Here is a 57,671-nt window from a genome sequence, read left to right on the forward strand (position 1 = left end):
AATCAATAAGATTATTGATGAAACAGGCGTAAAAATTGATATTGAACAAGACGGTACGGTGTTTATCTCTTCCACCAATGAAGAAATGAACAACAAAGCGAAGAAAATTATCGAAGACATTGTCAGGGAGGTTGTCGTTGGACAAGTTTACCTTGGCAAAGTCAAACGGATTGAGAAATTCGGCGCTTTTGTGGAAATTTTCCATGGCAAAGACGGGCTTGTTCATATTTCCGAACTGGCCGAGGAACGCGTCCGCAAAGTCGAAGATGTCGTCAATATCGGTGATGAAATTCTCGTGAAAGTAACGGAAATTGACAGCCACGGCCGCATCAACTTATCGCATAAAGCCGTTTTAAAGGAACAGCGGGAAAAAAAAGAAAATAAATGATGATGAAAGTCAGGGCACCCTGGCTTTTTTTATGCCTTTATTGAATGTACTGCTATTGTTCTAGCCTGTCCCTTTTATTCATATTTTTAAATGAAGGGGGGAAAATAACTTGGACAAAGCAAAACACTTGATTGCAGCAGCCCTGATTGCTATTCTAGCATTGTTGCTTGTGGAAAATCCGCTGACAGACCATTACATAAGCAAACGTTCAGCAGTTGCGGCTGAGCAAAACAATCTGTACACCAACATTGAACAAGCGGCAAAGCAATATAACCGCCCTCCCCAGGATGCAAAAATTGACCCGGTTTGGAAAGCCATACCCGGTTACAACGGGGTGCAGGTGGATAAAAGGGCGTCTTATCAGAAAATGAAAAAAGACGGCCGTTATGATGAACGTAAATTAGTATTTAAACAAGTCCCTCCGGATATCCATTTAGAGGACTTAAAAGCCGCCCCTGTGTATACGGGAAACCCGGATAAACCGATGGTCGGGTTTTTGATCAATGTGGCATGGGGAAATGAATATTTGCCGGCTATGCTAAAAACTTTAAAAAAGCATAATGTCCATGCGACCTTTTTTTTAGAAGGGCGCTGGGCAAAGGAAAACCCGGAGCTCGTCAAGCTGATTGCCGGCGGAGGCAATGAAATCGGAAACCATTCCTACACCCACCCCGATTTAAAACGGTTGTCTGCCGCCCAAATCAGAAAACAATTGGAACAGACAAACCGTGTTATCAAAGCGGAAACAGGCGAAAAAGTTAAATGGTTTGCCCCTCCGAGCGGAAGTTACCGGGACGAGGTGGTAGAAATTGCAAAATCCATGAAAATGGGGACGATCATGTGGACGGTGGATACGATTGACTGGCAAAAACCGGCACCGGATGTGATTGTGCACCGTGTCATGTCAGGGGCCAAATCCGGTTCGATGATTTTAATGCACCCGACCGCATCAACCGCGAAAGCATTAGAGCCCATGATTGTCCAATTGAAAAAGAAAAATTTGCGCATCGGCACCGTTTCAAAATTGCTGGATGAAGAAAGAATTGTAAAGAACGAAGACGGAAAATTCATCAGCGAACCGGAGTAGAGATCACTGCATCGTGCAGCAACTTTTTAGGGTATGAAACGCACAAGGAGGTACAAACATGATTCAAAAATACACTTGCAAAAATGGCTTGAGAATCGTGCTGGAAGAAATTCCAACCGTTCGTTCTGTTGCAATCGGCATCTGGATCGGTATCGGCTCAAGAAATGAAAATGAAAAAAACAATGGGATCTCCCATTTTTTGGAGCATATGTTTTTTAAAGGGACGGAAAAAAGAAGCGCCAGGGATATCGCCGAGTCTTTTGACTCGATCGGCGGCCAGGTGAATGCTTTTACATCAAGAGAATACACCTGCTTTTACGCGAAAGTGCTTGATACCCACGCGCCGATCGCCCTTGACCTGCTTTCGGATATGTTCTTTCATTCAACTTTTTCAGAAGATGAAATGGCACGCGAGAAAAATGTCGTAAATGAAGAAATCAAAATGTATGAAGATACACCGGATGATATTGTCCACGATCTGCTTGGCAAGGCCATTTATGAGAACCATCCGCTCGGCTATCCGATTTTGGGTACGGAAGAAACTTTGGCTTCTTTTACAAGTGAAGACCTGCACCAGTATGTACACGATATGTATACGCCCGGCCGTGTTGTTGTATCGGTTGCGGGAAATGTCGGCCAATCCTTTATTCATGATATTGAAGCACTGTTCGGCTCATATGAAGGCGGAAGCGGCGGGGAAAAAGGAAATGCAGCTGTCTTCCATACAAATGATCTTGCCCGCAAAAAAGAAACCGAGCAGGCGCATCTTTGCCTCGGTTATGAAGGCAAGGCAATTGGCAGTACGGGGATTTATGATCTGATCGTTTTAAATAATATTTTAGGCGGCAGCATGTCATCACGGCTTTTCCAAAATGTCCGCGAACAGCGCGGGCTTGCCTATTCTGTCTTTTCATACCATACTTCTTATAAAGACAGCGGGATTTTGACGATTTACGGCGGGACTGGCGCAGACCAGCTGGATGAACTTTTCGATACTGTTCAGGATACGCTGAAAATGCTGAAGGCAAAAGGGGTAACGGAGAAAGAAGTGCGCAATTGCAAAGAGCAGTTGAAAGGCAGCCTGATGCTCAGCCTTGAAAGTACGAATAGCCGGATGAGCCGCAATGGGAAAAATGAACTGCTTTTGAAGAAACACCGCTCTTTGGATGAAATTGTTGAGCTGATTGATCAAGTAAGTGTAGAGAAAGTAAATGACTGTGCACAGAAAATCTTTTCCGGCCGTTTTTCTGCCTCACTGATCAGCCCGGACGGCAGAATGCCAAACGGGCTGTCCTGATCCGGCATATATCCCGTACTTTCTAAATAAAATGGAGATAGGCAGATAAGGCCGCCGCCATTTGAAAGGGAAAGAGGGGAAGAAAATTGCGTCTCAGTGAATTAAGCGGCAAAGAAATGGTTGATTTTAAAAAAGCGGAACGGCTCGGGGTATTGGGGCAGACTGACCTTGAGATTAATGAAACAACAGGTAAAGTCGAAACACTGATTATCCCGGCCGGACGCCGTTTTAAAAAACAGGGAAATGAAATCCGCGTTCCCTGGAACCGGATCCGGACCATCGGCACAGACATGATTATCCTTGAAGTGCCTGAAAACCAGTACAGTTATTAAAAAGGCAAATAAAAAGTGCCGGAATTTCCGGCATTTTTTATTTGCCTTTTTTCACCGAAAGCCTGCCCCGCTCATAAGATGTGTAGAAATGACCCTTTCATCATTCGAAAAAAGAAGGTGAAGAGACACATGTTGACCGGTTTGCAAATTGCAATAATCGGCGGGGATGCGCGGCAGTTGGAAGTGATCCGCAAACTCGCGGACCTGGATGCGAAGATTTCATTAATTGGTTTTGAACAGCTGGATTTTGTCTATTCCGGTGTCACAAAAGAAAAGTTTAGTGATGTTCATTTTGCTGAAATGGACTGTGTCATACTGCCGATTACGGGCACAAACACAGAGGGAAAAGTGGAGTTGATTTTTTCAAACGAGGAGGTTGTTATAACAGAAGACATCCTATTGGAAACGCCTCCATATTTTACAATTTATTCCGGCATCAGCAATGCGTACTTAGACGGTCTTGCCAAAAAAATGGACCGGCGCCTGGTCAAATTATTTGAACGGGACGATGTCGCCATCTATAATTCGATTCCAACCGTGGAAGGAACGATTATGATGGCGATTCAGCATACGGAATTTACGATTCACGGTTCCAATGTCGCCGTGCTTGGTTTGGGAAGAGTTGGTATGAGTATCGCCAGGGCGTTCCACCATTTGGGTGCCCATGTGAAAGTCGGGGCCAGAAAGAGTGAACATTTGGCAAGAATTACGGAAATGGGGCTTGTACCTTTCCAGCTGAATGAGCTTGAACAGGAAGTAAAAGACATCGACATCTGTATTAATACGATCCCGCAATTGATTGTAAATGCCGCAGTCATCCAAAAAATGCCCACCCATACGCTCATACTCGATATTGCTTCAAAACCGGGGGGAACCGATTTCCGCTATGCCGAAAAACGGGGAATTAAAGCGCTGCTTGCACCAAGCCTGCCGGGAATTGTTGCACCGAAAACAGCCGGCCGGATTCTCGGAAATGTGCTGGCCCGGCTGATTGAAGAAGATGTATTAAATAGAAAGGAGCCTTCATGATGAATGTAGAAGGAAAAAGAATCGGCTTTGGACTTACAGGTTCCCATTGCACGTACCAGGCAGTTTATCCGGAGATTGAAAAACTGGTTGCAGCCGGGGCAGAAGTGATACCCGTCATAACATATACGGTCAAGACGACGGACACAAGATTTGGAAAAGGCGAAGAATGGGTGGAAAAAATTGAAAAAGCGACCGGCCATAAAGCCATTGATACGATTGTGGACGCAGAGCCGCTCGGTCCGAACCTGCCGCTTGACTGTATGGTCATTGCGCCGTTAACAGGCTTTACAATGAGCAAACTGGCAAATGCGCTGACAGATTCGCCGGTGCTCATGGCTGCAAAAGCGACTTTAAGAAATTTGAAACCGGTTGTACTCGGCATTTCAACGAATGACGCGTTGGGATTGAATGGCGTAAATTTAATGCGGCTGATGGCAACCAAAAATATTTACTTTATCCCTTACGGCCAGGATGATCCGGTAAAAAAACCGAATTCCATGGTCGCACGCATGTCCAGCCTGCTTGATACGGTTTCCTTTGCGCTCGAAGGAAAACAAATCCAGCCTGTGATTGTCGAAAGGTTCCGCGATTGAACGGTGCTGCCGGAAAGCCCATCCGGATTTACCGCAAATGGAGCAGGACAAAGGAAATGCAAAAAAATATAACTGTAAAAGGAAACATGTGATACAATAAAAGCAAAAATGAAATAGGTATGTGTAACTGGAAGGGGAATTCTTAATGGCAAATACAGCAGGTTATCACGTAGCGGTTGTTGGGGCTACCGGCGCAGTCGGCCAGCAAATGATCCAGACATTGGCAAACAGAAATTTTCCAATCAAAAAATTAACCCTTTTGTCATCTTCACGTTCAGCGGGCAAAAAGATCATGTTTGGCGGAGAAGAAATTACGGTGCAGGAAGCGAAGCCTGAAAGCTTTGAAGGCGTAGAGATTGCGCTTTTTAGTGCCGGCGGAAGTGTTTCGAAAAAATTTGCGCCTGAAGCGGTGAAACGCGGCGCAATTGTAATAGATAATACGAGTGCATTCAGGATGGATAAAGATGTGCCGCTTGTCGTACCTGAAGTGAATGAAGAAGATATAAAGAAACATCACGGCATCATTGCCAATCCAAACTGCTCTACAATCCAAATGGTGGTGGCGCTTGAGCCGATCCGCCGGCAATTCGGGCTAAACCGGGTGCTTGTTTCGACTTACCAGGCCGTTTCCGGATCAGGGGCGGCCGCTGTCAGGGAACTGCAAGAACAAACGAAATCATTGATAAACGGGGAATCCTATGAGCCGCAGATTTTGCCTGTAAAAGGCGATCAAAAACATTACCAGATCGCCTTTAATGCCATTCCGCAAATCGATGTGTTCACAGAAAATGGTTTTACATTTGAAGAAATGAAAATGATCAATGAAACGAAAAAAATCATGCACATGCCCGGGTTGAAAGTTTCTGCCACATGCGTGCGGATTCCGGTTGCAACCGGCCACTCTGAATCAGTTTATTTTGAAGTGGAAAAAGACGGCCTCTCGGCAAAACAAATCCAGGATGCGCTCGTTTCAGCTCCGGGAGTGGTACTGGAAGACCGGCCAGAAGAACAAATTTACCCGATGGCCGTCAAAGCTGTCGGAAAAATGGACACATTTGTCGGCCGCATCCGTAAAGACCCGGATGACAGCAAAGGATTCCATATGTGGGTGGTTTCGGACAATTTGCTGAAAGGGGCGGCATGGAATTCAGTACAGATCGCAGAAAGCCTGATGAAACTTGAATTGATCTGACCGGATTTCGGGGTAACCTTTTCAAAAGCTATGAGGATAGATAAAAAGCTTTCTTTTGAAATCTTGCCTGTTGCCCGCTTTTTTTGCAATGGATGGTTCTTTAAAATGGATGGTTTAAAATCGAATGATTGGCAGTCCATTGGCTAAAACCGATGCAGGAACAGTTGATCTAATCCAGCAAGTTAACAATAGAGGTGTTCAGATTGAAATTAATTGTCCAAAAATTTGGCGGTACATCTGTCCGTGACCATGATGCAAGAATGCATGCCAAGCATCATATTGAAAAGGCGCTTGAAGAAGGGTATAAGGCCGTTGTTGTTGTATCTGCGATGGGCAGGCAGGGCGAGCCGTACGCGACGGACACGCTTTTGTCGCTTGTCGGTGCATCCGGGACGCACTTATCTAAGCGCGAGCAGGATTTATTGTTGTCTACGGGAGAAATTATCTCCAGCCTCGTCTTTACCAATATGCTGAATGAACACGGCATAAAAGCATGCGCGCTGACCGGAGCACAGGCGGGTTTCCGCACGAATGCCGAGCATACAAACGCAAAGATCATTGACATGAAATGCGACCGGCTGCTGCGGGAACTGGATAGCCATGATGTTGTCGTTGTTGCCGGCTTCCAGGGCGCCGCAAAAAACGGTGATGTGACGACACTCGGGCGCGGCGGCAGCGATACGTCTGCAGCGGCGCTCGGGGCGAGTCTCCATGCGGAATGGATTGATATTTTCACTGATGTGGACGGCATCATGACAGCCGATCCGCGAATTGCCGAAAACGCCAGGAAATTGCCGGTTGTTACCTATAACGAAGTATGCAACATGGCGTATCAGGGTGCCAAAGTGATTCACCCGCGCGCCGTTGAAATTGCCATGCAGTCGAAGGTGCCAATCCGGATCCGTTCCACATACTCCGAAGATATCGGTACAATTGTCACGTCTTTGAATCGCCAGAAAGTCGGCACCGATATAAAAGAACGCACTGTTACAGGCATTGCTTATGTCTCAAAAATTTCGCAAGTGAAAGTTTATGCAAAAGACGGGCAGTATGATTTGCAGTCAGAGGTATTTAAAGCAATGGCATCAGAAAATATCAGTGTCGATTTCATCAATATTTCACCAAACAGCGTGGTTTATACCATTTCGGAAGAGGTAGCCGACCATGCCGAAACCGTATTGAAAAAACTGGGGCATGCACCGATCATTGAACGGGACTGCGCCAAAGTTTCGATTGTCGGTGCCGGCATTGCAGGCGTTCCGGGCGTGACGTACAAAATTGTCTCTGCGCTGTCTGAAAAAGGTATCCGTATTTTACAGTCCGCCGACAGCCATACAACCATTTGGGTACTTGTTAAACAAGAAGATCTTGTAACAGCTGTCAATGCCCTCCATGATGCCTTTAATCTGGAAAGCGAAGTATACAATATCCAAATGTAGATAGGACTGTTTATCAGGTTTTCTTGACGATAGTTTTAAGCGGCTGCTTTTTTTTCGTGTGCAGCCAAATGAAGGAGTGTCAGTATGAGCCATTTTGGAAAAGTTGCAACCGCTATGGTTACACCTTTTGACCATAAAGGGAATTTGGACTTGCAAAAAACAACACAGCTTGTGAATTATTTAATTAATAACGGCACAGATACCCTTGTCATTGCCGGGACAACCGGGGAATCGCCGACCTTGTCGAGTGAAGAAAAAATCGCGCTTTTTAAGCATGTTGTTAAAGCAGCCGGCGGACGGGTACCAGTCGTTGCAGGAACCGGCAGCAACAACACACATGCTTCAATTGAACTGACAAAAAGGGCGGAAGAATGCGGTGTGGATGCGGTTATGGTCGTCGCGCCTTACTACAATAAGCCAAACCAGGCCGGCATTTATGCCCATTTTAAAGCAATTGCCGAGTCTACTGCGCTTAAAGTGCTGATGTATAATATTCCGGGGCGCTCGGTTATTAATATCGAACCGGAAACCATCATTGAACTCTCCAAAATTCCGAATATCGCGGCCGTAAAAGAAGCAAGCGGGAATTTGGATGCAATGGCTGAAATTATCACGCAAACAGATGACGATTTTGACCTGTACACCGGCGATGACGGTTTAACCGTACCCGTGCTTTCAATCGGCGGCACGGGTGTGATTTCGGTTGCTTCCCATGTCGCCGGCCTGAAAATGCAGGAAATGGTGCAGGCGTTTTTTGCCGGAAATATCGCGAAAGCAGCGCAAATGCACCGCAGCCTGCTGCCGTTGATGCGCGGCTTATTTGCAGCGCCAAGCCCGGTGCCGGTCAAAACGGCCTTGCAGATGAGGGGAATGGATGTCGGTGGTGTCCGGCTTCCGCTCGTTCCATTGACAAATGAAGAAAGAAGCACACTGCTCCAACTGTTAACTGCTGCAGATTAATATCATGCAGACGAACCCTTTCCGTACAGACGGAAAGGGTTTTTAATTGAAAACAGGTGAATAAAACATCGTGTTCATTGACCAAACAGTCCCTTTTCGGTTAAGCTATACATAAGAGAAAGGAACGGACAGTAGTTTATTTGTGAAAACATGATTTGTGAACGTCATTACGGATAGGATTAGAAACGGTAATCGCAAAATACCGGGAGCCTGCATAACTGCGGCGGCGGCCCCTATAGAGTTGCTTTCTTCATACTGAATATGTAACAAAAGCTGCATTTTACACATGAGGAGTTTTCGGCTTTCTTTCTTCATGGTACACATTCATGGTGAACAGCCAGCCCATATAGAACCCCGCAAACCCTATTCTTAAATGATATTCAACGAATGATTCCTACTCTATATTTTTGACAACTCGGGAGGAATAATAATTTGACCAGAGAAAAGAACGAAACCATCAAGGTGATTCCTTTAGGAGGAATTGGAGAAGTCGGTAAAAATTTATATGTGGCTGAAATTGATCAGGAGATTTTTGTATTGGATACCGGGCTGATGTTTCCGGAAGATGAGATGCTTGGCATTGATATCGTTATCCCGGATTTTTCTTATCTTTTAGAGAACAAGCATAAAATAAAGGGGATTTTCCTCACCCACGGTCATGAAGACGCGATCGGTGCGCTGCCATACATCCTGATGAAGCTGAATGTTCCGGTATATGCGACAAAATTGACACTTGCCCTTGCAAAGGAAAAAGTAAAAGAAGTCAAACTGAAGAAAAATATCCGCTTTATAGAAATCCATGCGGACAGTGTGCTCCATTTTGATTCAGCAGATATTCGATTCTTTAAAACCACGCACAGTATCCCGGATTCGGTCGGGATCTGCATTTCCACATCAGAAGGGAATATTGTGTACACAGGCGATTTTAAATTCGACCAGGAAATTACCGGGAATTACCGTTCCGAAATCGGAAAAATGGCCAATATCGGGGATGAAGGCGTACTGCTTTTGCTTTCAGACAGCACAGAAGCAGAACATCCCGGCTTTACGATCCATGAATCTGTGATTGCTGAAGAAATCGCCGATGCTTTTTATGACGCAAAAGGCAGGATTATCATTGCCAGCTTTGCTTCCAATTTGATCAGGGTCCAGCAAATCCTTGATTCAGCCCATAAAACGCATCGTAAAGTGGCAATTGTCGGAAATTACTTGGAAAAATTATATAAAATTGCATTAAAATCAGGCTATTTAAAAGCCCAAAGCACCGATTTGATCATCCCGGTGCAGGACATCTCCAAATATCCGGACTCCCGACTGGTCATTTTGACGACCGGCAGCCAGGGAGAACCGTTTCTGGTTCTGCAAAAAATGGCGAGAAGAGCCCATAAACAAATAAATATCCAAAAAGGCGATACGGTCTTTCTCGCGATGACGCCGTCCCCGGGAATGGAACTATTCATGGCCAGAACGATCGATATGCTGTACCGCGCCGGGGCGAATGTCTATTCAAGCAAACGGAAAATTCATGTCACAGGCCATGGCTGCCAGGAAGATTTAAAACTGATGCTCAATCTCATGAAGCCGAAATATTTCCTGCCTGTCCAGGGTGAATACAGAAGCTTGTATGCGCATGCGAAACTGGCAAACCAGATTGGCATTCCAAAAGAGTCGGTCATCATCTCCAGTAACGGTGAAGTCATTGAATATAAGCATGAGAAGCTGTCCATCAGCGGGCGTGTCGCCTCGGGCAATATTTTAATCGACGGGATTGGTGTCGGGGATGTCGGCAATATTGTGTTGCGGGACCGGCGGCTGCTCTCGCAGGACGGAATTTTAATCGTGGTCGTGACTTTAAACAGGAGACGGAAATACATTGCTGCCGGGCCGGAAATCATTTCCAGGGGGTTCGTATATGTGCGTGAATCCGAGAAGCTGATCAATGATTCAGCGAACCTGGTGAAAGAAGTCACAGAAAAAAATATGGCAAAGGAATCTTTTGACTGGACAAGTATTAAGCAGGATATACGTGACCATTTAAGCTCATTCCTGTACGAACAAACAAAACGGCGCCCGATGATTCTTCCGATTATTATGGAAGTTTAACAAAACCCGCCCTGTTTTTGGCAGTTTGGCTGCCGAAAACGGGGTGTTTTTTTGTTTTACGAATTCTTCCGCCTGAATCGGTAAACCCAAAAAGAATGAATGAAAAACTACCGCAGGCAAATAATAAAGCGGAAAGGCGCCTGTACGAAGGCTGCAAGGCTGGGCGATGCGAAGCAGGCCTGCAGCTAAAAATTGGTTAAAGGGGTTTTATAAATATGACGGACCAGCAAATGCCAAATAAAGAAGATCAAAAAGATAATCATTCTTCTGCACTTATAGAAAAAATCCAGCAGCTCGGGCAAACGAATGTCCCGCAGCTGGCCCAGGACTCCAACATCCATTGCTTAACCATTGTTGGCCAGATAGAAGGCCATTTGCAACTGCCGCCCCAAAATAAAACAACAAAATATGAACATCTGATTCCCCAACTTGTCGCCATCGAACAGAACTCCAAAATTGAGGGGTTACTGGTCATTCTCAACACAGTCGGCGGGGATGTGGAAGCAGGCCTGGCCATTTCTGAAATGCTTGCTTCCCTTTCCAAGCCGACCGTATCCATCGTATTAGGCGGCGGTCATTCTATTGGTGTGCCCATTGCCGTCTCCTGCACATATTCCTTCATCGCCGAAACGGCAACCATGACGATTCATCCGATCAGGCTGACAGGGCTTGTGATCGGGGTGCCGCAAAGCTTTGAGTATCTGGATAAAATGCAGGAACGCGTCACCAAGTTTGTTACCCGGCATTCAAAAGTGGATGAAGAAGTGTTTAAAGACCTGATGTTTGCAAAAGGGAACTTAACGAGGGATATCGGCACAAATATTGTCGGCCATGAAGCAGTGAAATATGGGCTGATCGATGAAGTGGGCGGGATTGGCAAAGCTTTGAAAAAACTGGTTGAAATGATTGAAGAAAACCGCAGCGAAAGTGATCAGGAAGGGATGATCCAATGATTCTTTACACGCTGATGCCGCAGGAACTGATTTTTCCGGAAGACCCGGCCGTTTATTCAAAATTTGAAGCTGTCCAATACCAGGGAGTCCCGATTTTGGCCGAACAAATGGAGGAGGGATACCGGATTGTAAGAATTTTGAGCAGCAACCCGTACGATTTTTTGCATCCGGATCTCGCACCCGGCAATGTCATCTCTCATTCCGGTTTTTGAAAGAAATTCCTCTATTGGCAGTTGGTTATGTTATAATATCAATAAAAGAAGCAGCCAGGATTGGCTGCTTTCTTACAATATTTTACTTTTTAATCCCGATTTTACTTTTTAATCCCGGCGGAAATAGCGGTTTTCATGAGGGTGATAAAATGGCAAAAAGAAAACGCAGAAGAAAAAAGGCCGCAGAGCAGTTTAAAATAGATTTAAAGTTTGAGTTAATCGGGCTGATAATCATTGCATTATGCATATTTACGCTTTACGATATTGGCAAAACGGGAACAACTTTCATTCTGCTTTTCCGGTTTTTCTTTGGCAGGCTGTACTGGTTTGCTGTCTGCACACTAATTGCACTGGCCGGATATTTAATTATTAAAAGAAAGTGGCCGCAGTTTTTCAGTATTCGTTTAACCGGACTCTACCTGCTGATTGCCGATATTCTATTATACTTGCATGTTAAAATGATGGAAGTTTTAGCAAATGTACATGAGCTGGACGGCAACAGTGTAGTGATGAATACGCTCAGGATCTGGCATAAAGAAGAACAGATCTGGTGGCAGATTGTCCTCGGGCATTCCGTCCATGGCGGCCTGTTCAGCAATGATTTGGGCGGCGGCATGGCCGGGGCTGTTCTTTATGCCGCCTCACATTTTCTGTTTGATGAAGCAGGAACAAAAATCCTCTGTGTCGTGCTTTTTATCATGGCAATGATGCTGATGACCGGAAAATCGATCAGCCCGTTTCTTGAAAAATTGTCTGTAAATTTTTATGCGTTTTTGAAAAAGCAGTGGGGACAATCGAAAGAAGCGTTCTCCGAATGGAAGGAAAGAAAAAAGCAAAAGAAAGCGGATCAACAGGGGAGGCGCAAGAAGCAGGCGGATCCCAATCCCATTCCGCCTGTACCGGAGCCGGATGAGCAGCAGGCGCTGGCAGCTGCGCAAACGGAGGCGCCCGCTCCCATCATCTCGAGCTTTACGGAGCAGTACGCCCGCGAAGGGGATAAGCAGGAACAGGCAGGAGCGGAAAAAGCGAAACCGGAAGATCCTGAAGAAGACAATTCACCGCCTATTAAATTTACGGAATATGAAAATGAAGACTACCAGCTGCCGCCGATTACTTTATTAAAACGGCCGCGGGCAGCCGACCAAAGCAAAGAGTATAAAGCAATTCACGCTAATGCCGCAAAGCTGGAGCGGACGTTTCAAAGCTTCGGGGTAAAAGCGCGGGTGACCCAGGTGCACCTCGGGCCGGCCGTCACCAAATACGAAGTGCATCCTGATATCGGCGTTAAAGTTAGTAAAATTGTCAGTTTAAGTGATGATATCGCTTTGGCACTGGCTGCGAAAGATATCCGGATGGAAGCGCCGATCCCGGGAAAATCAGCAATCGGGATTGAAGTGCCGAATACGGAGGTGGCAGTCGTATCGCTGCGGGAAGTCCTCGAAGGAAGGGAAAGCGAACATCCGGCTTCCAAACTGCAAATCGGTTTGGGCCGGGATATTACAGGGCAGGCGGTGCTGGCGGAATTGAATAAAATGCCGCACTTACTTGTGGCCGGCGCGACCGGAAGCGGGAAAAGTGTCTGTATCAACGGTATCATTACAAGCATTTTAATGCGGGCAAAGCCGCATGAAGTCAAGTTAATGATGATTGACCCGAAAATGGTTGAGTTGAATGTCTACAACGGTGTTCCGCATCTGCTTGCCCCCGTGGTTACCAATCCGAAACGGGCATCGCAGGCCTTGAAAAAGGTGGTCAACGAAATGGAAAGAAGGTATGAGCTTTTTTCCCACACCGGTACGCGCAACATTGAAGGGTATAACGACCATGTACGGAAGAGCAATGTTGAAACAGGGGAAAAACAGCCGCTATTGCCGTATATTGTTGTAATCATTGATGAGCTGGCCGATTTAATGATGGTAGCCTCAGGCGATGTCGAAGATTCTATTACAAGGCTTTCTCAAATGGCCCGTGCAGCCGGCATCCACCTTATTATTGCAACACAGCGGCCGTCTGTTGATGTCATCACCGGTGTGATTAAGGCCAATATTCCATCGAGAATTGCGTTTGCCGTATCTTCTTCGACCGATTCCAGAACCATTTTGGATATGGGCGGCGCGGAAAAACTGCTTGGCAGAGGGGATATGCTGTTCCTCCCAGTCGGGGCATCGAAACCGGTCCGGGTTCAGGGCGCGTTCCTTTCAGACGAAGAAGTTGAAGAAGTAGTTGACTTTGTCATATCCCAGCAAAAAGCGCAGTATCAGGAAGAAATGATTCCGGAAGATGTCCAGGATCATGTGCAGGAAGTTGACGATGATTTATACGATGAAGCTGTATTGCTGGTTTCCGAAATGCAGACTGCTTCCGTTTCCATGCTGCAAAGGCGTTTTCGCATCGGCTATACAAGAGCGGCAAGGCTGATTGACGCCATGGAGGCAAGGGGGATTGTCGGCCCCTACGAAGGCAGCAGGCCGCGTGCTGTCCTGATTCCGAAACCGTCGGAAGAACAAAGCTCCTAAAGCTTTAGCAGAGAAAACTGCAAGCTTTAGGAGCTTTTTTTCGACAAAATTATAAATTGTTGTTTATTTCATAATTCAAAAATGATATGCTAATTTTGGCGAGCAGGATAGCGGTACAGACAGCATTGTACGGTTATCTGCCAAAAAAATCCCGGGGGGGACTATTGTGAAAAAGCGTATATTCGGTTTAGCACTCGTAATGGCGTTAGCAGCAGGAATGCTTCTGGCTGCTTGCGGATCAAACGGCAATTCAAGCGGCGATAAGGACAAGTTCACGGTTGCCCTGGTAACAGATACGGGCGGCATTGATGACCGCTCTTTTAACCAATCTGCATGGGAAGGCATGCAGCAATTCGGCAAAGACAATCACTTGAAAAAAGGGAAGGGCGGTTACGATTATCTCCAGTCCAAATCAGACGCGGACTATATGACGAACTTAAACACCGCTGTCCGGAACGGGTTCGATCTGGTATACGGTGTCGGCTATAAATTGCAGCCGGCGATTGAGAAAATTGCTGATCAGCGTAAAAATAAAAACTTTGCGATCATTGACAGCGTGATTACCGGAAAGAAAAACGTAGCAAGCATTACTTTTAAAGAGCAGGAAGGTTCATTCCTTGTCGGGGTGGTTGCAGGGATGGCAACAAAATCGAATAAAATCGGTTTTGTCGGTGGAACGGATAGTGATCTGATCAATAAATTCGCAGCCGGGTTTAAAGCCGGTGTGAAGGCAGTGAATCCAAAAGCCAGCGTGCAAATCCAATATGTCGGCTCTTTTGATGATGCCAGCAAAGGGTCGTCCATTGCTTCTGCCATGTATAAATCAGGTGTTGATGTAATTTATCATGCAGCAGGGGGAAGCGGCAAAGGCGTCTTTACTGAAGCGAAAAACATTAAGCAAAGCAATCCAAATAAAGAAGTATGGGTAGTCGGAGTTGACCGCGACCAGGCTGACGAAGGCCAGGTAACAGCCAATGGAAAAGATTACAATGTTACTTTGACATCTATGGTTAAACGTGTAGACAAATCGGTTATCGACTTATCTGCAAAAGCAAAAGCAGGTAACTTCCCGGGCGGAAAAACAATTGTTTACGGTTTGAAAGAAGACGGGATCGGCATTGCGCCAACACAGGACAATTTAACGCCTGAAATGAAATCCGCAGTGAAAACATGGAAAGAAAAAATTATTAACGGGGATGTTACAGTCCCGGATAAATTATCTAAATAATGTTTGACGGCACGGGGTTGGTTTTCGAACCGACCCCGTGTTGAAAATTATTGTAAAATTAAAATCATTTTTATATTCATGGCCACAAACCCGGGTATATATTCCCCGGAAACAATTGCCTTATCGGAGCGGAAATCATAACAAGATTTCGCTTGGTCAAATATTTCGCTTAGTCCTGACAATGACCTTTAAGGAGTGAACAGGGTGGATTTTGTAATAGAAATGCTTAATATTCGCAAAGAGTTTCCCGGAATCGTTGCGAACGATAACATCACCCTTCAGTTAAAAAAGGGAGAAATTCACGCATTGCTTGGAGAAAACGGCGCCGGGAAATCCACACTCATGAACGTGCTGTTCGGACTGTATCAGCCGGAGAAAGGCGAAATCCGCGTAAATGGCACCAAAGTCCATATTTCCAATCCAAACATAGCCAATGAACTCGGTATCGGTATGGTGCACCAGCACTTTATGTTAATTGACAATTTCACGGTTACAGAAAATATTATCCTCGGAAAAGAACCGAAAAAATCAGGTATGATTGATATGAAGAAGGCCGAAAAAGAGGTACAGGAAATTTCCGAAAAATATGGTTTGAAAGTAGATCCCCACTCAAAAATCGCCGATATCTCTGTCGGCATGCAGCAAAGGGTGGAAATTTTAAAAACTTTGTACCGGGGGGCCGACATCATCATCTTTGATGAGCCTACAGCCGTATTAACACCGCAGGAAATCCATGAGTTGATTGAAATCATGAGAACCCTGATTAAAGAAGGCAAATCCATTATTCTGATTACACATAAATTAAAAGAAATCATGGAAGTCTGCGACCGTGTGACTGTTATCCGCAAAGGTAAAGGAATTGGCACGTTAAATGTAAGGGATACAGATACGCATGAACTGGCAAATTTAATGGTCGGACGCGATGTGCTCTTTACGGCAGAAAAGACGGAGGGGCATCCGGGCCGGCGTGTACTTGATATTGAAAATCTTTTTGTGAAGGATTCAAGAGGTGTACAAGTTGTAAAAGGGCTGAATCTTGATGTGAAGGCCGGCGAAATTGTCGGCATTGCCGGTGTGGACGGAAACGGGCAGTCGGAATTGATTGAAGCCATAACCGGTCTGCGTAAAGCAGAAAATGGTGGAATCCGCTTGAAAGGAAAAGACATCACCGGTTTACGCCCCCGCCAGGTAACGGAAGCAGGTGTAGGCCATATTCCGGAAGACAGGCATAAATACGGGCTTGTCCTGGATTATACAATCGGAGAAAATATGGTGATACAGACCTATTATCAAAAGCCCATGTCTAAAAACGGCATCCTAAACGTTAAAGAAATTTATAAAAAGGCAAGATCGATCATCTCTGATTTTGATGTCCGGACACCGAGTGAATACACAAAAGCCCGGTCTTTATCTGGCGGGAACCAGCAAAAAGCGATTATCGGGCGGGAAATTGACCGTGATCCTGATCTGCTGATTGCGGCACAGCCGACAAGGGGACTGGATGTCGGTGCCATCGAATTTATCCACAAACGGCTGATCGAGCAAAGGGATCGCGGAAAAGCCGTTTTGCTTGTTTCGTTTGAACTGGATGAAATTTTGAACCTCAGCGACAGGATCGCCGTCATATACGAGGGCGCAATTGTCGAGATTGTTGATCCAAAGCAGACGACAGAGCAGGAGCTTGGCTTGCTTATGGCCGGTTCAAGAAAAGAAAAAGCAGGTGAACAGTCCCATGTCTAATCGAACGATGAATATCCTGATACCTGTAATTTCCGTTATATTGGGATTAATTGCAGGCGCATTGATCATGCTGGTCAGCGGCTACAATCCGGCAAAAGGCTATATCGCGCTTTGGAACGGCGCTTTCGGGCAGAACTTTTATGTTGGTGAAACGTTAAGGCTTGCAACGCCCTACATTTTTTCCGGCCTGGCTATCGCCTTTGCATTCCGTACCGGGCTTTTTAATATTGGCGCAGAAGGCCAGCTGATCGTTGGATGGATTGCTGCCGTCTGGGTGGGAATGGCATTTGATCTTCCAAAAATCATCCATCTGCCGCTTGCTATTCTGGCTGCAGCGGCTGCCGGCGCACTTTGGGGGTTCATTCCGGGAATTTTAAAAGCGCGCCTCAGGGTCCATGAAGTCATTGTGACGATCATGATGAATTATATCGCACTGCATATATCCAATTATTTAATTCGGAATATTTTATCCAAACAGCAGGATACGACGCCGCATATCCATAAATCGGCTTCCCTCTCTTCCCCGTTTTTTCAAAAAATCACGGATTTCTCGACATTACATAGCGGGATTTATTTGGCCATTTTAGCGGCGCTGATCATGTGGTTTATCATCGAGAAAACGACACTGGGATTTGAATTAAAGTCTGTCGGGTTTAACCAAAGTGCATCAGAATATGCCGGTATGAATGTCAGCCGCAGTATCGTATTTTCGATGGCGATTTCAGGGGCATTCGCAGGCCTCGGCGGCGCAATGGAAGGGCTCGGGAATTACGGTTTTGCGTATTTGCAGTCCTCTTTTACAGGCATCGGATTTGATGGCATCGCGGTAGCACTGCTGGGCGGTAATAAGGCATTGGGGGTTTTGATTGCAGCTGTGCTCTTCGGCGCTTTAAAGGTCGGGGCACTGAATATGCCGGTCGATGCAGGTGTACCAAATGAGCTGGTTAATATTGTGATTGCCCTCATCATCTTTTTTGTAGCATCAGGCTATTTGATCAGATGGTTCCTTACCCGGTTTAAAAAGGAGGCGAAATAAGTGGAAATTATGACAGCACTGGAAATTATCATATCCGCTTCATTACTTTCCGCAGCACCACTTATTTTTACTGCTTTGGGGGGCGTTTTCTCTGAACGTTCCGGCGTTGTCAATATCGGACTCGAAGGTTTAATGATCATCGGCGCTTTTACATCGATTGTTTTTAATTTAACATTTTCCAAATCACTCGGAGGCTGGACGCCATGGATCGCCCTGCTTGCTGCCATGGTAGTCGGTGGAGTGTTTGCGCTCATCCATGCAGTTGCGAGCATTTCATTCAGGGCCGACCAGACTGTCAGCGGTGTTGCACTTAACTTTTTGGCACTGGGGCTGGCACTCTTCCTGATAAAGAAAATATACGGAAAAGGGCAGACGGATACGATCAAGGAATATTTCAGACAGATTGATATTCCGGGGCTGAGCCATATCCCGATTATCGGGCCCTTGTTCTTCCAAGGGGTTACATTCCCGTCTTATATTGCAATCCTTGTCGCGGTTGCAGTTTGGTTTGTGGTTTTCAAAACACCGTTCGGGCTTCGCCTCCGTTCGGTCGGTGAGCATCCGATGGCGGCGGACACGATGGGGATTAATGTTACGAAGATGCGCTACACGGCTGTGTTTTTATCCGGCGTGTTTGGCGGAATCGGCGGTGCGGTTTATGCGCAATCGATCACATTAAATTTCAGCAGTTCGACGATTTCCGGGCAAGGCTTTATGGCACTTGCCGCAATGATTTTTGGAAAATGGAATCCGCTCGGCGCAATGGGGGCAGCTCTGTTTTTCGGTTTCGCACAGAGCCTCAGTGTCATTAGTTCAAACATTCCTTATCTGAAGGAAATTCCGGGCGTTTTTCTGCTGATAGCCCCTTATGTCCTGACCATTCTGGCACTTGCGGGCTTCATTGGGCGCGCTGAAGCCCCAAAAGCTGACGGTGTCCCTTACATCAAAGGTGAACGATAAGCGTACAAAGGGACGCATCCAAAATGGAATATCCGGATATCCTGCCCGGCGGCTTTTAACGGTTTTTCCGGCTGCCGGCAGTGATTCCGGTTTTTTAATTGGTTTAAAACTTTTATGAAGTTTAATTGGTTTAAAACTTTTGTGAATCAGCGGCTATTGCTTGCCGTTCAGGCTTGGGAACCTGTATAGTAAAATTAACACCGTTTACAGGAAAAGAATCTGATCGCAAAGGGCATACTCATATCATGAATATAAATCAATGTAATGCAGGCCGCCTGCTGAAGGAGGAATAATATGGCAATAGCAAATGAGACCATCAAAAAAATGAACGGCTACACGCTACATACCATTCAGACGGATAAATTCAAGACTAATACACTCGTTTGGAAAATGAAAGCCCCGCTTACCGCGGATACGGTGACATTGCGCGCCCTGCTTCCGAATGTCCTGCAAAGCAGCACAAAGAAATATGGCACGACTGCGAAACTGCGGTCATACTTGGATGACTTGTACGGGGCGGGCTTTCATGTGGACGTAACAAAAAAAGGGGAATATCATATTCTCACTTTCACGCTTGAAATTGCAAATGAAAAATTTTTGCAAGATTCCACCCCGTTACTGCAAAAAGGCATCCAGTTTTTGGCGGAAGTCCTGCTGCACCCGAATGCGGAAAACGGGCAGTTCGATCCGGCAACGGTGGACAAGGAGAAAAGAGTACTGAAACAAAGACTGCAGGCGGTCTATGATGACAAAATGAGATATGCAAATATGCGTCTGATTGAGGCCATGTGCAAAGATGAGCCGTATGCGCTGCAGGCAAACGGGATCAAAGAAGAGGTGGATCACATCACCCCGCAGTCACTTTATGCCTATTACCAAAAAGCGGTTCAGGAAGATGAGTTGGATTTGTATGTAACAGGCGATGTGGATGAAGACCAGCTTGTGTCTTTTTGCAAAACCTTAACCTTCGGGAACCGGGCGCCGCGAATGGCTTCCCCGCACACATTAAAAAAGGTTGTCGAAATTCAAAAAATAAAAGAAGCCCAGGATATCAAACAAGCGAAATTAAACATTGGCTACCGGACCAATATTGTTTTCGGGGATGACGACTATTTTGCACTGCAAATGTTTAACGGGATTTTCGGCGGTTTTTCCCATTCCAAGCTTTTTATCAATGTCCGCGAAAAAGCAAGCCTCTGCTATTATGTAGCCAGCCAGATTGAAAGCCATAAAGGTTTAATGATGGTGATGAGCGGCATTGAAACGGACAATTATGATCAGGCTGTTTCAATTATCGAAAAGCAGCTGGAAGCGATGAAAAACGGGGACTTCAGCGAAGAGGAGATGGCCCAGACGAAAGCTGTTATCCGCAATCAATTATTGGAAACGACCGATACTTCGAGAGGAATGGTGGAAATCCTCTACCATAATGTTATATCAAAACAAAATATCGGTGTGGGTGACTGGCTGCACGAAATTGAGGCAATCGAGAAGGGCCAGATTTTGAAAGTTGCCGCGAAAATTGAACCGGATACGATTTATTTCTTATCAGGATTGGAGGGAAAATAGATGGAAACGAAACGTTTTGAACAGCTGGGTGAGACGCTTTACTGTGAAACGCTGGACAATGGTTTGAACGTTTATATTTTGCCAAAGCCGGGATTTAATAAGACATATGCAACATTCACAACAAAATACGGTTCTGTGGATAATGAATTTATCCCGCTGGGGAAAGACCAGTTTCAGCGGGTGCCGGACGGGATTGCCCACTTTTTGGAACATAAAATGTTTGAAAAAGAAAACGGCGATGTGTTCCAGCAATTCAGCAAGCAAGGGGCACAGGCAAATGCGTTTACAAGCTTCAACCGGACGGCCTATTTGTTTTCCAGTACGGACCATGTGATGCAGAATTTGGAAACCTTGCTGGATATGGTGCAGAGCCCGTATTTTACGGAAAAAACGGTTGAAAAAGAAAAGGGCATCATCGGCCAGGAAATCATGATGTACAATGACAATCCGGATTGGCGGCTTTATTACGGGCTGATTGAAAATATGTATAAAAACCATCCGGTGAAAATTGACATTGCAGGAACGGTTGAAACCATTGCGCCGATTACTGCCGAGCTGCTGTACGAGTGCTACAACACATTCTACCATCCGAGCAATATGCTGTTGTTCGTGGTCGGAAACGTGAAACCGGATGAAATTTTATCGTTTGTAAAGGAAAATCAGGCGAAGAAAAACTACAAAAAAGCGCCTGGGATCCAAAGGCGGGTGCCTGATGAACCGGTGGAAGCCGCCCGGAAAGAGCAAATTCTGCATATGAATGTCCAGGTTCCAAAATGCCTTGTAGGGATGAAGGCGCTCCATGTCAACCAGAGCGGCAGTGAAATGCTGAAAAACGAACTGACCGTGAATTTGCTGCTTGATCTCTTGTTTGGCCGCAGTTCTGAGGCGTACAATGATTTATACAATGAAGGCCTCATTGATCCAAGTTTTTCTTTTGATTACTCACAGGAAAACGGTTTTGGCTTTGCAATGGCCGGCGGGGACACGGAACATCCCGATCAGCTGGCAAACCGCCTGCACGACATCATGTTTGTGGGAAAACAGGGGAAATGGCTAACGGAAGAAGGGCTGGAGCGAACGAAAAAGAAAAAAATCGGTTCGTTCCTGCGGCAGCTGAATTCCCCGGAATTTATCGCAAACCAATTTACAAGATATGCTTTTCATCACATGAACTTATTTGATGTTGTACCGGCCCTTGAGGATATCCGATTTAGTGACCTGCAGCAAACAGCGGCGGAATTTTTTGATGAGGCGCGTTTTACCGTTTGCCAGGTACTTCCGAAATGATAAAAAAATCCGGGTTTGCCCGGGTTTTCTTTTGTAATGGGGGAAAATAGAATGAAAAAGTTTGCTTTAATTACAGGTGCAAGCGGCGGGATCGGCAAAGCTTGCGCATCCGTGTTGGCAAAAGAAGGATGGAATTTATATTTGCATTACCACCGCAATCAAGATGCGATTAATGAGCTGATGGACCTGTGTGCGTCACTCGGTGCAGAAGCGATCCCGATTCAGGCAGATTTGTCTGCTGAAGAGGGGGTAGACAGGATTACAGAAAATGTTTTCCATTTGGACGCGATCTGTTACGCAAGCGGGACATCCGAATACGGGCTGTTTCTCGATACAGACGGTAAAAAAATCGATGAACAGTACCAAATCCATGTAAAATCGCCAATGCTATTATGCAAGCGCCTTTTACCCAGGCTGATGCAAAATGAAGTTTCGCATATTGTCCTGGTGAGTTCGATTTGGGGGCAGACCGGCGCCGCTTGCGAGGTTGTGTATTCGGCGATGAAAGGGGCGCAAATTGCCTTTGTCAAAGCCTTGAGTAAAGAACTGGCAAGAAGCGGCGTTCTTGTCAATGCCGTCGCCCCGGGCGCAGTCGCCACGAATATGCTGCATATCTTCTCGGATGAAGAAATCGCGGATTTAAAAGAAGAAATCCCGCTGGGCCGTCTTGCCAAACCCGAAGAAATCGCCCAAACCATCTCCTTCCTTCTCTCCAAAAAAGCCGCCTACATCACCGGCCAAACCATCCCAATAAACGGAGGCTGGTATGAATAGAAAAGCGAAGGGCGCTTGATTATCGGCGTACGGATTTCGCAGTCTTTGACTGAGATAAAGGAAACACGATGAGCCTGATAAGGCGAATCGATGTTGACTTATCGTAGGGAGAAGACGTAGAAATCCGCTAGCCGATAGCGCCCGCAGCTGGACAAAGAAAAGCGGAGGCGACTGTACATCGGCGACAGCCCCGTGGAAGGCGTTTTTAAAAAATCCAAATGATTACATGCATAGCCTCCTTCAACCGGTAGCAAAATAGAATGAACGACTCGAAAGGAGGTTGTGCAATGAACGTACTGGAGAATTGGGATCAATGGAAAAACTTTTTGGGGGACCGCCTTAACCAGGCACAACAGCAGGGAATGTCCCAGGGAGCGATCAACAAACTGGCAGAACAAGTCGGCGATTATCTCGCAGCCCAGGTAGACCCTAAAAATGAACAAGAACGCATACTTTCTGATTTGTGGTCCGTTGCTTCGCAGGAAGAACAACAGGCCATTGCCAGTGTCATGGTAAAACTTGTTCAAAACAACGGTTCCCATTAATTTTTAAAAAGAACCCGGCGCCATCAAAAAAGATATGCGGCCTAAAAAGTGGCCGCATATCCATTGCATGGCACCGGTTTTTTTATTGCAACGTTGACGACCGCCCCGCCATTTTTAGGACACCGCAGCCTGTCCGGCAAATTTCATGCTTTTTTTATGATTTTCAGAGGTTTCACTTCCTTATTGGGATAAAATCATTTATCATATAACCTAGATATTGTTAATGAGTATTCATTTGCGGGAGAGATAAAAATGGACGACAGGAAAGAGTGGTATTTGGAATATGAACTTACGGTCAACCGGCCCGGACTTCTTGGCGACATTTCTTCCCTCTTAGGCATGCTTTCAATCAATATCATTAGCATTAATGGTGTTGACGATAAAAAACGCGGCTTGCTGCTTCTTGTAAAAAGCGAAGAACAAATCGGCCGCCTGGAATCAATTTTGCAAACGATGGAAACGATAAAAGTAACCAAAATAAGAGAACCAAAACTGCGGGACAAATTGGCTGTCCGCCACGGCAGGTATATACAGCGCGACCATGACGACCGGAAAACATTCCGGTTTGTACGCGATGATTTAGGGATACTTGTTGATTTTATGGCTGAGCTCTTTAAACGGGAAGGCCATAAGCTGATCGGAATCCGCGGAATGCCGCGTGTCGGTAAAACAGAGTCAATTGTCGCTGCCAGCGTATGTGCGAATAAAAAATGGATTTTCGTTTCTTCAACCATGATTAAGCAAACGGTTAGAAGCCAGTTGATTGATGACGAATACAGTTTGAACAATATATTCATTTTAGACGGTGTTGTTTCTACAGAGAGGGCAAATGAGCAGCATTGGCAGCTCGTCCGTGAGATCATGCAGCTGCCTGCTGTAAAAGTGGTTGAGCACCCCGACATTTTTGTGCAATACTCTGAGTACTCATTAGACGATTTCGACTACATCATTGAGTTAAGAGAAGATCCCGCGCAAGAAATTACATATGACTTGCTTCAAAGAAACCGGATGTTTCAAGGCGGATTTGGAGGATTTGATTACTAGATTGGCAGGTGTTAGCATGACGGAATTAGGAAGTCGTTTAAAAGAAGCAAGAAAAGAAAAAGGCATTAGTTTGGACGATCTTCAGGAAATGACGAAGATCCAAAAGAGATATTTGAAAAACATTGAAGAAGGGAATTACGATTCGATGCCTGGGAAGTTTTATGTCCGGGCATTTATTAAGCAATACGCTGAAGCGGTCGGGCTGCAGCCGGAAGAATTGTTTGAGGAATACGGGAACGAGGTGCCAAGTACCCAAACGGAAGAATTGCCGGAACAAATTTCGCGTGTGCAGACGAGAAAGCGTGTGGCGCCGGATTCCGTTAAAGTTTTAAACGTTTTGCCCAGAATCCTGGTAGTCGCCGTGATTATTGCCGTTTTGTTTTTAATATGGTTTGTTGTCTCCAGTCTGGCCGGCAACAACAACAAGAATAAACTCGGCAGCGGCAGTTCCGGCAATGTCAGTGTGCAGCAGTCTTCAGACGTGAAATCTTCGGAAAAAGCCACTGCCCATCACAGCAGCCCAAGTACCGAAACGCCAAAAAAATCATCCGCAACAAAAGAAAAGAAAAACAGTGAGAGACCAGCCGGCCAAAAATTGGAAGTTGTCTCTTCAAACGGCTTTACAACGACGTACAAGCTCAGCAATACTGACCAATTTAAACTGGAATTAAAAACAAATGGAGGCCAAAGCTGGGTACAGGTTAAAAACAGCGGCGGCACAACCAATTTCCAAAAATTAATGAACGACGGGGACAGCCAGAGCGCCGATCTCTCCAAACAAAAGGAAGCTACCCTTACGATCGGCAATACTGCAAATACCCAAATTTTTGTGAATGGAAAAAAATTAAGTTATGAAATCCCCGTTACTAAGGAAGTACGTCAGGATATCGTGATTCAATTTGAAACTTCCAAACCTGAATAAAGCAGGTATGCCAGCGGGGACTTTTCTCCGCTGCTGTTTGCTTTTTTAATTAAATATGTACAAGTTGGAGGAAATGTTCTGTGAATTTGCCAAATAAAATTACTGTTTCGCGTGTATGTCTCATTCCTGTATTTTTAATTATAATGGCGGTGCCTTTCCGGTGGGGGTCGGTTGTACTGCTGGGTACCGAAATTCCGGTCACCCATCTGGCAGGCTGCATCATCTTTGCAGTTGCTTCGTTAACCGATTGGATCGACGGCCACTATGCACGCAAGCTCAACCTTGTGACCAATTTAGGAAAATTTCTTGACCCGCTCGCAGATAAGCTGCTTGTTTCGACCGCATTTATTCTGTTGGTCGGCTTGCAAATGGCACCGGCCTGGATTGTCATTATTATTATTGCCCGCGAATTTGCAGTTACCGGACTGCGGCTGATTTTGGCGGAAGGCGGCGAAGTGGTGGCTGCCAATATGCTGGGTAAAATCAAAACATGGACGCAGATTATCGCGATTATTTTGTTGCTGCTGCATAACTTCCCATTTGCAGCGCTGTCTTTCCGGATGGATTTGGTCGCTTTATGGGTGGCACTCATTTTTACAATCTGGTCAGGGGCGGATTACTTTTATTTAAATCGAAAAGTGTTTGCCCACTCAAAATGAGGAATTCAGTGAAAGTTAATCTTTCACTGTTTTTTTCTTATTTTTTTGGATAAAAGAAAAGGGCATTTGCTTTACATAAATCATGATGGTGCTTTTCGAAAAAGGAGGAAGTCAGGATGAATGCAGAATTGATAGCAGTAGGGTCAGAATTGCTTCTTGGGCAGATTGCCAATACGAACGCCAAATTTTTGGCGGAAAATTTGGCGGAAATCGGGGTCAACGTCTTTTATCAGACAGTGGTCGGAGATAACCCGGAACGTCTAAAAGCAGCCATACAAACAGCTGAAGCCCGTGCCGAACTTATCATCTTTACTGGCGGGCTTGGTCCGACAAAGGATGACTTGACGAAAGAAACGATCGCAGCCCATCTCGGGAAAAATCTTGTGACGGATGAGGATGCGATGCGCTCAATTGAACACTTTTTTATCCGTACAAAACGGAAGATGACCGAAAATAATAAAAAACAGGCCCTTGTCCTGGAAGGGGCGAAAGTACTGCCGAATGACCACGGGATGGCGCCCGGCATGTTTGCCAAATACGGAAACCATTATTATATGCTGCTGCCGGGGCCGCCGCATGAAATGGAACCCATGTTTCTTAACTACGGGAGCCGGGCGATCCAGAATGAATTGGAAACCATTGAAAGAATCGAGTCGCGTGTGCTCCGCTTCTTTGGAATCGGCGAATCACAGCTGGAGACGGAAGTACAGCATATCATTGACGGCCAGACCAATCCAACAGTTGCGCCGCTTGCATCGGAAGGCGAAGTGACATTGCGGATTACTGCAAAACATGAATCGGCAGAAGAAGCCAAAAGAATGATTGATGAAAAAGAGAAAGAAATCCTGCAGATTGTTGGGCAATATTTTTATGGATATGATCAGACCACTTTAATGGAAGCACTGCTGGAGAAGCTATCTTCAAAACAGCTGACCGTAGCCTGCGCGGAAAGCCTGACTGCCGGCTTGTTTACTGCAGAAATGGCAGCGATCCAAGGTGTGAGCACGATGCTGAAAGGCGGGGTTGTCGTCTATTCGAATGAAGCCAAAATGAAGCTGGCGAACGTGAAAAAAGAAACCCTTGATCAATATGGCGCCGTAAGCAGTGAATGCGCGCGGGAATTGGCGGAAAACGTGCGTAAACTGCTTAAGAGCGATATCGGGATCAGTTTCACGGGTGTTGCAGGGCCTGATTCGCTGGAAGGAAACCCTCCCGGCACAGTATGGATCGGTATCGCAATGAAAGGCAGGGAGACAGAAACACATCTTCTCGAACTCGCCAGTTCCCGCAACGGCAACCGGCGCAGAACTGTAAAGTATGGCTGCTACTATTTACTGCAAATGCTGGGAGAAAAACCGGAAAAATAAAAACAAAAAGTACTGTAAAATTCAATTTTCAAGCTCTTTTTCTTGCAAAAATCCTTTTTTCTACCGGGAAAAAAGGATTTTTTGCAAGATGAAACGGCAAAAAAAGCAACGAATGGACGTTCGACTTTTTTCTTGGCAAACCACTCGAAAACAGGTATAGTATATGTATAGGTTCATTGCTTAAGAGAGTACGTGATGAAAACAAAGGAGGAAATTTTGTGAATGATCGTCAACAAGCCTTAGATCAGGCTCTTAAACAAATAGAAAAACAATTCGGAAAGGGTTCCATTATGAAACTTGGGGAACAGCCGGACCGGGTTGTGTCTTCGATTCCGAGCGGTTCGCTTGCCCTGGATATCGCTTTAGGCGTCGGCGGCTATCCGCGCGGCCGTGTTATTGAAATCTACGGTCCTGAAAGTTCCGGTAAAACAACGGTTGCCCTCCACGCCATCGCAGAAGTGCAGGCCCAGGGCGGACAAGCCGCTTTTATCGACGCCGAACATGCGCTCGATCCGGTTTATTCCCAGAAGCTTGGGGTCAATATTGACGAATTGCTTTTGTCACAGCCTGATACAGGGGAACAGGCGCTTGAAATTGCCGAGGCGCTTGTCAGAAGCGGCGCGGTTGACATTATTGTCATTGACTCGGTTGCTGCGCTTGTGCCGAAAGCGGAAATTGAAGGGGAAATGGGTGACGCCCATGTCGGCTTGCAGGCGCGCCTCATGTCCCAGGCTCTGCGTAAATTATCCGGTATAATCAATAAGTCAAACACGATCGCAATTTTCATTAACCAAATCCGCGAAAAAGTCGGCGTTATGTTTGGAAATCCGGAAACAACGCCAGGCGGACGGGCACTGAAATTCTATTCATCTGTGCGGCTGGAAGTGCGCCGTGCCGAACAAATTAAACAGGGCAGCGATATTGTCGGAAATAAAACAAGAATTAAAGTCGTGAAAAATAAGGTTGCGCCGCCATTTAAAACGGCTGAAGTGGATATTATGTACGGCGAGGGAATCTCAAGGGAAGGCGAAATTATCGATATGGGCAGCGAGCTTGATATTATCCAAAAGAGCGGTTCATGGTATTCCTATAATGACGAAAGGGTCGGCCAGGGGCGTGAAAATGCAAAACTGTTTTTAAAAGAAAATCCGGATATCCGCAATGAGATTGCGATGAAAATCCGTGAACATTACGGCTTGTCCGACAGCAGCCAGCCCGAGGATCAAAATGAAAAAGAACAGGAAGAGTTCCATTTAGAATAATCCGGTTGAAAAAGGCGCCAAAACTGCAGGCGCCTTTTTTGCAATCCGTTTTACAGCGAAAGGGCCCGCACACAGATTGCCTTGCTTTTGGGCCGGAATGAAAAAATATCACGCGGCATTAGCCGCGCGCCCCTTGACAATAAATATTCTCACCTTTAGAATTAATATGTATATTTTATTTACTAAAAATGATATTTCCCCAGTGTGTACGGATTGCACCGGCCTGCAGCCGGTCTGCAGGCCATCAGCCGTAAAGCCGCGGCTGTCCGGGTGTTCATCAGACAGGCACACGTGTATGGCAGTACCGGCAATATCCGGGGAAACTCATGTTGGGTTTTAGTGCATATACATCAAGACAAGAGGATTATCCAATCCTCAAGATGAAAGTTTTACTTTATGAGCCAAGCGCTGTATACTGAAAACCAATGGATTAACGTAACAGCCGACATTGTGTACATGAAACAAGTTCATAGCAAGAGGAGGTGAAATTGATGGAGCCACTTATTTGGATCATCTCCCTTTTGCTTGTCCTTATCGTCGGTGTAGTTGTTGGCTATTTCGTCCGAAAGTCGATCTTTGAAGCAAAAGTTGCAGCGGCTAATGATGCTGCCAAACAAATTGTGGAAGAGGCAAAACGTGAGGCAGACCGTCTGAAAAAAGAAGCCCTGTTAGAGGCTAAGGATGAAAATCATAAACTTCGTACGGATATGGAACGGGAACTGCGAGAACGAAGAAATGAATTGCAAAGACAAGAAAATCGCTTATTGCAAAAGGAAGAGAACCTCGACCGCAAAGATGAGTCGCTGGATAAGCGCGATTCGATGCTGGAAAAGAAAGAGGATTCTTTAAACCTGAGACAACAACATATTGAAGAGATGGAAAGCAAATTGGAGGGGATGGTCAAGAAACAACAGTCTGAACTGGAAAGAATTTCAAGCTTGAATCGTGACCAGGCAAAAGCCATCATATTTGAAAAGCTTGAAAATGAACTTTCACACGATCTTGCTGTCAGGGTAAAAGAAAGTGAAACGCGTGCAAAGGAAGAAGCCGACAAGAAAGCGAAAAGCATCCTTTCATTGGCCATTCAAAGGTGTGCAGCCGAACATGTTGCTGAAACAACCGTTTCTGTTGTAAACTTGCCGAATGACGAAATGAAGGGGCGCATCATCGGAAGAGAAGGCCGTAATATCCGTACTTTGGAAACATTAACAGGAATAGATCTCATTATTGATGATACGCCGGAAGCGGTTATTCTTTCGGGTTTTGACCCTGTACGCCGGGAAACAGCAAGAATCGCGCTCGAAAAGTTGGTTCAAGACGGACGTATTCATCCTGCCCGCATTGAAGAAATGGTTGACAAAGCAAGGCGTGAGGTAGATGAACATATACGTGAAGTTGGCGAACAAACCACGTTTGAAGTGGGCGTTCACGGTCTCCATCCTGATTTAATTAAGATACTGGGACGGATGAAATTTCGTACCAGTTATGGACAAAACGTTCTGAATCACTCCATAGAAGTGGCCTTCCTTTCGGGATTGCTGGCCGCTGAGCTTGGAGAAGACGAAATGCTTGCCCGCCGTGCCGGTCTGCTTCATGATATCGGCAAAGCTGTCGACCATGAAGTGGAAGGGAGCCACGTGGAAATTGGTGTGGAACTGGCAACGAAATACAAGGAACATCCGGTTGTTATCAACAGTATTGCTTCCCATCATGGCGACACAGAACCAACGTCAATCATTGCGGTGCTTGTTGCTGCAGCGGATGCTTTATCCGCAGCAAGGCCGGGCGCACGCAGTGAAACGCTCGAACACTATATCCGCCGGCTTGAAAAACTGGAGGAAATTGCCGAGTCCTATGAGGGCGTTGAAAAATCATTTGCCATCCAGGCGGGAAGAGAAGTGCGCATCATGGTGAAACCCGAACAAATTGATGACTTGGAAGCGCACAGGCTGGCGCGTGATATCCGCAAAAAGATTGAAAACGAGCTGGACTATCCGGGACATATTAAAGTAACGGTGATCCGTGAAACGCGGGCTGTTGAATATGCAAAATAAGCGGTGACATGTTCACCGCTTATTTTTTTCCAGCCGGACGAAACAGAAATGCCGCGAAGTATGCGGTAAGACAGAAAGGGATAGATATGAGAATTTTATTTGTGGGAGATATTGTTGGATCTCCGGGCAGGGACATGGTAAAAGAATATTTGCCAAAGTTAAAAACGAAATACCGCCCGCAGCTGGCGGTTGTGAACGGGGAAAATGCCGCCGGCGGCCGCGGGATGACTCAAAAAATATACCGTGAGCTGCTGAATGCCGGTGCAGATGCAATCACACTCGGCAACCATGCCTGGGACAATAAAGATATATTTGAGTTTATTGACGATGCAAAATATATGGTGCGCCCGGCCAATTTTCCGGAAGGGACGCCCGGTAAAGGCATGATGCTGATCAAAGCGGGAGGCACCGAATTTGCGATTATCAACCTCCAGGGCCGGACCTTTATGAATGCTCTTGACGACCCATTCCGGAAAGCGGAGGAACTGGTCGAGCGGGCAAAAAAGAAAACCCATTACATTTTTGTTGATTTCCATGCTGAAACGACAAGTGAAAAGCAGGCCATGGGCTGGTTTTTGGACGGAAAGGTGTCAGCGGTCGTAGGGACACATACACATGTCCAGACGTCTGATGCAAGGGTGCTTCCAAATGGCACCGCGTATTTGACCGATGTAGGCATGACAGGACCGTATGATGCGATTCTCGGCATGGAAAAAAGTGCCGTGATTAAAAAATTTATGACCTCCCTGCCTGTCCGTTTTGAGGTACCGAAATCAGGACGCAAAATTTTAAGTGCCTGCATCATTGATTTGGACAAAAAAACAGGCAGGGCCGCTCAAATCCAAAATCTATTAATTAATGAAGACCACCCGTTTATTGCTGAATAAGCGGGTTTTTTTGCGGACGCCCCCCGTGAATAATTGGCATACAATCTATTTCGCAGGAATATAGTAGCAGTGGAATGATTTTTCCTGCCTGTCGCGGGCAGTCCTCCCTTTAAAAAAATATTGAACGAGAGACGTTCAAACTGCCCGCGCTGCCAACAGGTGGAGAAAACGGCTGGGCTGAAAAATGGCAGAGACGATTCACGGCTGCGGATAAGCCGCCAAAAAAAATATAGGTGCAATCATATCATCATGAAAAAAGCAAGCTGGCTGGCGGGCAACTGGGATACTTTGCAAAACCTGTTTTTAAACCTGGATCGTCACTCTGAACGGACATTCGGTTATCGGAAGTAAACAAGGAGGAGAAGAAATGGAAATATTAAAAGTTTCAGCAAAATCCAATCCTAATTCTGTAGCTGGTGCACTTGCCGGTGTTCTTCGTGAGAGGGGAGGTGCAGAAATCCAAGCCATCGGGGCGGGGGCTATTAACCAGGCGGTCAAAGCCGTGGCTATTGCACGCGGTTTTGTCGCTCCAAGCGGCGTGGATTTAATCTGCATTCCGGCTTTTACAGATATTCAGATTGAAGGAGAAGAACGAACTGCAATTAAACTCATCGTTGAACCCCGCTGATATATAAATTTGAAAGCGCAGGTGGTGTTTGCAAAAAGTAAACATCGCCTTTTTTTTGGTGCTATACTGGGATTAAGGGAGCGGAAAAGCTTGAAAACGGTAAACGGGCGAGGACTTTTACGAAAACTGTCATAACTTCATAGGCAAAAACATAGGGATTACGTGATAAAGTATAATAGTGGCGCTATACATAGGTGTTTAGAAGCTTGAGTATGAAAAGAAGCTGCCAATCGGGGATCATGAGCATCCTGGCAGGCGTACATGTGGAGGGATTATATTGATTAACATGATAGCCACCGCTGAATCAGCAGCCCAGGCAAAAGCGCTGCTCGAGGCAGGAATAGACACCCTGTATATAGGGGATAACCGGTTTGGATTGCGTATGCCGCGATCGATATCAAAAAAGGAAATGGAAGAAATCGCCGGGTTGGCCCATGCTGAACATAAAAAAGTGACGGTTGCCGTAAACGGCTTAATGCACAATGAACATATTGCACAATTACCGGATTATTTAACATACTTGCAAAAAATTGGAATCGATGCGGTCACGGTTGGAGACCCGGGTGTCATCATGACCCTGAAGGAACTGGAGCTAAAGCTGCCGTATATTTACGATGCGCAAACACTGGTGACATCCGCCAGCCAAATCCGATTTTGGTTGAAACGCGGGGCAGCCGGGGCCGTTGCCGCAAGAGAATGCACTTTCACCGAGTTAAAGGACATGCAGTCGAAACTGCCGAAACCGGTGGAGGTGCAAGTTTACGGCCCGACATGCATCCATCATTCAAAGAGGAAACTGCTTACCAACTACTATCAATTTGCCCATATAAATGAAGGGGTTGGCAAGGAAAACGGCTTGAATATCCGCGAAACAAAAGACGAAGGTCATCCATACCCTATCTATCAGGATGAGAACGGTACCCATATTTTTTCCAGCGAGGATATTGCACTGATTTCTTATCTGCCCGTGCTCCTTGAAGCAGGCCTTGATACATGGAAATTGGATGGTGTATTAATGAAAGGGCAGGACTTTGTAAACATTGCGAGGCTTTATGTTGAAGCAAAACAAGCCTTACTGGCGGGAAACTTTGAGGCGCAAACTTTTGCTGATGCGCTTAGGAAACTGCAGCCGCAATCACGCAGGCTCGGCACCGGGTTTTTCTTAAAGCGGCCGGATGCAGTACAGTGAGGAGGAAACAGCATGCGAAAAATCATCAATAAGCCGGAAGTATTGGCACCGGCAGGAAACCTGGAAAAGTTAAAAATGGCGATCCGCTACGGCGCGGATGCGGTTTATATCGGCGGACAAGCTTACGGTCTGCGCTCAAGAGCCGGCAATTTTACGTTTGAAGAAATGGGAGAAGGCGTCAGGTTTGCGCATGAGCGGGGATCGAAAGTGTATGTGGCTGCCAATATGGTCGGCCATGAAGGCGATGATGAAGGGGCCGGGGAGTTTTTCCGTACATTAAAGGAGATTGGCATCGATGCCGTGATCGTGTCTGATCCCGGCTTTATTACGATCTGCATGGAGGAAGCGCCCGGCCTTGCTGTCCACCTGTCGACACAAGCTTCCGCGACAAATTATAAAACATTGCAATTTTGGAAACAGGAAGGCTTGGAACGGGTGGTATTGGCCCGGGAAGTCGGATTGGAAGAAATCCGCGAGATCCGTGCCCATACAGATATCGAGATTGAGGCTTTTGTGCAGGGTGCGATGTGCATTTCGTACTCGGGGCGCTGTGTATTGTCCAACCATATGTCCAATCGTGACGCAAACCGCGGGGGGTGTGCCCAGTCATGCCGCTGGAAATACGATTTATTTGAACAGGCAGCAGCGGCCGGCACCAATAGATTAACGGCTGACGGTGAACCATTTTCAATGAGCGCCGTCGACCTTACCATGATTCACCACGTTCCGGAGTTAATCGAAGCCGGCGTCAACAGTTTTAAAATTGAAGGCAGAATGAAATCCATTCACTATGTATCAACGGTTGCAAATGTATACCGTGCGATTGTAGATGCCTATTGCGAAGATCCGGACCATTTTCAATTTGATCCGGCATGGGAAGAAGAAATTTGGAAAGTCGCACAAAGAGATTTGGCAACCGGGTTTTACTTCGGCGCTCCGGATGAAAATCAGCAGCTGTTCGGGCGCCCGCGCAAAATTCCAAAATACACCTTTACAGCGCAGGTCCTCGATTATAACCCTGAAACCGGCATCGCAACGCTTGAGCAGCGCAATCATTTTGGCATCGGTGAAGAAGTTGAATTTTACGGCCCCGGCTTTACATACTTCAAACAGGTGGTAACTGAACTTTGGGATGAAGACGGAAACCGCATCGAACGCGCCCCGAATCCGATGATGATTGTTAAAATGGTTGTAGACCGCCCCGTTGAACCGTACTTCCTGATGCGGACGCGCAAAACACCGAGGAACACTGCCCGTGTCTAAAATCAGCCTTTGTTGTGTTCAGCCAAAAAACCATTTATACTAGTACCATACCGACGCTTGTTGCGTTGGAGGCCATTTGCCTGGATTTTCCGGGCGGATTTGCTTTTACATCGTACCGCACGGAGCGGTGCAAATGTAAAGAAAGAAAGAAAGGAGATTCCCATGAATGAAAAACAGCGTTTGGAACAGGAACAAGTAAAAACTGCAGCGCCTGCGGACAAAAAATCCGAAAAGGACTACAGCAAATACTTTCAGTCTGTTTATATTCCGCCGAATTTAAAAGAAGCACGAAAACGCGGAAGAGCGGAAGTCAAATACCAAAAAGATTTTCAAATTGAAGAAGAATTTAAAGGCATGGGGGACGGGTTGAAATTTTATATCCGGACTTACGGCTGCCAAATGAACGAACATGATACGGAAGTCATGGCTGGAATTTTCATGCAGCTCGGCTATGAACCGACCGATACACCGGAAAATGCAGATGTTGTCCTCTTAAACACATGTGCGATCCGTGAAAACGCCGAAAATAAAGTGTTTGGTGAAATCGGCCACTTAAAACCTTTGAAAATGGAAAACCCGAATATGCTGATCGGCGTTTGCGGCTGCATGTCCCAGGAAGAGTCTGTTGTCAATAAAATTTTGCAAAAACATCCGCAGGTCGATATGATTTTCGGGACCCATAACATCCACCGCCTGCCGCATATTTTAAAAGAAGCCTATATGTCAAAAGCGATGGTCGTTGAAGTCTGGTCCAAAGAAGGCGATGTCATCGAGAGCCTGCCAAAAGTGCGCAAAGGTAAAATTAAGGCCTGGGTGAATATCATGTACGGCTGTGATAAATTCTGCACTTACTGCATCGTGCCGTATACGCGCGGGAAAGAACGCTCCCGGCTCCCTGAAGACATCATCAGGGAAGTGCGCGAACTGGCAGCACAGGGCTATCAGGAAATCACGCTGCTCGGCCAAAACGTCAATGCCTACGGAAAAGATTTTGAAGACATTACATATGGCCTTGGGGACTTGATGGATGACCTGCGCAAAATTGATATCCCGCGTGTCCGCTTCACAACAAGCCATCCGCGTGATTTTGATGACCGTTTGATTGAAGTATTGGCCAAAAAGGGCAACCTGGTCGAACATATCCATCTCCCGGTTCAATCGGGTTCAAGCGATATCCTGAAAATCATGGGCCGTAAATACACACGGGAGCAGTATTTGGAACTCGTGCGCAAAATCAAAGCGGCGATTCCCGATGTGGCTTTAACCACGGATATCATTGTCGGCTTCCCGAATGAAACAGATGAACAATTTGAAGAAACACTTTCTCTGTATAAAGAGGTCGGCTTTGAAACAGCCTACACCTTTATTTATTCACCGCGTGAAGGCACACCTGCAGCAAAAATGAAAGACAATATTCCAATGGAAGTCAAGAAAGAGCGCCTGCAGCGTTTGAATGAGGTTGTAAACGCCTATTCCAAAGCAGCCATGGAAAAATACGAAGGACAGACTGTCGAAGTGCTCGTGGAAGGCGAAAGCAAGCACAATCCGGAAGTTTTGGCGGGCTATACACGAAAAAACAAACTGGTCAATTTTAAAGGGCCGAAGTCTGCCATCGGTAAGCTGGTAAAAGTTAAAATCACGGAAGCCAAAACCTGGTCGCTTGACGGTGAAATGGTTGATGCGGCTGATACACTTGAGGTGAATGCCTGATGGAGAAGTTTACGAAAGATGATATTGTCGCAAAAGCAGCGGAACTTGCCAAGATGATTGCGGAAACGGATGAAGTCGATTATTTCAAACGGGCGGAAGCGCAAATCAATGAAAATCAGAAGGTCCGTAAAATCATTGCCAGTATCAAAAGCCTGCAGAAACAGGCCGTAAACTTCCAGCATTATGGAAAAACAGAGGCACTAAAAAAGGTAGAAGCAAAAATTGACCAATTGGAAGCAGAATTGAACGGGATTCCGGTTGTACAGGAATTCAAACAATCACAGGTTGATGTAAATGACCTTTTGCAAATTGTGACCAACACCATTTCCAATACTGTTACAGATGAAATCATTGTTTCAACCGGCGGCGACCTGCTAAATGGCCGGACCGGTTCACAGATCAGGCATTCATCCGGAAGTAAGGATGAATCTGTCTTTTAAAGCAAATTTTCAAAAGCGGTGTCTGCTAAAACCAAAAGCAGACACCGCTTTTTTGCACCCAAAACTTACCCCGTCTCCACTGTTTGCAGGAAAAGAAGCTGTATGCTTGCCCACTGCGGCCATGAAAACCATTCAGACAGCCTCAGGTTTCCGGTAAGCGGCACATCCCGCCCTCTCCTACATATAATGAAAGTACCCAACAGACCTTGCCGCCTGTGCCGGTTGTGCTTTAAAAGTTTGGCACACCAGCCTGGGTAAAAGCATAGGATGAAATGAAAATAAATGAGGAGGGTTCGCTCGAATGGCAGAATATAGAGAAATTATTACGAAAGCAGTCGTTGCGAAAGGCCGCAAATTTACACAGTCCAATCACACGATTTGCCCGCCGCAACATCCATCGAGCATTTTGGGTTGCTGGATCATCAACCATAAGTATGAAGCCAAAAAAGTCGATAAAAAAGTCGAAATCCGCGGCTCGTACGATGTCAACATTTGGTACTCCCACAATGACAATACACGGACATCGGTAATGTCGGAAAAAGTGGAGTATACCGATACCGTAAAATTAAACTACCGGGATCCGGATTGCCTTGATGACAAGGAAGTCATCGCCAGCGTGCTCCAGCAGCCTAATTGCATCGAAGCGGTTATTTCACCAAACGGGAATAAAATCATTGTCAATGTCGAAAGGGAATTTCTCGTCGAGGTGATTGGCGAGACAAAGGTTTGCGTTGCGATCCACCCGGATGGCTGCGACTCCGATGATGAGTGGGAAGAAGAAAACGGAGATGAATTTGAAGAATTAAACCCCGACTTTTTAGTGGGAACGGAAGAAGAATAAGTGAAACCTGACTAGGAGCTTTTAAAGCACTCCTAGTTTTTTCTTGTATTTGAAATGTATGAAGGCACTCCGGAAATTATGTTATAATAAACAGTACTGAAAACGAAAAACAGCACGAAAGCTGTGTATGATGAAAGCAATGAAAGGATTTTGGTAAGAATGGCTGCTTACACTCCAATGATCCAGCAGTATTTACAAGTAAAGGCGGAATACCAGGATGCCTTTTTATTTTTTCGCCTCGGCGATTTTTACGAAATGTTTTTCGAGGACGCGATTAAAGCATCCCAGGAATTGGAAATTACCCTTACAAGCAGGGATGGGGGCTCGGAGGAAAGAATCCCGATGTGCGGGGTTCCCTACCATTCTGCAACGAATTATATTGAACAATTGATTGACAAGGGCTACAAAGTCGCGATCTGCGAGCAATTGGAAGATCCAAAATTGGCAAAGGGCGTTGTCAAACGTGAAGTAATCCAACTGATAACGCCTGGCACAATGATGGAAGGGAGAAGCCTTTCGGAAAAAGAGAACCATTATATTGCCTCCATTACCGCTTTTCCAGATGATTTCTATACGCTTGTATATATCGATTTAACGACCGGGGAAAACCGTGCCACCATGATCAATGGCACTTTTAATGAAGTGTTCAGCGAGCTGTCTGTGATTGGTGCAAAAGAAGTTGTTTTAGATCGCGATTTCCCCGAAACCTACTGCAAGACTTTGCGTGACGGCGGAAATCTGGCTATTTCTTATGAAACGGATACCGAAGTAAAAGAAGAATTTTCGCGGCTGCTTAAGGAACTGGATTCGGAAAAGCTGAAACTATCGGTTTCACGCCTCTTAAACTATTTATTCCGCACACAGAAAAGAAGCCTGGACCATTTGCAGCCCGTTGAGGTGTATGAAGTCCGCCAATATTTGAAAATGGACTATTATTCAAAGCGTAACCTTGAACTGACGGAGACCATCCGGACACAGGGGAAAAAGGGGTCGCTGCTTTGGCTTTTGGATGAAACGATGACTGCAATGGGGGCGCGGCTGTTAAAACAATGGATCGACAGGCCGCTGCTGAAGAAAGAAAAAATTGAGCAGCGTTTGTCCATGGTTGAAACCTTTTTAAGCCATTATTTCGAAAGGCAGGATTTAAGGGAACGGCTCAAGGAAGTATACGACCTGGAAAGGCTGGCGGGCAGGGTTGCATTTGGCAATGTAAACGCCCGGGATTTAATCCAGCTGAAATCCTCCCTCCAGCAGGTTCCGGGCATCCGGGCAGTTATCGGGAGCCTTGGCAGCACAGAAAGCGAAAAACTCGCCGCCCGCCTTGATCCGTGCGAAGAGCTGACAGATCTGCTGGAACGCGCTATTGATGACAATCCGCCGGTGTCTGTGAAAGAAGGCGGGATGATTCGTGACGGCTACCATGAAGAACTCGACCGTTACCGTGATGCGAGCCGCAATGGCAAGACATGGATCGCAAGTCTTGAACAGGAGGAACGGAAACGGACCGGGATAAAATCGCTGAAAATAGGCTATAACAGGGTATTCGGCTATTATATCGAAGTCACAAAGGCCAACCTCCATTTGCTGGAAGAGGGCCGCTACGAGCGCAAGCAGACGTTAACAAATGCAGAAAGATACATCACACCCGAACTGAAAGAAAAAGAAGCGCTGATCTTGCAGGCGGAAGAAAAAAGCATTGAATTGGAATATGAGTTGTTTACGGACATCCGCGACCACGTGAAAGAATTCATCCCGCGTTTGCAGAGCCTGGCAAAAGCGGTCAGCGCGATCGATGTCCTCCAGTGCTTCGCGACCGTCAGTGAGAATCGCCATTATGTAAAACCAAGCCTCGATCCGGAAGGCAACTTGAAAATAAAGGACGGCCGCCATCCGGTTGTTGAAAAAGTGCTTGACACCCAAAGCTATGTACCAAATGACTGTGTAATGGACAAGGACCGGAAAATATTATTGATCACAGGCCCGAATATGTCAGGGAAAAGCACGTTTATGCGGCAGATTGCCCTAATGGCGATATTAGCGCAAATGGGTTGTTACGTTCCGGCGGGGGAAGCGGTTCTGCCGGTCTTTGACCAGATTTTTACGCGCATCGGGGCGGCGGATGATTTGATATCCGGACAGAGCACGTTTATGGTGGAAATGCTTGAAGCCAAAAATGCGATTGCCCATGCGACAAAAAACAGTTTAATTTTATTCGACGAAATCGGGCGCGGCACATCGACGTATGACGGAATGGCGCTTGCGCAGGCGATGATTGAATATATCCACGACAAGATCGGCGCAAAAACCCTGTTTTCAACACATTACCATGAACTGACTGCACTTGAAGCGGAGCTGGACAAGCTCCACAATATCCATGTCAGTGCAATGGAGCAAAACGGCAAAGTTGTCTTTTTGCATAAAATCAAAGAAGGGCCGGCAGATAAGAGCTACGGGATCCACGTTGCCCAGCTGGCAGGTCTGCCCCGTGATGTAATTCACCGCGCCCAGAAAATATTAAACAAACTTGAAAACCAGGATGAAAAGCCGGCACAGCATCCGGAACCGAAACAGGAAACAGCAACTGCTGAGGAGACACTGGAGGCGCCTGCCCAGCTGTCATTTTTTGCGGAACCGGAAGAGAAGCCACGCAAAGCGCTGTCTGCAAAAGAAAGAAAAGTGCTGGAAAAAATCAGGGAACTGGATCTGCTCGAAATGAACCCGCTCCAGGCGATGAATACCCTCTATGAAATCCATAAGAAACTAAAAGATTAGGTGGTGACGATTCGTTGGGGAAAATTGTCCAGTTAGACGAATGGCTTTCGAACCGGATTGCAGCCGGCGAGGTAGTGGAACGCCCCGCTTCTGTCGTAAAAGAACTGGCGGAAAATGCCATTGATGCGAAAAGTACGGTGATCGAGATTGATGTCGAAGAAGCCGGCCTTCAAAAGATCCATATTATTGACAATGGCTCAGGCATCGAACCGGAAGATGTGGAACTTGCCTTTTCGCGCCACGCGACGAGCAAAATTAAAAATGAAAGAGATTTGTTCCGCATCCGCTCGCTTGGGTTCCGCGGCGAGGCCCTGCCGAGTATCGCTGCGGTTGCGCGCGTTGAAATGACGAGTTCAACCGGCGAGGGCCCTGGCACAAGGGTCGTCATTGAAGGCGGGAACTGGATTGCCCATGAAAAAGCGCCAAGCCGCAAAGGAACGGAAATTACCGTTACCAATTTGTTTTACAACACGCCGGCGCGGCTGAAATATATGAAAACGATCCATACAGAACTTGGCAATATTACCGATGTTGTGAACCGGTTGGCGCTTGCCCATCCCGATGTTTCGTTCCGTTTGCGCCACGGCGACAGAATGCTGCTGCAAACGAACGGGAACGGCGATGTGCGCCAGGTTCTCGCTTCCATTTACGGTGTGAATATCGCAAAGAAAATGATTCCGATCCACGCCGAAACGCTTGACTTTGATATCAGCGGATATATTGCCCTTCCGGAAATTACGAGAGCGTCGCGCAATTATATCTCAACGTTGATTAACGGCCGTTTTATTAAAAATTATGCACTTGTAAAGGCGATTCTTGAAGGCTATCATACTTTGCTGCCGATCGGGCGTTTTCCAATTGTACTGTTGTCTGCTAAAATGGACCCGGTTTTGGTAGATGCCAATGTCCATCCTTCGAAGCTGGAGGTGCGCTTGAGCAAAGAGAAAGAGCTTTGCCAAGCGATTGATGGAACAATTAAAGCGGCATTTAAAAAACAAAAATTAATACCTGCCGGGATGCAAAAACCACTGGAAAAGCAGAAAACAGAACAAGTGGCCTTCCAGCTTGACCATTTGCCCGCTCCGGTAGAAAAGAACCCGGCCGGCCGGGAAAGAAAGTCCGGTGCTCCGATTTATTCGCATAAAGAAGCACTGCTGCCAAAACAGGAAATGCAAAAATTGTACGAGCGGGAGGAAAAGGAACCGGCTGTGCAGCCTGAACAGCCGCAGCAGACAGGGGAAACGGTTTTTCCGGACGCAGTTTTTGAAGAAAAGGAAGATGCCCCGTTTGACTTTACGGAAGCGGAGCAGACAATTGCTCAAGAAAACCCGGCACCCCGCGTTCCGCCGCTGTATCCGATCGGGCAGATGCACGGCACCTATATTTTCGCACAAAATGAAAACGGCTTGTATATCATTGACCAGCACGCCGCCCAGGAAAGAATCAAATACGAATTTTTCCGCGAGAAAGTCGGTGAGGTCAAAAAAGAACTGCAGGACATGCTCGTACCGCTGACGCTCGAATACGCAACAGATGAGTCCATTAAAATCCAGGAAAACCTCGATGCTTTAAAAGAAGTCGGCGTTTTTCTGGAACCGTTCGGCCACAACAGTTTCATCGTCCGCTCGCATCCGGCCTGGTTTCCGAAAAACGAAGAAAAAGAAGTCATTGAAGAAATGATCGAGCAGCTGCTCACGATGAAAAAGGTCGATATTAAAAAATTGCGGGAAGACGCGGCAATCATGATGAGCTGCAAAGGATCGATTAAAGCGAACCACCATTTGCGAAATGACGAAATCCAGGCGCTCCTCGATGCGCTCAGAATGTCATCCGACCCATTTACATGCCCGCACGGCCGCCCGATTATCATTCACTACTCGGTGTATGAATTGGAGAAGATGTTTAAACGCGTGATGTAATTTCTCGTTACGAACCCCCTTGGTAAATAAGGGGGTTCGATTTTTTAGGGGTTATTGACCACACCTCAAACTAATTACGATGCAAAGGGGCATTTTCTTTACCCACATGCACAAGAACGACGGAGTCAATGGTTTTTACTTTGCTTAATCATATTCATCTCAAATTCTGTGTACCGGTACTGTTGACATGCCATACAAAAATCATAGTTGACAGGGTGGAATAATCAGTTATATACTTAAACCAACATATCCTTACATTTAAATTAAACTTATCCAGAGAGGCGGAGGGATTGGCCCGATGAAGCCTCAGCAACCGGCCGTTTGGCACGGTGCTAATTCCAATAAGCAATTCATTGGCTTTAAAGATAAGTTGAGGCGACTCTGATCATAAAACCCCTCTTCTTGTCTTTTGAAGCGGGGTTTTATTTTTGGGTTCTGAAAAGGAGAGATGTAAAATGAACAGTTTGACTGAAAAAGCATTAGAAAAAAGGCGTAATGAACTGATTGACAGGTTGATTGCATTCCATGTTTATAAAAAAGAGGGCAGGCATCTTTTTGAGCTGACACTGCCGGAATTGGAGGACGAATACAAATCAATCCAAACACAGGTGCATCCCCACAGCGGCTGGGAATCCCTCCGCTGGTGCCGCAGAAAATAAACAGCGCCCGTATTATTTTCCTTTATCGAACTGGTCTACGGTTCCCTCGTTGTATACGTCCATCATTTGTTTTTGGGTGATGTCCAGCCCTTTATCATTTGGCAGTAATGGTTTGCTTTTATGTTTATCCTGGTCTTTTATGGAGACAACGGATTTTTTACCGTCCATGTTTGCCACACCTTTCTAAATCAGTGTGCACTTAGTATGAACCGTGAGGGCGAAACCTATCCGGCCAGGCGCAATGGCAGCAATCTGCAGGATTTAAAGCCCGTCCATTACTCTTTTTCACTCAGCAGCTGGTACTCGTAAATTAGTTTGTCCAATATTTGGCTTTGGCGGATCGTATCCGGGTGATTAATCCCTTTTTGGACCGCAAAGGAAACCATTTTTTCGCGAATATTTCGAATTTTTTCGGAGAGCATATGGGTCGTGTGGGGAGGTACTTCCTTTGGCATATGCAGGATCCTTTCTTTCAGGTTTGGGATACTTTATCATACTATGTTTTGCCAGAATAGGGTAGCCAAAAATAGAAAGCGGGGGATCATCTCTTTTCAGGGGATTGGGGATGGGTATTCAGCGGATTTGATGCTGCACATGTCATGGGCTGGTGGATTGCGCGGCCGATCAGGAGAATATCTTCGTAAATACACAATTTAATCCGTTCATCCCTGCATTTCCGGTAATCCTCAAGCAGACGCCCTAATTCAATAATAAAAATCACATGTTCCTCCGCACTCAAAACCATGTGCAAGCACCTACCTTCATTCATATTCAAACTCTATTATATAGTATAAATGTACTGATTGTGAAGTGGGCCTTTTTTATTATAGGTAAAAAACTTTATCCGGTAAAGGGGCGGGGTTGCCGGCAACAAACAACAGCGCCTGCCCCGGATATGAAGACAGTATATTTTCTCAAAAAAGGATGTTAAAAAACATGAATAAAATGCAGAAAGAAGGGGAAACTATAAAAATGTTCTGTTGAAACGGCGATTGTGGTACGATAAAAGCAGAAGAAGGTGGTCTTTTTTTTGCTTAAATGATCCCTTCAAAGAGAAACATGCCGGTGCCGCCGATTTTTTGTATCACCCGGCACCGACAAAAAGGTAGTGAATGAATGGCAAAACAGCAGTGTATCGTTCTGATCGGACCGACAGCAGTTGGCAAAACCGAGTTAAGCATCCATTTAGCGAAAAAATTTAACGCGGAAATTATCAGCGGGGATTCGATGCAGGTATACAAAGGGATGGATATTGGGACTGCAAAAATCAGCAAAGAAGAAATGGCGGGGATTCCGCATCATTTGCTGGATATCAAGAGTCCGGATGAACCCTTTTCTGTTGCGGAGTTTCAGCAAATCGTCCGCCAAAAAATCGGGGAAATCGGAAAACGCGGCAGGATTCCGCTGATCGTAGGCGGAACAGGCCTGTATATCCAGTCTGTTTTATACGATTACCGGTTCCCGGATATTTCCGGTGATGGAGCTTACCGCCGTGAATTGGAGGCAAAAGCGGCACAGGAAGGCCCTGAAGCGCTTTACCGGATGCTTGAAAAAGTGGATCCGAAAAGCGCGGAAACGATCCATCCGCATAATGTCAGAAGGGTAATCCGGGCGCTTGAAATCTATCACTTTTCCGGGAAAACCGCATTTGAATACCATAAGCCGCAGCAATCAGAAATGCTTTATGATGCCGCACTCATCGGCCTGACAATGGACAGGGAAAAATTGTACGCACGCATTAACAGACGTGTAGACGATATGATCGAACAAGGCCTGGTTGAAGAAGTAAGGCATCTGTACGGCCGCCATTTGCGCGATGCCCAGTCGATTCAGGCAATCGGCTACAAAGAATTGTACGCTTATTTTGACGGGTACATCACATTCGAAGAAGCTGTCGCGCAATTGAAGCGCAATACGCGGCGTTTTGCAAAACGGCAGCTCACATGGTTCCGCAATAAAATGAAAATGGAATGGTTTGACATGACCGATGAATCGCAAAAGCAAAAAAAATTTCAAGAGATTTCCGTTTTTGTTGCAGGAAAGCTACAATTAAAATCGAATAGTTTATAATAGAGAGAAAGAGGAGGAGGATGCGAGATGAACAAAGCCATTAATATCCAGGATCAATTTTTAAATCAACTTCGTAAAGATGGTACAGTTGTGACTGTCTTTTTAATGAATGGTTTTCAGCTTCGCGGCCAGGTAAAAGGGTTTGACAATTTTACGGTTCTTTTTGAAACGGACGGTAAGCAGCAGCTCGTTTTCAAACATGCAATTTCAACATTCACGCCGCAAAAAAATGTTCAAATCAATTTTGAAGAATAAATCACGAATAAGATCGCGAATGAATGCCCGGCTTATTGCCCGGGCATTTTTAAATGCTGTTCCCGTACTGTTTCACTTTTTTCGGGCATAAAATAAGAAGAATCATTATTTCTCAGGAAAGCGCAAAAACTGACAGGATCCTTTCTTTTTTTCTGAAAATCGCACTTTCTCTTCTTTCCTTTGCCCCGTTGTGACAAAAAATCGATCCCTGAATAAAAATGCAATTCGTTTTTTGTTCTGGGCATTTGTCACACTTATGGCCCAATTCGCGTATAATGTAGACAGATTGCGAGGTGGCGGTTTTGGATCAACCGATTCGGATGAAAAATAACGGACAGATTAATATTGTCTTGAATTCGGGCCAAAGGGAAGCCGCCATGACTTCCCCCAAAAAAGAACTGGCCCATAAAGAATTTTCAGCTGAACACGAAATATTACGGGAAATAGAAGCAGAGTTGGGGACGCTTGTGGGAATGGATGAAATCAAGAGTATGGTAAAAGAAGTGTATGCCTGGATTTACATCAATAAAAAAAGGGAGGCTGCGGGGTTAAAGACAGAAAAACAAGCATTGCATATGATGTTCAAGGGCAACCCGGGGACAGGCAAAACGACAGTTGCGCGTTTAATCGGAAAACTATTTCATAAAATGAATGTACTGTCGAAGGGGCATCTGATTGAAGCGGAAAGGGCGGATCTGGTTGGCGAATACATCGGCCATACCGCGCAAAAAACACGGGATTTAATTAAAAAAGCGATCGGCGGCATATTATTTATTGATGAAGCCTATTCACTCGGGCGCGGCGGTGAAAAAGATTTCGGAAAAGAAGCCATCGATACGCTGGTCAAACATATGGAAGACAAACAGCACGAGTTTATTTTAATTCTCGCAGGCTATTCGAATGAAATGGACTATTTTCTGAGCTTAAACCCCGGCCTGCATTCAAGGTTTCCGATCGTTTTTAACTTTCCCGACTATTCTGTTGATGAACTAATGGAGATTGGAAAGAGGATGCTGAGGGAAAAAGAATACACGCTTAGTATGGATGCGGAAAGAAAACTCCGGGACCATCTTGCATTTATCAAATCAACGTATACGCCGGTCAGTTTCTCAAACGGGCGTTATGTGCGTAATGTGATCGAGAAATCCGTCCGCGCCCAGGCCATGCGCCTGTTAATGCAGGCGGCGTACGACCGCCATGAACTGATGACGCTGCGCAGTAACGACTTGCTTTTTCCGGATTAAATGGAATTAATCCGCGGGCACCGGGTGCGCTTGAATGGTAAGGGAAAAAATTTCTTTCCATTCGCGCGGTTTGGTGTCTGTTTGCATTTTTTGGTAAGATAACAGTAATTCATATTTAGGACAGGTGATCACATGAATCGGGAGGAAATGAAAGAAAAAGCGATTCTCGTCGGCTGTGAAATTGGTGACGACCACAGCCGTTTTGTCTATTCAATGGAAGAACTGCAGGCATTGACTGAAACGGCCCGGGGAGAAGCGGTCATGCAGGTGGTGCAGAAACGGGACAGGGTAGATGCGTCGACCTATATCGGGAAAGGAAAGATTGAAGAGCTGAAGGCGCTCGAGGCTGAGTTGGAAGCCGACCTGATTATTTTTAATGATGAACTGTCTCCAAGCCAGCTCCGTAATCTTTCACGGCATCTGAACAGCCGGGTGCTTGACAGGACCCAGCTGATTTTGGATATTTTTGCACAGCGGGCGCGTTCAAAAGAAGGGAAACTGCAAGTAGAACTGGCCCAGCTGCAGTACATGCTTCCGCGTTTGGGCGGGCAGGGTACCGAACTGTCACGGCTTGGCGGCGGGATTGGCACAAGGGGCCCGGGGGAAACAAAATTGGAGTCGGACCGCCGCCATATCCGGCGCCGGATATCGGAAATCAAGGCCCAGCTGGAAACCGTTGTCCGCCACCGCGAACGCTACCGGGAGCGCAGAAAAAAGAACCATGTATTCCAGATAGCGCTAGTCGGCTATACGAACGCGGGCAAATCGACGCTCTTCAACCACTTATCAGCAGCCGATTCCTACGAAGAAAACCAATTATTTGCTACGCTGGATCCGATGACAAGAAAGCTGGTGTTGCCGAGCGGTTACACGGCATTGTTAACGGATACGGTTGGATTTATCCAGGACCTGCCGACCACGCTAATTGCCGCGTTTCGTTCCACGCTTGAAGAAGTGAAAGAAGCGGATCTGCTTTTGCATATTGTCGATAGTGCCAATCCTGATTATGACAACCATCAAAAAACGGTGCAACAGCTGCTTAGTGAGCTGGAAATGGACCACCTGCCGCAGCTGACCGTTTATAATAAAATGGATATCCGGGACAGTGATTTTGTACCAACTGCATCAAACAGCATCATGATCAGTGCCAAAAGTGATACGGATTGCACCAGGCTCCGGCTTGAAATAGAAAAGCAGGTGCTTGCTGCGATGATTCCGTATGATGCGCTTGTGCCGCAGACAGAAGGAAAGCTGTTGTCCACCTTAAAAAGTGATACAATCTTAAGGGAACTTGTTTTTCAGGAAGAAGAGCAGGCATACAGATGCAGAGGGTATGTGCTTCCGGCCCACCCTGTTTTAGGAGAGTTGAAACCATACGAATAGCAGAAAGAGAAAGGTGTCTTACCATGCTTCAGTTTTTAAAACACGGCCCGAAACTTCAGCCGATTGTGGAAGAAGTCGAACGCCGGATTTTTCCGATCCACCAAAAAATCGACAGGCGCGCAGAAACCAACCAGTACCGCGTGCTGCAGAGCTTCCAATCGCACCGGGTCAGCGATACAGATTTCAATCCATCAACCGGATACGGCTACGATGACCATGGAAGGGATACGCTGGAAAAAATCTATGCTGATGTGTTCGGTGCGGAAGCAGGCCTGGTCCGCCCGCAAATTATTTCGGGGACGCATGCGATTACCATTGCGCTTTTCGGTGTCCTGCGCCCGGGGGATGAATTGTTATACATAACCGGAAAGCCGTATGATACGCTTGATGAAATTGTCGGTACGAGAGGCAATGGTTCAGGTTCGTTGCAGGAATTCAATATAGCTTACAGTCATGTTGACATAGCCGGTGATGGTTCTGTCGATTTTGAGGCGGTAAGAAAAGCTATCAAGCCGCAAACAAAAATGGTTGCCATCCAGCGCTCAAAAGGTTATGCAACAAGGCCGTCATTTACCGTTGATGAGATCGGTGAAATGATCCGCTTTGTGAAAGAAATCAAACAGGATGTTGTTGTATTTGTGGATAATTGTTACGGCGAATTTGTTGAAGAGAAAGAACCCTGCCATGCAGGTGCCGATTTGATGGCCGGATCGCTGATAAAAAATCCGGGCGGCGGCCTCGCAAAAACAGGCGGCTATATCACCGGAAAAAAGAAATGGGTTGATGCCTGCGCCTATCGCATGACTTCGCCCGGAATCGGCCGTGAAGCAGGCGCCTCGTTGTACAGCCTCCAGGAAATGTACCAGGGATTTTTCCTGGCGCCGCATGTTGTGGCACAGGCCTTAAAAGGTGCGGTATTTACTTCAGCAATTCTTGAAGAATTCGGAATGAATACCCATCCGAAATGGGATGCGGAACGAACTGATTTAATCCAATCCGTCCAATTCGGTGATCCTGATCAAATGGTGGCGTTCTGCCAGGCAATCCAATTTGCATCACCGGTGAATTCGTATGTGACACCGTATCCAAGCGATATGCCGGGGTATGAAGATGATGTCATTATGGCGGCCGGCACGTTTATCCAGGGGGCGAGCATTGAACTGTCTGCTGACGGGCCGCTTCGTCCGCCCTATACCGCTTATGTCCAGGGCGGGCTTACTTATGCCCATGTAAAAGCGGCGATTCTGCTTGCATTAGACCGGTTAATGGAGAAAAATCTCCTCTGATTCCCTGTCCGTTTTCTGTTCCTTACCAATATCTTTGCTCATGAAATCATGGTATAATAGACGGATGAAAATAAGAGGTGATCGAATGAACGAACGGCCGCATTTACTTTTAGTAGACGGGATGGCTTTGCTGTTCCGCGCTTTTTACGCCACAGCGGTAACCGGGCAGTATATGATGAATTCAAAAGGGATGCCGACAAACGGGGTGCAGGGATTTTTGCGCCATCTGCTGCTCGCTGCTGAAAATAAAAAAGCGAGCCATATTGCGGTTTGCTGGGACATGGGCAAAAAAACATTCCGGAACGAATTATTTAACGGTTATAAGGCAAATCGTGAGGCGCCGCCGGTTGAGATGATTCCGCAATTTGATCTGGCTAGAGAAACGGTGGAAGCTTTCCAAATTCCAAATATCGGTGTTGCCGGCTATGAAGCGGATGACTGCCTCGGCACGCTTGCAAAAAGGTTGCAAAGCGAAGCAGATGTATCCATTTTGACAGGTGACCGCGATATTTTGCAGTTGTTGGATGATCATATTGTTGTCCATCTCTTGCAAAAAGGGTACGGCAACTACAAAAGTTACACGAAAGAAACCTTTACAGAAGATACTGGCGTGACGCCGCAGCAATACATTGATGTCAAAGCACTGATGGGGGATATGAGCGACGGCTATCCCGGCGTAAAGGGAATCGGTGAAAAAACCGCCTTCAAACTGATCAGGCAGTTCGGCAGTATTGTTGGTATTCTGGATCATTTGGACCAGCTGACGCCTGCGCAGCGGAAGAAAATTGAAGCAGACTTGGAGATGCTCTACCTTTCCCGGGAATTAGCTGAAATCAATTGCGGGGTGCCGGTATCGTTCTCAATAGAAGCAGCAGCTGTTACGCAAATTCCGGATACTTTTATGGCTATCATAGAAGAATTGGAATTGAAAACGGTGAAACGCCACTTGATTACGGCAAAAATGAATACAAGTTTGATTTCTTAATCGTAAAATCGGAAAAACAGCATTCGCGAATGGAATGCTGTTTTTCGCTGCCAATGATTATATTCTTGTGTTTGATTTTTTCGCACGGTTTTCGAGCTTTGTTTTCGGGTCTTCTGCAGATTCTGCATCCCCGGCTTTGCCTTGTGGCGTGACGGACGGCGCAAATCGGCCGCGGTTTGCATTATGCCTTTTAACCATATGGTCTCTCACCCCCGTGGTTTATTTTGCCCAATTATCCGCAAAGTTTACAACAGGCACGATAGCAGGAAAACGCAAATGAAGTTAAAATGAATCATGTTGTTTGAAAAGTGCCGGTATATAACGGCAATGGAGGAAAAAGAAAGATGTCACTGGGTGAATATATTCTGTTTTTAAGGGGAAAAGGATTTAAGTTTAAAGATGATGTGATCCATTTTATTTATTTTGGAAAACAATATACCAATGCTCCTGATCCGATTGTACAGGCGGCAATTGAGCTAACCTTACAAGCACAAAAGAAATTTGATGGCAGTTTTTATATTTCTTTGCTTGAAACATTTAAACAAAATCAAATCCGGTCAAGAAAAGAAGCTTTTCTTTGTATGGAACGATTAGGAATTCCGGAAAAAAGCGGGGAGCCGGGGGCCTAACCCTTGCTTCTGCTTTCAGAAAAAAAGCCTTTTTTAAAATGAAACAAATTTGGCAATTCCGACAAAACCATACCGGTAAAAATCAGCAGGCATCCGGCGGCAGCTGTGATGCTGAGCCGTTCCTGCAACCATACGAAAGATGTCAGGGCGGCAAAAACCGGCTCCATCGTCAGAATAATGGCGACACGTGTAGGTGAAGTATAGCGCTGGGCAATGGTTTGGATAAAAAACGCTGCGGCTGTCGCCAAAAAAGCTGTGACCGATAAGGCAAAAACCAGGTTGGGACGGAACAGCTCATGGGATGAGAGTGCGTTTCTCCAATTTTCAGTCCATATGGCGCCGGCAAAGCTAAATACCGACACAGAAAGCACCTGGACGGCGGTAACAAGCAGTACGGATACATGTTTTGTAAAGCGGTCGGTCAAAATAATGTGAAACGCAAACCCAAATGTGCAAATGAAAACGAGCAGATCGCCGGCTGACAGTGCAGCAGCCCCCTTGACAGCCAGTAAATAAAGGCCCAAAGCAGCTGCAATCGAGCCGATCACAGATAATAAGCGCGGCCGTTTTTTTAAGAAGAGAACAGCCAGAAGCGGCACCATTACAACGCTTAGCCCGGTAATAAAACCGGCTTTCGATGGAGTGGTGTACAAAAGGCCGACCGTTTGGAACGTGTAGCCGATAAACAGGCAGGAGCCGAGAACGATTCCGGATATCACAGACGGCATCACGGCAGCCATTCTGTTTCTCTTCTTTATCATATAAACAGCCAGCAGAAAAATGCCGGCAAGCCCGAAACGGACGGCATTAAACGAAAAAGGGGGGACGGTTTGGATCGCATCCTGTACGACGACAAACGTGGCGCCCCATACAAATGCAACAAACAGCAACGCAAGCTCGGAAATCCATTTTTTATTCATTTTCGTCCCCCTGCCGGATTTGTTTTTGAATGGCCAGTCTTGCCAATCCATCCGCTGTTTTATTTTCTGAACTGGGGATCCACTTGATAAAGAAAAGATCAAATTGGCCGGCCATCCCCAAAATATGTTCGAGAATCGTTTTATATGGTTCTTTTTTTGCAAATCTTTTTTCAACAGCACGGACAACGGCAGACGAATCCGAACGGACGGAAACCACTTTATAATGCTTTTCGAGGCAGATTTCCAAAGCTTTTTCCATGGCGCGGTATTCCGCTTCGTGGTTATTATTAATGCCAAGCGGGATGGAATAGCGTTCAACCTGTCCTGCTGCTTTTAAGAAAATACCCGCGCCGCTTGGTCCCGGATCTCCGGCAGCGGCGCCGTCAATATATACTTCTATCAATTTTTTCGCTCCCTGTATTTATATCTATTCAATTTTCCGCATAATTTAACTATAATCAATGATTAGATCCGGATCAAGAAGAGAGTGGGAATAAAATGAAATTCAGATTAAATTGGCGATATCAATCGATAAACGGGCCGTCTGTTGTATTTCAGTCGGAATGGATAGCAGGCGAAACAGCGGAAACCATCATTGCGGATATTCAAAAGACGGGCCGTACCGGTGATCTGTCCGTGGAAGACGAAATGGGCAGTGAGTGGGCCCCAAAAGCATTTTTAAAGTTACGGCAGGAAGTCGAAGCAGAGCCGGACAATATTACGGTTTACTTTGATGGCGGTTTTGACAAAGAAACAAAAAAGGCGGGTATTGGTACAGCCGTTTACTATGAAAAAAATCATCAAACATACCGGGTCCGTGAAAACCGGCTGCTTGAATTGGAATCAAACAGCGAGGCGGAATACGCTGCCCTCTATTACGCGTTGCAGATTCTTGAAGAACTGGGGGTCAAACGCATGCCTGTTGAAATAAAAGGAGATGCACAAGGGGTTATCATGCAGTTGCTTGGAGAGTGGCCGTGCTTTGAAGACATCTTAAACCGCTGGCTCGACAGAATTGAACAGCAAATTGAGAAACTGGGGTTAAAGCCGGCATTTATTACGATTCCCCGCAAACAAAATAAAGAGGCCGACCAATTGGCAGGCCAGGCATTAAATGGCGTAACGGTTCATAGTCATGTTAAAATAGAATAATTCAAGGAAACGAAGTATGGAAATTCACGCGGTAAGGCATACTGAGCAAAGTAAGAAGGGTTGATAAAAGATGGAACGGAAACAATTGATACAGGAAGTGGACGAAATCCTCAATACGTATTGCAAGGGCTGTCTGCTGAAAGCCCATTTTCGGAAGGAATACGGAAAAAAATACGCCCACCAGTTTTGCATCAGGCAATGCACTGTAGGCGAACAATTGAAAAAATATGGCGAAAAACTATCGTGAACTTTTTCACATGTACGGATAAATAAAGGGCTGGCATTTGCCAGCCTTATTGCATTCTATAATTATGAAAGTTTAGTCACGTTGGCAGCTTGCGGCCCGCGGTTGCCTTCAACAATTTCAAAAGAAACTTCCTGGCCTTCTTCCAATGTTTTGAAACCTTCGCCTTGAATGGCAGTGAAGTGTACGAAAACGTCGTCGCCGCCTTCAACTTCGATAAAACCATAGCCTTTTTCGTTATTAAACCATTTTACTTTACCGTTTTGCATTCTTAATCCTCCTAAATCAAAAGCACCCTTCGTGCCTAGAAAAATGTTTCATTAAACAGATGAAAAATCGCCAGCAAGGTCGAAGATATCACTTGTTTAATGTTATAATTAATATACTCCAACGAGCATGGAGAGTCAAGATTATGGCAATCAAAATTATGGCAAATTCATTTAAATTCTAATTTTTGAAAGCGGTTTGATATACAGGTCCCGGCTTTAAAGGTTTTCTTGTTAAAAAGGCAGTATTATAGTAAACTAAAGGATATTGCATGGGATGACACATATCAATAATTTGCAGTAAGATTGGGGGGCCCGGGGATGCCGACGCCAAGTATGGAAGATTATATCGAACAAATCTTTATTTTAATTGAAAACAAAGGATATGCACGCGTTTCTGATATCGCCGAAGCGCTCTCCGTCCATCCCTCCTCGGTCACAAAAATGGTGCAGAAATTAGACAAAGATGATTATCTCGTTTATGAAAAATACCGTGGCTTAGTCCTTACGCCAAAAGGCAAAAAAATCGGGAAAAGGCTTGTTGACCGGCATCACCTTCTCGAACAGTTCCTGAAAATCATCGGGGTGGATGCAGAAAATATTTATAAAGATGTGGAAGGCATTGAACATCATTTGAGCTGGAATTCGATTGACCGCATCGGGGATCTGGTGCAGTTCTTTGAAAAAGATCCAGCCCGTATCGCAGCGTTAAAACGGCACCAAATGGAAAATGAAGAATAATTGGATTCCTGCCATCCCCATGCATTTCCAAGCGCTTTACCCGTCTGCCAGGCTCGTGCAGGCGGGATAAGACGGTCCAGCCTGATGAAAACCGGGCGCTAATCTTGTTGCATTTTCGGCCGCTCTTTTCACTTGATTTTCTCCAATTTGCCTGGAATTCTGCGGCAATCCCCGCCACATTTCCACAATCGCCTCTTTTTCCGAACATTTCAGGTCTTTTCATTTGTAAAATTCATTTTTCGGGTGCATTCGTTTCTCTGACCATGTATGATAATAGTGTACAGTGATCTTATAAAAGTGAGGGATCGAACATTGCCAAGCCATTCAACGAAAAAGACAGACATCGAAATTGCACAGAACACGGTGCTGAACCCCATCAAAGAAATCGCGGAAAAGCTTCAACTCACAGAAGAAGATTTAGAGTATTACGGAAAATTTAAAGCCAAAATTACATATGAAAAAATAAATGCCTTAAAAGCAAAGAAAGACGGCAAACTTTTCCTGGTTACGTCGATTAACCCGACGCCGGCCGGAGAAGGCAAATCGACGGTGACAATCGGGCTGGGAGATGCTTTAAACCGGCTTGGCCGCCAAACGGTTGTGGCATTAAGGGAACCGTCTCTCGGGCCGACTATGGGTCTCAAGGGCGGCGCGACCGGGGGCGGCTATGCGCAAGTGCTGCCAATGGAAGACATCAACCTTCATTTTACGGGCGATTTTCACGCGCTTACAGCGGCTAATAATGCAATTTCTGCATTGCTGGACAACCATATCCACCAGGGGAATTTTCTTCAGATTGACCCGCGGCGGGTGGTTTGGAAGCGGGCTGTGGATTTAAATGACCGGGCGCTCCGGCATGTCGTTGTCGGGCTTGGCGGGCCCGGCCAGGGGATGCCGCGCGAAGACGGGTTTGATATCACGGTGGCATCAGAAATCATGGCTGTTTTATGCCTGGCCCAAAATCTGAAAGACTTAAAAAAACGAATCGCGCATATGGTGGTTGCCTATAATTACGCGCGGGATCCTGTAACCGTCGGCGATCTCGGCATAGAGGGCGCAATTACGCTGCTGTTAAAAGATGCGTTGAAACCAAACCTCGTGCAGACGATCGAGCATACGCCGGCAATTGTCCACGGCGGCCCGTTTGCCAACATCGCCCACGGCTGCAACAGCGTTATGGCAACGAAAACGGCTTTAAAGCTGGCCGACTATGTGGTAACGGAAGCCGGCTTCGGCGCAGATCTCGGTGCAGAAAAATTTTTGGATATTAAATCAAGAAGCGCAGGCCTGAAACCGGATGGCGTTGTCATTGTTGCGACGATCCGTGCCTTGAAGATGCATGGCGGCGTGCGGAAAGAAGATTTGGCGGAAGAAAATACCGGTGCCCTTAAGGCCGGACTTTTAAACCTGCAAAAGCATGTGGACACGATTCAACATTTCGGGTTGCCTTTTGTTGTAGCAATCAACCGGTTTACATCGGATACGGAAGCAGAAATTGCTGTTTTAAAAGACTGGTGCGAAGCCCGCGGCATTCCCGTATCATTAACAGAAGTGTGGGAAAAAGGCGGTCTCGGCGGCCTTGATCTGGCCAGGCAGCTGCTCGATGTGAGCGAAAAACAGCCAAACGTTTTCAAACCGCTTTATCCAATTGAATCCAATATTGAAGGCAAGCTCCAAACCATTGTTCAAAAAGTGTACGGCGGCAATGGCGTTGAGTTTTCAACAAAAGCGCGCAAACAAATCAAAGAGTTTGAAAGACTTGGCTGGAACGATTTCCCCATTTGTGTAGCGAAAACGCAGTATTCCCTGTCTGATGATCCGGCAAAAATCGGCCGCCCGCAAAACTTTACGATTTATGTCCGCGAGCTGATTCCAAAACTTGGCGCCGGGTTTATCGTGGCACTGACAGGTGATGTGCTCACGATGCCGGGCCTGCCGAAGGAACCGGCAGCGTATAATATGGATGTAGACGAAAACGGCAAGGCGGCCGGCCTGTTTTGACGGGCCAGCCGGCGGGCATTAAATAGCCCGGCGTCATGCACCGGCAAGGCCGCCAAAAAAATGAATGCTGTTAAAAAAGCATGTTTAGACAAGAAAACCCGCAAAGGATCATTTTTCTTTGCGGGTATAAAGAATGGACTGTTGAACAATGAAGATGTTATCGATTGAAGGGCTGACAAAAACATATGGGGAAAAAGTGTTATTTGACAACCTTGCCTTTCATATTGGCGAAAATGAGCGCATCGGCTTGATCGGCGTTAACGGTACCGGCAAGTCAAGCTTATTAAAGCTGATTGCCGGGATAGACGAGCCTGACAGCGGCGAACTGGTGCATCCGAATGACTACACAATCGGCTATTTGCCGCAGGAACCGGATCTGTCGCCTGATTTGACGGTCCTTGAACAGGTGTATAAAAGCGATTCAGCGGTTATGAAACTGTTGAGGTCATATGAAGAAGCGGTGCTGCGGCTGGAAAGGGATCCGGGGAATGCAGGCTGCCAGGAGGCCTTGTTCCAGCTGCAAAAGGAAATGGATGCTGCCGGCGCCTGGGAAACGAGCGCCGATGCGGAAACCATCCTGACGAAACTCGGCATAACCGATTTCACAAAGAAAATCGCCAAACTTTCCGGCGGCCAGAAAAAGCGGGTTGCGCTTGCTCAGGTGCTGATTGAAACACCTGATTTGCTGATTTTGGACGAACCGACAAACCATCTTGATTATTCGTCCGTGAAATGGCTGGAAGAATTCATTTCCAAGTACAGGAATTCAGTCCTGCTCGTCACGCACGATCGCTATTTTCTTGACCGTGTCACAAACCGGATTTTCGAACTGGACCACGGCAAACTCTATAGCTATAAAGGAAATTATCAGCATTTTATCGAAGCCAAAGCCTTGCGTGAAGAAGAAATGCAGCAGCAGGAAGAAAAGCGGAAAAACCTGTACCGCCGTGAGCTTGCCTGGATGAGAAGAGGGGCCAAGGCGCGCTCGACCAAACAAAAAGCGAGAATCCAGCGGTTTGAAGAATTGGAAGGCAATATCGGCAATCTTGCGGGAAAAGACGCAGCAGATATGGCACTGGAGTCCAGCCGGCTTGGGAAGCAGGTATTTGAACTGAAACATGCCTGTAAAGCTTTTGCAGGAGAGCCCATTCTTGCCGATTTTAATTTACTCGTCAAACCGCAGGACCGGATTGGCATTGTCGGCAAAAATGGCAGCGGCAAAACAACGCTGATGAATATTTTGGCGCAGGAGGCTTCGCTTGACAGCGGGGAGCTGATCACGGGGCAGACGGTCAGGATTGCCTATTACCGGCAGGAAACCGCCGAAATGGATGAAAATAAACGGATGATTGAGTATATCCGTGAATCCGGCGACACTGTTACAACAAAAGACGGCGAAACGATATCTGCAGCACAAATGCTTGAAAGATTCCTGTTTGACATGCATATGCACGGGACCCCGATCCGCAAGCTCTCAGGCGGGGAAAAGCGGCGCTTGTATTTGCTGAAATTATTGATGGAAAGGCCGAATGTACTGCTGCTGGACGAGCCGACGAACGATTTGGACACACAGACGCTGACGGTTTTGGAAGACTATATTGAAGAGTTCCCGGGCGTTGTCATCTCCGTATCCCATGAC

Annotated in this window: 56 protein-coding genes and 1 riboswitch (2 of these 57 running past the window's edge); of the genes, 49 read left to right on the forward strand and 7 right to left on the reverse strand. The window is 46.2% G+C overall.

Features of this window, described 5'->3' with window-relative positions; translation table 11 throughout:
- From pnp to C232_RS0100800, 37 genes are all read left to right on the forward strand, one after another.
- Positions 1-388 carry the final stretch of a polyribonucleotide nucleotidyltransferase gene (pnp, locus tag C232_RS0100590; RefSeq protein WP_018660134.1) on the forward strand. It extends 1,727 nt beyond the left edge of the window, so only the last 388 of its 2,115 coding nucleotides appear in the window; the start codon falls outside the window, past its left edge; the stop codon is at positions 386-388.
- Between the two features lie 109 nt (positions 389-497).
- On the forward strand, positions 498-1,475 hold the full coding sequence (locus tag C232_RS0100595; protein ID WP_018660136.1) for a polysaccharide deacetylase family protein: 978 nt from the start codon (positions 498-500) through the stop codon (positions 1,473-1,475).
- Positions 1,476-1,533: 58 nt separating this feature from the next.
- The gene (locus tag C232_RS0100600; RefSeq protein ID WP_018660138.1) at positions 1,534-2,772 is read left to right on the forward strand and encodes a M16 family metallopeptidase; all 1,239 of its coding nucleotides are present in this window, start codon (positions 1,534-1,536) and stop codon (positions 2,770-2,772) included.
- 86 nt (positions 2,773-2,858) lie between these two features.
- Positions 2,859-3,104, forward strand: coding sequence for a YlmC/YmxH family sporulation protein (locus C232_RS0100605; protein ID WP_018660140.1), 246 nt, complete (start codon positions 2,859-2,861; stop codon positions 3,102-3,104).
- Between the two features lie 129 nt (positions 3,105-3,233).
- Positions 3,234-4,133 (forward strand): dipicolinic acid synthetase subunit A, encoded by a 900-nt coding sequence (gene dpaA, locus C232_RS0100610; RefSeq protein ID WP_018660142.1) that lies wholly within the window; start codon positions 3,234-3,236, stop codon positions 4,131-4,133.
- A complete protein-coding gene (locus C232_RS0100615) occupies positions 4,133-4,726 on the forward strand; it encodes a dipicolinate synthase subunit B (protein WP_018660144.1) in 594 nt (197 codons plus the stop codon). Before dpaA ends, C232_RS0100615 begins: the two co-directional genes overlap by 1 nt.
- A gap of 145 nt (positions 4,727-4,871) precedes the next feature.
- Complete coding sequence (gene asd / locus C232_RS0100625) at positions 4,872-5,918, forward strand: aspartate-semialdehyde dehydrogenase (protein ID WP_018660153.1); 1,047 nt, start codon at positions 4,872-4,874, stop codon at positions 5,916-5,918.
- 203 nt (positions 5,919-6,121) lie between these two features.
- A complete protein-coding gene (dapG, locus tag C232_RS0100630) occupies positions 6,122-7,357 on the forward strand; it encodes an aspartate kinase (RefSeq protein ID WP_018660155.1) in 1,236 nt (411 codons plus the stop codon).
- An 84-nt stretch (positions 7,358-7,441) separates the two neighbouring features.
- Positions 7,442-8,317: a 4-hydroxy-tetrahydrodipicolinate synthase gene (dapA, locus tag C232_RS0100635; RefSeq protein ID WP_018660157.1), complete on the forward strand. Its 876-nt coding sequence runs from the start codon at positions 7,442-7,444 to the stop codon at positions 8,315-8,317.
- A gap of 432 nt (positions 8,318-8,749) precedes the next feature.
- Positions 8,750-10,420, forward strand: coding sequence for a ribonuclease J (locus C232_RS0100640; protein WP_018660159.1), 1,671 nt, complete (start codon positions 8,750-8,752; stop codon positions 10,418-10,420).
- Between the two features lie 215 nt (positions 10,421-10,635).
- Positions 10,636-11,373, forward strand: coding sequence for a ClpP family protease (locus C232_RS0100650; protein WP_018660163.1), 738 nt, complete (start codon positions 10,636-10,638; stop codon positions 11,371-11,373).
- Positions 11,370-11,585, forward strand: coding sequence for a YlzJ-like family protein (locus C232_RS0100655; RefSeq protein WP_018660165.1), 216 nt, complete (start codon positions 11,370-11,372; stop codon positions 11,583-11,585). Before C232_RS0100650 ends, C232_RS0100655 begins: the two co-directional genes overlap by 4 nt.
- Before the next feature lie 149 nt (positions 11,586-11,734).
- Positions 11,735-14,101, forward strand: a complete 2,367-nt coding sequence (locus tag C232_RS0100660; RefSeq protein WP_026314420.1) for an FtsK/SpoIIIE family DNA translocase — start codon at positions 11,735-11,737, stop codon at positions 14,099-14,101.
- Between the two features lie 166 nt (positions 14,102-14,267).
- Positions 14,268-15,329 (forward strand): BMP family lipoprotein, encoded by a 1,062-nt coding sequence (locus C232_RS0100665; RefSeq protein ID WP_018660170.1) that lies wholly within the window; start codon positions 14,268-14,270, stop codon positions 15,327-15,329.
- 204 nt (positions 15,330-15,533) lie between these two features.
- Positions 15,534-17,069, forward strand: a complete 1,536-nt coding sequence (locus tag C232_RS0100670; protein WP_018660172.1) for an ABC transporter ATP-binding protein — start codon at positions 15,534-15,536, stop codon at positions 17,067-17,069.
- Positions 17,062-18,105 (forward strand): ABC transporter permease, encoded by a 1,044-nt coding sequence (locus C232_RS0100675; RefSeq protein ID WP_018660173.1) that lies wholly within the window; start codon positions 17,062-17,064, stop codon positions 18,103-18,105. Before C232_RS0100670 ends, C232_RS0100675 begins: the two co-directional genes overlap by 8 nt.
- Positions 18,106-18,114: 9 nt before the next feature.
- Positions 18,115-19,065 (forward strand): ABC transporter permease, encoded by a 951-nt coding sequence (locus C232_RS0100680; protein ID WP_040399926.1) that lies wholly within the window; start codon positions 18,115-18,117, stop codon positions 19,063-19,065.
- Positions 19,066-19,359: 294 nt separating this feature from the next.
- Entirely contained in the window at positions 19,360-20,634 is a 1,275-nt protein-coding gene (gene yfmF / locus C232_RS0100690) for an EF-P 5-aminopentanol modification-associated protein YfmF (RefSeq protein WP_018660178.1), read from the forward strand.
- The gene (gene yfmH / locus C232_RS0100695) at positions 20,635-21,921 is read left to right on the forward strand and encodes an EF-P 5-aminopentanol modification-associated protein YfmH (protein ID WP_018660180.1); all 1,287 of its coding nucleotides are present in this window, start codon (positions 20,635-20,637) and stop codon (positions 21,919-21,921) included.
- A 51-nt stretch (positions 21,922-21,972) separates the two neighbouring features.
- On the forward strand, positions 21,973-22,695 hold the full coding sequence (ymfI, locus tag C232_RS0100700) for an elongation factor P 5-aminopentanone reductase (protein ID WP_018660182.1): 723 nt from the start codon (positions 21,973-21,975) through the stop codon (positions 22,693-22,695).
- A gap of 287 nt (positions 22,696-22,982) precedes the next feature.
- The gene (locus tag C232_RS0100705; RefSeq protein WP_018660184.1) at positions 22,983-23,240 is read left to right on the forward strand and encodes a DUF3243 domain-containing protein; all 258 of its coding nucleotides are present in this window, start codon (positions 22,983-22,985) and stop codon (positions 23,238-23,240) included.
- A gap of 252 nt (positions 23,241-23,492) precedes the next feature.
- Positions 23,493-24,284 carry a DUF3388 domain-containing protein gene (locus C232_RS0100710; RefSeq protein WP_018660186.1) on the forward strand — a complete coding sequence of 264 codons (792 nt, stop codon included), beginning with the start codon at positions 23,493-23,495 and terminating at the stop codon, positions 24,282-24,284.
- A gap of 16 nt (positions 24,285-24,300) precedes the next feature.
- Positions 24,301-25,206 (forward strand): helix-turn-helix domain-containing protein, encoded by a 906-nt coding sequence (locus tag C232_RS0100715; RefSeq protein ID WP_018660188.1) that lies wholly within the window; start codon positions 24,301-24,303, stop codon positions 25,204-25,206.
- A gap of 80 nt (positions 25,207-25,286) precedes the next feature.
- Entirely contained in the window at positions 25,287-25,865 is a 579-nt protein-coding gene (gene pgsA, locus C232_RS0100720; protein WP_018660190.1) for a CDP-diacylglycerol--glycerol-3-phosphate 3-phosphatidyltransferase, read from the forward strand.
- 116 nt (positions 25,866-25,981) lie between these two features.
- On the forward strand, positions 25,982-27,232 hold the full coding sequence (locus C232_RS0100725; protein ID WP_018660193.1) for a competence/damage-inducible protein A: 1,251 nt from the start codon (positions 25,982-25,984) through the stop codon (positions 27,230-27,232).
- Positions 27,233-27,450: 218 nt separating this feature from the next.
- Complete coding sequence (gene recA, locus C232_RS0100730) at positions 27,451-28,494, forward strand: recombinase RecA (RefSeq protein ID WP_018660194.1); 1,044 nt, start codon at positions 27,451-27,453, stop codon at positions 28,492-28,494.
- A 491-nt stretch (positions 28,495-28,985) separates the two neighbouring features.
- Positions 28,986-30,548 (forward strand): ribonuclease Y, encoded by a 1,563-nt coding sequence (gene rny / locus C232_RS0100735; RefSeq protein WP_018660196.1) that lies wholly within the window; start codon positions 28,986-28,988, stop codon positions 30,546-30,548.
- A gap of 86 nt (positions 30,549-30,634) precedes the next feature.
- Positions 30,635-31,435: a TIGR00282 family metallophosphoesterase gene (locus C232_RS0100740; protein WP_018660198.1), complete on the forward strand. Its 801-nt coding sequence runs from the start codon at positions 30,635-30,637 to the stop codon at positions 31,433-31,435.
- Positions 31,436-31,802: 367 nt separating this feature from the next.
- On the forward strand, positions 31,803-32,063 hold the full coding sequence (gene spoVS / locus C232_RS0100750; protein WP_013859169.1) for a stage V sporulation protein SpoVS: 261 nt from the start codon (positions 31,803-31,805) through the stop codon (positions 32,061-32,063).
- A 280-nt stretch (positions 32,064-32,343) separates the two neighbouring features.
- Complete coding sequence (locus C232_RS0100755; RefSeq protein ID WP_026314421.1) at positions 32,344-33,252, forward strand: peptidase U32 family protein; 909 nt, start codon at positions 32,344-32,346, stop codon at positions 33,250-33,252.
- Positions 33,253-33,264: 12 nt separating this feature from the next.
- A complete protein-coding gene (locus C232_RS0100760) occupies positions 33,265-34,515 on the forward strand; it encodes a peptidase U32 family protein (RefSeq protein WP_018660206.1) in 1,251 nt (416 codons plus the stop codon).
- A 162-nt stretch (positions 34,516-34,677) separates the two neighbouring features.
- Positions 34,678-36,225 carry a tRNA (N6-isopentenyl adenosine(37)-C2)-methylthiotransferase MiaB gene (gene miaB / locus C232_RS0100765; protein WP_018660208.1) on the forward strand — a complete coding sequence of 516 codons (1,548 nt, stop codon included), beginning with the start codon at positions 34,678-34,680 and terminating at the stop codon, positions 36,223-36,225.
- Positions 36,225-36,665 (forward strand): YlbF/YmcA family competence regulator, encoded by a 441-nt coding sequence (locus C232_RS0100770; protein WP_018660209.1) that lies wholly within the window; start codon positions 36,225-36,227, stop codon positions 36,663-36,665. Before miaB ends, C232_RS0100770 begins: the two co-directional genes overlap by 1 nt.
- 301 nt (positions 36,666-36,966) lie before the next feature.
- Positions 36,967-37,506 (forward strand): outer spore coat protein CotE, encoded by a 540-nt coding sequence (locus C232_RS0100780; protein ID WP_018660213.1) that lies wholly within the window; start codon positions 36,967-36,969, stop codon positions 37,504-37,506.
- Between the two features lie 159 nt (positions 37,507-37,665).
- The gene (gene mutS / locus C232_RS0100785; RefSeq protein ID WP_018660216.1) at positions 37,666-40,278 is read left to right on the forward strand and encodes a DNA mismatch repair protein MutS; all 2,613 of its coding nucleotides are present in this window, start codon (positions 37,666-37,668) and stop codon (positions 40,276-40,278) included.
- A gap of 14 nt (positions 40,279-40,292) precedes the next feature.
- Positions 40,293-42,197, forward strand: coding sequence for a DNA mismatch repair endonuclease MutL (gene mutL, locus C232_RS0100790; RefSeq protein ID WP_018660218.1), 1,905 nt, complete (start codon positions 40,293-40,295; stop codon positions 42,195-42,197).
- Between the two features lie 266 nt (positions 42,198-42,463).
- A riboswitch (SAM riboswitch) is annotated at positions 42,464-42,569 on the forward strand.
- Positions 42,570-42,652: 83 nt separating this feature from the next.
- Positions 42,653-42,856, forward strand: coding sequence for a Fur-regulated basic protein FbpA (locus tag C232_RS0100800; protein ID WP_018660220.1), 204 nt, complete (start codon positions 42,653-42,655; stop codon positions 42,854-42,856).
- A 12-nt stretch (positions 42,857-42,868) separates the two neighbouring features.
- Here the strand turns inward: C232_RS0100800 and C232_RS19705 are convergent, their stop codons facing one another.
- The 3 genes from C232_RS19705 to C232_RS18280 form a co-directional block, all read right to left on the reverse strand.
- On the reverse strand, positions 42,869-43,024 hold the full coding sequence (locus tag C232_RS19705; protein ID WP_018660223.1) for a hypothetical protein: 156 nt from the start codon (positions 43,022-43,024) through the stop codon (positions 42,869-42,871).
- 107 nt (positions 43,025-43,131) lie between these two features.
- A complete protein-coding gene (locus C232_RS19075; protein ID WP_051086193.1) occupies positions 43,132-43,311 on the reverse strand; it encodes an aspartyl-phosphate phosphatase Spo0E family protein in 180 nt (59 codons plus the stop codon).
- 86 nt (positions 43,312-43,397) lie between these two features.
- Entirely contained in the window at positions 43,398-43,601 is a 204-nt protein-coding gene (locus C232_RS18280) for a hypothetical protein (RefSeq protein ID WP_018660227.1), read from the reverse strand.
- Positions 43,602-43,972: 371 nt separating this feature from the next.
- On the opposite strand from C232_RS18280, the gene miaA reads away from it, so the two are divergent.
- The 6 genes from miaA to C232_RS0100850 all read left to right on the forward strand — a co-directional run bounded on the left by miaA (position 43,973) and on the right by C232_RS0100850 (position 50,079).
- Positions 43,973-44,926, forward strand: coding sequence for a tRNA (adenosine(37)-N6)-dimethylallyltransferase MiaA (miaA, locus tag C232_RS0100820; RefSeq protein WP_018660230.1), 954 nt, complete (start codon positions 43,973-43,975; stop codon positions 44,924-44,926).
- Positions 44,927-44,953: 27 nt separating this feature from the next.
- Positions 44,954-45,181 (forward strand): RNA chaperone Hfq, encoded by a 228-nt coding sequence (gene hfq / locus C232_RS0100825; RefSeq protein WP_018660232.1) that lies wholly within the window; start codon positions 44,954-44,956, stop codon positions 45,179-45,181.
- A 302-nt stretch (positions 45,182-45,483) separates the two neighbouring features.
- Positions 45,484-46,425: a stage V sporulation protein K gene (gene spoVK, locus C232_RS0100835; protein WP_018660236.1), complete on the forward strand. Its 942-nt coding sequence runs from the start codon at positions 45,484-45,486 to the stop codon at positions 46,423-46,425.
- 132 nt (positions 46,426-46,557) lie between these two features.
- Positions 46,558-47,808 carry a GTPase HflX gene (gene hflX, locus C232_RS0100840; RefSeq protein ID WP_018660238.1) on the forward strand — a complete coding sequence of 417 codons (1,251 nt, stop codon included), beginning with the start codon at positions 46,558-46,560 and terminating at the stop codon, positions 47,806-47,808.
- Positions 47,809-47,831: 23 nt separating this feature from the next.
- A complete protein-coding gene (locus C232_RS0100845) occupies positions 47,832-49,094 on the forward strand; it encodes a methionine gamma-lyase family protein (RefSeq protein WP_018660240.1) in 1,263 nt (420 codons plus the stop codon).
- An 85-nt stretch (positions 49,095-49,179) separates the two neighbouring features.
- Complete coding sequence (locus tag C232_RS0100850) at positions 49,180-50,079, forward strand: 5'-3' exonuclease (RefSeq protein ID WP_018660241.1); 900 nt, start codon at positions 49,180-49,182, stop codon at positions 50,077-50,079.
- Positions 50,080-50,136: 57 nt separating this feature from the next.
- Here C232_RS0100850 and sspL read toward each other — a convergent pair whose 3' ends face one another.
- On the reverse strand, positions 50,137-50,277 hold the full coding sequence (gene sspL / locus C232_RS0100855; RefSeq protein ID WP_018660243.1) for a small, acid-soluble spore protein L: 141 nt from the start codon (positions 50,275-50,277) through the stop codon (positions 50,137-50,139).
- Between the two features lie 146 nt (positions 50,278-50,423).
- Between sspL and C232_RS18285 the strand changes: the two genes are divergently transcribed.
- Entirely contained in the window at positions 50,424-50,708 is a 285-nt protein-coding gene (locus tag C232_RS18285; RefSeq protein WP_018660245.1) for a DUF6123 family protein, read from the forward strand.
- Here C232_RS18285 and C232_RS0100865 read toward each other — a convergent pair.
- Both C232_RS0100865 and C232_RS0100870 read right to left on the reverse strand, forming a co-directional pair.
- Complete coding sequence (locus tag C232_RS0100865) at positions 50,705-51,628, reverse strand: DMT family transporter (RefSeq protein WP_018660247.1); 924 nt, start codon at positions 51,626-51,628, stop codon at positions 50,705-50,707. The two genes, C232_RS18285 and C232_RS0100865, sit on opposite strands and share 4 nt — an antisense overlap.
- On the reverse strand, positions 51,621-52,031 hold the full coding sequence (locus tag C232_RS0100870; protein ID WP_018660249.1) for a reverse transcriptase-like protein: 411 nt from the start codon (positions 52,029-52,031) through the stop codon (positions 51,621-51,623). The genes C232_RS0100865 and C232_RS0100870 overlap by 8 nt, the downstream gene beginning before the upstream one ends.
- A 95-nt stretch (positions 52,032-52,126) precedes the next feature.
- Here C232_RS0100870 and C232_RS0100875 point away from each other — a divergent pair, with 95 nt between their 5' ends.
- Complete coding sequence (locus tag C232_RS0100875) at positions 52,127-52,780, forward strand: reverse transcriptase-like protein (RefSeq protein WP_018660251.1); 654 nt, start codon at positions 52,127-52,129, stop codon at positions 52,778-52,780.
- 70 nt (positions 52,781-52,850) lie between these two features.
- On the forward strand, positions 52,851-53,027 hold the full coding sequence (locus C232_RS19140) for a zinc-finger domain-containing protein (RefSeq protein WP_018660253.1): 177 nt from the start codon (positions 52,851-52,853) through the stop codon (positions 53,025-53,027).
- A gap of 62 nt (positions 53,028-53,089) precedes the next feature.
- Here the strand turns inward: C232_RS19140 and cspD are convergent, their stop codons facing one another.
- Positions 53,090-53,293: a cold-shock protein CspD gene (cspD, locus tag C232_RS0100885; RefSeq protein ID WP_018660255.1), complete on the reverse strand. Its 204-nt coding sequence runs from the start codon at positions 53,291-53,293 to the stop codon at positions 53,090-53,092.
- Between the two features lie 318 nt (positions 53,294-53,611).
- On the opposite strand from cspD, the gene mntR reads away from it, so the two are divergent.
- The 3 genes from mntR to C232_RS0100905 form a co-directional block, all read left to right on the forward strand.
- Entirely contained in the window at positions 53,612-54,031 is a 420-nt protein-coding gene (mntR, locus tag C232_RS0100890) for a transcriptional regulator MntR (protein ID WP_018660257.1), read from the forward strand.
- Positions 54,032-54,343: 312 nt separating this feature from the next.
- On the forward strand, positions 54,344-56,032 hold the full coding sequence (locus tag C232_RS0100900) for a formate--tetrahydrofolate ligase (RefSeq protein WP_018660261.1): 1,689 nt from the start codon (positions 54,344-54,346) through the stop codon (positions 56,030-56,032).
- A gap of 148 nt (positions 56,033-56,180) precedes the next feature.
- Positions 56,181-57,671: the 5' portion of an ABC-F family ATP-binding cassette domain-containing protein gene (locus tag C232_RS0100905; RefSeq protein ID WP_018660263.1), read on the forward strand. 393 nt of this gene lie beyond the right edge of the window; the window shows 1,491 of its 1,884 coding nt (coding positions 1-1,491); the start codon lies at positions 56,181-56,183; its stop codon lies beyond the right edge, outside the window.

The sequence above is a fragment of the Heyndrickxia acidiproducens DSM 23148 genome (assembly GCF_000374345.1).
Classification (GTDB): Bacteria; Bacillota; Bacilli; order Bacillales; family Bacillaceae_C; genus Weizmannia; species Weizmannia acidiproducens.

What these genes read in the sequence shown, in the direction of transcription:
- C232_RS0100600 (WP_018660138.1), top strand. Translation starts at nt 1,534, where the DNA reads ATGATTCAAAAATACACTTGCAAAAATGGCTTGAGAATCGTGCTGGAA.
- dpaA (WP_018660142.1), top strand. Translation starts at nt 3,234, where the DNA reads ATGTTGACCGGTTTGCAAATTGCAATAATCGGCGGGGATGCGCGGCAG.
- C232_RS0100615 (WP_018660144.1), top strand. Translation starts at nt 4,133, where the DNA reads ATGAATGTAGAAGGAAAAAGAATCGGCTTTGGACTTACAGGTTCCCAT.
- asd (WP_018660153.1), top strand. Translation starts at nt 4,872, where the DNA reads ATGGCAAATACAGCAGGTTATCACGTAGCGGTTGTTGGGGCTACCGGC.
- dapA (WP_018660157.1), top strand. Translation starts at nt 7,442, where the DNA reads ATGAGCCATTTTGGAAAAGTTGCAACCGCTATGGTTACACCTTTTGAC.
- C232_RS0100650 (WP_018660163.1), top strand. Translation starts at nt 10,636, where the DNA reads ATGACGGACCAGCAAATGCCAAATAAAGAAGATCAAAAAGATAATCAT.
- C232_RS0100655 (WP_018660165.1), top strand. Translation starts at nt 11,370, where the DNA reads ATGATTCTTTACACGCTGATGCCGCAGGAACTGATTTTTCCGGAAGAC.
- C232_RS0100660 (WP_026314420.1), top strand. Translation starts at nt 11,735, where the DNA reads ATGGCAAAAAGAAAACGCAGAAGAAAAAAGGCCGCAGAGCAGTTTAAA.
- C232_RS0100675 (WP_018660173.1), top strand. Translation starts at nt 17,062, where the DNA reads ATGTCTAATCGAACGATGAATATCCTGATACCTGTAATTTCCGTTATA.
- C232_RS0100680 (WP_040399926.1), top strand. Translation starts at nt 18,115, where the DNA reads ATGACAGCACTGGAAATTATCATATCCGCTTCATTACTTTCCGCAGCA.
- yfmF (WP_018660178.1), top strand. Translation starts at nt 19,360, where the DNA reads ATGGCAATAGCAAATGAGACCATCAAAAAAATGAACGGCTACACGCTA.
- yfmH (WP_018660180.1), top strand. Translation starts at nt 20,635, where the DNA reads ATGGAAACGAAACGTTTTGAACAGCTGGGTGAGACGCTTTACTGTGAA.
- ymfI (WP_018660182.1), top strand. Translation starts at nt 21,973, where the DNA reads ATGAAAAAGTTTGCTTTAATTACAGGTGCAAGCGGCGGGATCGGCAAA.
- C232_RS0100705 (WP_018660184.1), top strand. Translation starts at nt 22,983, where the DNA reads ATGAACGTACTGGAGAATTGGGATCAATGGAAAAACTTTTTGGGGGAC.
- C232_RS0100710 (WP_018660186.1), top strand. Translation starts at nt 23,493, where the DNA reads ATGGACGACAGGAAAGAGTGGTATTTGGAATATGAACTTACGGTCAAC.
- C232_RS0100715 (WP_018660188.1), top strand. Translation starts at nt 24,301, where the DNA reads ATGACGGAATTAGGAAGTCGTTTAAAAGAAGCAAGAAAAGAAAAAGGC.
- C232_RS0100725 (WP_018660193.1), top strand. Translation starts at nt 25,982, where the DNA reads ATGAATGCAGAATTGATAGCAGTAGGGTCAGAATTGCTTCTTGGGCAG.
- rny (WP_018660196.1), top strand. Translation starts at nt 28,986, where the DNA reads ATGGAGCCACTTATTTGGATCATCTCCCTTTTGCTTGTCCTTATCGTC.
- C232_RS0100740 (WP_018660198.1), top strand. Translation starts at nt 30,635, where the DNA reads ATGAGAATTTTATTTGTGGGAGATATTGTTGGATCTCCGGGCAGGGAC.
- spoVS (WP_013859169.1), top strand. Translation starts at nt 31,803, where the DNA reads ATGGAAATATTAAAAGTTTCAGCAAAATCCAATCCTAATTCTGTAGCT.
- C232_RS0100760 (WP_018660206.1), top strand. Translation starts at nt 33,265, where the DNA reads ATGCGAAAAATCATCAATAAGCCGGAAGTATTGGCACCGGCAGGAAAC.
- miaB (WP_018660208.1), top strand. Translation starts at nt 34,678, where the DNA reads ATGAATGAAAAACAGCGTTTGGAACAGGAACAAGTAAAAACTGCAGCG.
- C232_RS0100770 (WP_018660209.1), top strand. Translation starts at nt 36,225, where the DNA reads ATGGAGAAGTTTACGAAAGATGATATTGTCGCAAAAGCAGCGGAACTT.
- C232_RS0100780 (WP_018660213.1), top strand. Translation starts at nt 36,967, where the DNA reads ATGGCAGAATATAGAGAAATTATTACGAAAGCAGTCGTTGCGAAAGGC.
- mutS (WP_018660216.1), top strand. Translation starts at nt 37,666, where the DNA reads ATGGCTGCTTACACTCCAATGATCCAGCAGTATTTACAAGTAAAGGCG.
- C232_RS0100800 (WP_018660220.1), top strand. Translation starts at nt 42,653, where the DNA reads ATGAACAGTTTGACTGAAAAAGCATTAGAAAAAAGGCGTAATGAACTG.
- C232_RS19705 (WP_018660223.1), bottom strand. Translation starts at nt 43,024, where the DNA reads ATGGACGGTAAAAAATCCGTTGTCTCCATAAAAGACCAGGATAAACAT.
- C232_RS19075 (WP_051086193.1), bottom strand. Translation starts at nt 43,311, where the DNA reads ATGCCAAAGGAAGTACCTCCCCACACGACCCATATGCTCTCCGAAAAA.
- C232_RS18280 (WP_018660227.1), bottom strand. Translation starts at nt 43,601, where the DNA reads ATGGTTTTGAGTGCGGAGGAACATGTGATTTTTATTATTGAATTAGGG.
- miaA (WP_018660230.1), top strand. Translation starts at nt 43,973, where the DNA reads ATGGCAAAACAGCAGTGTATCGTTCTGATCGGACCGACAGCAGTTGGC.
- hfq (WP_018660232.1), top strand. Translation starts at nt 44,954, where the DNA reads ATGAACAAAGCCATTAATATCCAGGATCAATTTTTAAATCAACTTCGT.
- hflX (WP_018660238.1), top strand. Translation starts at nt 46,558, where the DNA reads ATGAATCGGGAGGAAATGAAAGAAAAAGCGATTCTCGTCGGCTGTGAA.
- C232_RS0100845 (WP_018660240.1), top strand. Translation starts at nt 47,832, where the DNA reads ATGCTTCAGTTTTTAAAACACGGCCCGAAACTTCAGCCGATTGTGGAA.
- C232_RS0100850 (WP_018660241.1), top strand. Translation starts at nt 49,180, where the DNA reads ATGAACGAACGGCCGCATTTACTTTTAGTAGACGGGATGGCTTTGCTG.
- sspL (WP_018660243.1), bottom strand. Translation starts at nt 50,277, where the DNA reads ATGGTTAAAAGGCATAATGCAAACCGCGGCCGATTTGCGCCGTCCGTC.
- C232_RS18285 (WP_018660245.1), top strand. Translation starts at nt 50,424, where the DNA reads ATGTCACTGGGTGAATATATTCTGTTTTTAAGGGGAAAAGGATTTAAG.
- C232_RS0100865 (WP_018660247.1), bottom strand. Translation starts at nt 51,628, where the DNA reads ATGAATAAAAAATGGATTTCCGAGCTTGCGTTGCTGTTTGTTGCATTT.
- C232_RS0100875 (WP_018660251.1), top strand. Translation starts at nt 52,127, where the DNA reads ATGAAATTCAGATTAAATTGGCGATATCAATCGATAAACGGGCCGTCT.
- C232_RS19140 (WP_018660253.1), top strand. Translation starts at nt 52,851, where the DNA reads ATGGAACGGAAACAATTGATACAGGAAGTGGACGAAATCCTCAATACG.
- cspD (WP_018660255.1), bottom strand. Translation starts at nt 53,293, where the DNA reads ATGCAAAACGGTAAAGTAAAATGGTTTAATAACGAAAAAGGCTATGGT.
- mntR (WP_018660257.1), top strand. Translation starts at nt 53,612, where the DNA reads ATGCCGACGCCAAGTATGGAAGATTATATCGAACAAATCTTTATTTTA.